The sequence below is a fragment of the Vibrio sp. FF266 genome (assembly GCF_041439695.1).
Taxonomy (GTDB): Bacteria; Pseudomonadota; Gammaproteobacteria; order Enterobacterales; family Vibrionaceae; genus Vibrio; species Vibrio tasmaniensis_A.
Genome location: NZ_JBGOOO010000026.1, coordinates 1 through 57,671, shown reverse-complemented (window position 1 = coordinate 57,671; position 57,671 = coordinate 1). Strand labels below are relative to the sequence as shown.

General features: G+C 44.5%; 54 protein-coding genes and 1 other RNA gene (1 of these 55 running past the window's edge). 18 read left to right on the top strand and 37 right to left on the bottom strand.

The window, feature by feature from the left end; genetic code table 11:
* The 4 genes from ACED59_RS17510 to ACED59_RS17495 form a co-directional block, all read right to left on the bottom strand.
* Positions 1 to 363: the 5' end (the start) of an ABC transporter ATP-binding protein gene (locus ACED59_RS17510; RefSeq protein WP_012604763.1), read on the bottom strand. It extends 759 nt beyond the left edge of the window; 363 of the gene's 1,122 nt are visible here — the first part of the coding sequence; the start codon lies at positions 361 to 363; the stop codon falls past the left edge of the window.
* A gap of 268 nt (positions 364 to 631) precedes the next feature.
* Positions 632 to 1,114, bottom strand: a complete 483-nt coding sequence (locus tag ACED59_RS17505; protein ID WP_029223907.1) for a glycosidase — start codon at positions 1,112 to 1,114, stop codon at positions 632 to 634.
* Between the two features lie 98 nt (positions 1,115 to 1,212).
* Complete coding sequence (gene lpxD, locus ACED59_RS17500; protein WP_017097678.1) at positions 1,213 to 2,253, bottom strand: UDP-3-O-(3-hydroxymyristoyl)glucosamine N-acyltransferase; 1,041 nt, start codon at positions 2,251 to 2,253, stop codon at positions 1,213 to 1,215.
* 37 nt (positions 2,254 to 2,290) lie between these two features.
* Entirely contained in the window at positions 2,291 to 3,322 is a 1,032-nt protein-coding gene (locus ACED59_RS17495; protein WP_009847626.1) for a hypothetical protein, read from the bottom strand.
* Between the two features lie 500 nt (positions 3,323 to 3,822).
* Here ACED59_RS17495 and ACED59_RS17490 point away from each other — a divergent pair, with 500 nt between their 5' ends.
* From ACED59_RS17490 to ACED59_RS17465, 6 genes are all read left to right on the top strand, one after another.
* A complete protein-coding gene (locus ACED59_RS17490; RefSeq protein WP_009847627.1) occupies positions 3,823 to 5,067 on the top strand; it encodes a maltose ABC transporter substrate-binding protein in 1,245 nt (414 codons plus the stop codon).
* 127 nt (positions 5,068 to 5,194) lie between these two features.
* A complete protein-coding gene (locus ACED59_RS17485; RefSeq protein WP_371705067.1) occupies positions 5,195 to 6,478 on the top strand; it encodes a carbohydrate ABC transporter permease in 1,284 nt (427 codons plus the stop codon).
* 37 nt (positions 6,479 to 6,515) lie between these two features.
* The gene (locus ACED59_RS17480; protein ID WP_029223077.1) at positions 6,516 to 7,349 is read left to right on the top strand and encodes a sugar ABC transporter permease; all 834 of its coding nucleotides are present in this window, start codon (positions 6,516 to 6,518) and stop codon (positions 7,347 to 7,349) included.
* Positions 7,350 to 7,358: 9 nt separating this feature from the next.
* Positions 7,359 to 9,197 (top strand): glycoside hydrolase family 13 protein, encoded by a 1,839-nt coding sequence (locus tag ACED59_RS17475; RefSeq protein ID WP_017097676.1) that lies wholly within the window; start codon positions 7,359 to 7,361, stop codon positions 9,195 to 9,197.
* The gene (locus tag ACED59_RS17470) at positions 9,181 to 10,242 is read left to right on the top strand and encodes an ROK family protein (protein ID WP_241820729.1); all 1,062 of its coding nucleotides are present in this window, start codon (positions 9,181 to 9,183) and stop codon (positions 10,240 to 10,242) included. The genes ACED59_RS17475 and ACED59_RS17470 overlap by 17 nt, the downstream gene beginning before the upstream one ends.
* A gap of 54 nt (positions 10,243 to 10,296) precedes the next feature.
* Positions 10,297 to 11,097, top strand: a complete 801-nt coding sequence (locus ACED59_RS17465) for a TrmB family transcriptional regulator (RefSeq protein WP_009847632.1) — start codon at positions 10,297 to 10,299, stop codon at positions 11,095 to 11,097.
* A gap of 295 nt (positions 11,098 to 11,392) precedes the next feature.
* Here ACED59_RS17465 and recA read toward each other — a convergent pair whose 3' ends face one another.
* Together recA and ACED59_RS17455 are read right to left on the bottom strand one after the other, a co-directional pair.
* Positions 11,393 to 12,433: a recombinase RecA gene (gene recA / locus ACED59_RS17460; RefSeq protein ID WP_029223904.1), complete on the bottom strand. Its 1,041-nt coding sequence runs from the start codon at positions 12,431 to 12,433 to the stop codon at positions 11,393 to 11,395.
* Between the two features lie 139 nt (positions 12,434 to 12,572).
* On the bottom strand, positions 12,573 to 13,067 hold the full coding sequence (locus ACED59_RS17455; protein WP_029223903.1) for a CinA family protein: 495 nt from the start codon (positions 13,065 to 13,067) through the stop codon (positions 12,573 to 12,575).
* A gap of 124 nt (positions 13,068 to 13,191) precedes the next feature.
* On the opposite strand from ACED59_RS17455, the gene mutS reads away from it, so the two are divergent.
* Entirely contained in the window at positions 13,192 to 15,753 is a 2,562-nt protein-coding gene (gene mutS, locus ACED59_RS17450; protein ID WP_017097672.1) for a DNA mismatch repair protein MutS, read from the top strand.
* Between the two features lie 139 nt (positions 15,754 to 15,892).
* Here the strand turns inward: mutS and rpoS are convergent, their stop codons facing one another.
* From rpoS to rlmD, 13 genes are all read right to left on the bottom strand, one after another.
* The gene (gene rpoS / locus ACED59_RS17445) at positions 15,893 to 16,873 is read right to left on the bottom strand and encodes an RNA polymerase sigma factor RpoS (RefSeq protein WP_009847636.1); all 981 of its coding nucleotides are present in this window, start codon (positions 16,871 to 16,873) and stop codon (positions 15,893 to 15,895) included.
* Between the two features lie 98 nt (positions 16,874 to 16,971).
* Positions 16,972 to 17,886 carry a murein hydrolase activator NlpD gene (gene nlpD, locus ACED59_RS17440; protein ID WP_029223902.1) on the bottom strand — a complete coding sequence of 305 codons (915 nt, stop codon included), beginning with the start codon at positions 17,884 to 17,886 and terminating at the stop codon, positions 16,972 to 16,974.
* Positions 17,887 to 17,921: 35 nt separating this feature from the next.
* Positions 17,922 to 18,548, bottom strand: coding sequence for a protein-L-isoaspartate(D-aspartate) O-methyltransferase (locus ACED59_RS17435; protein ID WP_009847638.1), 627 nt, complete (start codon positions 18,546 to 18,548; stop codon positions 17,922 to 17,924).
* Complete coding sequence (gene surE, locus ACED59_RS17430; protein ID WP_009847639.1) at positions 18,549 to 19,292, bottom strand: 5'/3'-nucleotidase SurE; 744 nt, start codon at positions 19,290 to 19,292, stop codon at positions 18,549 to 18,551.
* Between the two features lie 76 nt (positions 19,293 to 19,368).
* On the bottom strand, positions 19,369 to 20,415 hold the full coding sequence (gene truD, locus ACED59_RS17425) for a tRNA pseudouridine(13) synthase TruD (protein WP_029223901.1): 1,047 nt from the start codon (positions 20,413 to 20,415) through the stop codon (positions 19,369 to 19,371).
* 22 nt (positions 20,416 to 20,437) lie between these two features.
* Positions 20,438 to 20,917 carry a 2-C-methyl-D-erythritol 2,4-cyclodiphosphate synthase gene (gene ispF, locus ACED59_RS17420; protein WP_029223073.1) on the bottom strand — a complete coding sequence of 160 codons (480 nt, stop codon included), beginning with the start codon at positions 20,915 to 20,917 and terminating at the stop codon, positions 20,438 to 20,440.
* A 2-nt stretch (positions 20,918 to 20,919) separates the two neighbouring features.
* A complete protein-coding gene (gene ispD / locus ACED59_RS17415; protein ID WP_009847642.1) occupies positions 20,920 to 21,621 on the bottom strand; it encodes a 2-C-methyl-D-erythritol 4-phosphate cytidylyltransferase in 702 nt (233 codons plus the stop codon).
* Positions 21,621 to 21,902: a cell division protein FtsB gene (gene ftsB, locus ACED59_RS17410; RefSeq protein WP_012604777.1), complete on the bottom strand. Its 282-nt coding sequence runs from the start codon at positions 21,900 to 21,902 to the stop codon at positions 21,621 to 21,623. The genes ispD and ftsB overlap by 1 nt, the downstream gene beginning before the upstream one ends.
* A gap of 298 nt (positions 21,903 to 22,200) precedes the next feature.
* Positions 22,201 to 23,499, bottom strand: coding sequence for a phosphopyruvate hydratase (eno, locus tag ACED59_RS17405; RefSeq protein ID WP_009847644.1), 1,299 nt, complete (start codon positions 23,497 to 23,499; stop codon positions 22,201 to 22,203).
* 81 nt (positions 23,500 to 23,580) lie between these two features.
* Positions 23,581 to 25,221 carry a CTP synthase gene (locus tag ACED59_RS17400; protein ID WP_012604779.1) on the bottom strand — a complete coding sequence of 547 codons (1,641 nt, stop codon included), beginning with the start codon at positions 25,219 to 25,221 and terminating at the stop codon, positions 23,581 to 23,583.
* Between the two features lie 132 nt (positions 25,222 to 25,353).
* A complete protein-coding gene (gene mazG, locus ACED59_RS17395) occupies positions 25,354 to 26,169 on the bottom strand; it encodes a nucleoside triphosphate pyrophosphohydrolase (RefSeq protein WP_029223900.1) in 816 nt (271 codons plus the stop codon).
* 333 nt (positions 26,170 to 26,502) lie between these two features.
* Positions 26,503 to 28,728, bottom strand: coding sequence for a GTP diphosphokinase (relA, locus tag ACED59_RS17390; protein WP_009847647.1), 2,226 nt, complete (start codon positions 28,726 to 28,728; stop codon positions 26,503 to 26,505).
* A 136-nt stretch (positions 28,729 to 28,864) separates the two neighbouring features.
* Positions 28,865 to 30,184: a 23S rRNA (uracil(1939)-C(5))-methyltransferase RlmD gene (gene rlmD, locus ACED59_RS17385; protein ID WP_017097666.1), complete on the bottom strand. Its 1,320-nt coding sequence runs from the start codon at positions 30,182 to 30,184 to the stop codon at positions 28,865 to 28,867.
* A gap of 165 nt (positions 30,185 to 30,349) precedes the next feature.
* Here rlmD and barA point away from each other — a divergent pair, with 165 nt between their 5' ends.
* The gene (gene barA, locus ACED59_RS17380; RefSeq protein WP_017097665.1) at positions 30,350 to 33,163 is read left to right on the top strand and encodes a two-component sensor histidine kinase BarA; all 2,814 of its coding nucleotides are present in this window, start codon (positions 30,350 to 30,352) and stop codon (positions 33,161 to 33,163) included.
* A 288-nt stretch (positions 33,164 to 33,451) separates the two neighbouring features.
* Here the strand turns inward: barA and acpS are convergent, their stop codons facing one another.
* The 11 genes from acpS to rpoE all read right to left on the bottom strand — a co-directional run bounded on the left by acpS (position 33,452) and on the right by rpoE (position 42,886).
* Positions 33,452 to 33,832: a holo-ACP synthase gene (gene acpS, locus ACED59_RS17375; RefSeq protein ID WP_009847650.1), complete on the bottom strand. Its 381-nt coding sequence runs from the start codon at positions 33,830 to 33,832 to the stop codon at positions 33,452 to 33,454.
* Positions 33,833 to 33,925: 93 nt separating this feature from the next.
* Positions 33,926 to 34,663 (bottom strand): pyridoxine 5'-phosphate synthase, encoded by a 738-nt coding sequence (pdxJ, locus tag ACED59_RS17370; protein ID WP_009847651.1) that lies wholly within the window; start codon positions 34,661 to 34,663, stop codon positions 33,926 to 33,928.
* Positions 34,660 to 35,388: a DNA repair protein RecO gene (gene recO, locus ACED59_RS17365; protein ID WP_012604785.1), complete on the bottom strand. Its 729-nt coding sequence runs from the start codon at positions 35,386 to 35,388 to the stop codon at positions 34,660 to 34,662. The genes pdxJ and recO overlap by 4 nt, the downstream gene beginning before the upstream one ends.
* Before the next feature lie 102 nt (positions 35,389 to 35,490).
* Positions 35,491 to 36,462: a GTPase Era gene (gene era / locus ACED59_RS17360; RefSeq protein ID WP_004735384.1), complete on the bottom strand. Its 972-nt coding sequence runs from the start codon at positions 36,460 to 36,462 to the stop codon at positions 35,491 to 35,493.
* Positions 36,455 to 37,132, bottom strand: a complete 678-nt coding sequence (gene rnc, locus ACED59_RS17355) for a ribonuclease III (RefSeq protein WP_004735383.1) — start codon at positions 37,130 to 37,132, stop codon at positions 36,455 to 36,457. The genes era and rnc overlap by 8 nt, the downstream gene beginning before the upstream one ends.
* A gap of 26 nt (positions 37,133 to 37,158) precedes the next feature.
* On the bottom strand, positions 37,159 to 38,055 hold the full coding sequence (lepB, locus tag ACED59_RS17350) for a signal peptidase I (protein WP_017097296.1): 897 nt from the start codon (positions 38,053 to 38,055) through the stop codon (positions 37,159 to 37,161).
* A gap of 245 nt (positions 38,056 to 38,300) precedes the next feature.
* The gene (lepA, locus tag ACED59_RS17345) at positions 38,301 to 40,094 is read right to left on the bottom strand and encodes a translation elongation factor 4 (RefSeq protein ID WP_009847653.1); all 1,794 of its coding nucleotides are present in this window, start codon (positions 40,092 to 40,094) and stop codon (positions 38,301 to 38,303) included.
* Positions 40,095 to 40,231: 137 nt separating this feature from the next.
* Complete coding sequence (locus ACED59_RS17340) at positions 40,232 to 40,702, bottom strand: SoxR reducing system RseC family protein (RefSeq protein ID WP_017097295.1); 471 nt, start codon at positions 40,700 to 40,702, stop codon at positions 40,232 to 40,234.
* The gene (gene rseB, locus ACED59_RS17335; RefSeq protein ID WP_009847655.1) at positions 40,699 to 41,661 is read right to left on the bottom strand and encodes a sigma-E factor regulatory protein RseB; all 963 of its coding nucleotides are present in this window, start codon (positions 41,659 to 41,661) and stop codon (positions 40,699 to 40,701) included. Before rseB ends, ACED59_RS17340 begins: the two co-directional genes overlap by 4 nt.
* Complete coding sequence (locus tag ACED59_RS17330; RefSeq protein WP_029223850.1) at positions 41,658 to 42,281, bottom strand: sigma-E factor negative regulatory protein; 624 nt, start codon at positions 42,279 to 42,281, stop codon at positions 41,658 to 41,660. The genes rseB and ACED59_RS17330 overlap by 4 nt, the downstream gene beginning before the upstream one ends.
* Positions 42,282 to 42,307: 26 nt before the next feature.
* On the bottom strand, positions 42,308 to 42,886 hold the full coding sequence (gene rpoE, locus ACED59_RS17325; RefSeq protein ID WP_004735377.1) for an RNA polymerase sigma factor RpoE: 579 nt from the start codon (positions 42,884 to 42,886) through the stop codon (positions 42,308 to 42,310).
* 389 nt (positions 42,887 to 43,275) lie between these two features.
* Here rpoE and nadB point away from each other — a divergent pair, with 389 nt between their 5' ends.
* A complete protein-coding gene (nadB, locus tag ACED59_RS17320) occupies positions 43,276 to 44,892 on the top strand; it encodes an L-aspartate oxidase (protein WP_009847657.1) in 1,617 nt (538 codons plus the stop codon).
* A 65-nt stretch (positions 44,893 to 44,957) separates the two neighbouring features.
* Here the strand turns inward: nadB and ACED59_RS17315 are convergent, their stop codons facing one another.
* Both ACED59_RS17315 and ACED59_RS17310 read right to left on the bottom strand, forming a co-directional pair.
* On the bottom strand, positions 44,958 to 45,398 hold the full coding sequence (locus ACED59_RS17315; protein ID WP_347230482.1) for a protein YgfX: 441 nt from the start codon (positions 45,396 to 45,398) through the stop codon (positions 44,958 to 44,960).
* Positions 45,346 to 45,606: a succinate dehydrogenase assembly factor 2 gene (locus ACED59_RS17310; protein WP_004735374.1), complete on the bottom strand. Its 261-nt coding sequence runs from the start codon at positions 45,604 to 45,606 to the stop codon at positions 45,346 to 45,348. Before ACED59_RS17310 ends, ACED59_RS17315 begins: the two co-directional genes overlap by 53 nt.
* Positions 45,607 to 45,773: 167 nt before the next feature.
* Between ACED59_RS17310 and ygfZ the strand changes: the two genes are divergently transcribed.
* The 3 genes from ygfZ to ACED59_RS17295 all read left to right on the top strand — a co-directional run bounded on the left by ygfZ (position 45,774) and on the right by ACED59_RS17295 (position 47,981).
* Positions 45,774 to 46,745 (top strand): tRNA-modifying protein YgfZ, encoded by a 972-nt coding sequence (ygfZ, locus tag ACED59_RS17305; protein WP_017097294.1) that lies wholly within the window; start codon positions 45,774 to 45,776, stop codon positions 46,743 to 46,745.
* 4 nt (positions 46,746 to 46,749) lie between these two features.
* Positions 46,750 to 47,211 (top strand): aminoacyl-tRNA deacylase, encoded by a 462-nt coding sequence (locus tag ACED59_RS17300; RefSeq protein WP_017097293.1) that lies wholly within the window; start codon positions 46,750 to 46,752, stop codon positions 47,209 to 47,211.
* A 563-nt stretch (positions 47,212 to 47,774) separates the two neighbouring features.
* The gene (locus tag ACED59_RS17295) at positions 47,775 to 47,981 is read left to right on the top strand and encodes a DUF1107 domain-containing protein (RefSeq protein WP_009847660.1); all 207 of its coding nucleotides are present in this window, start codon (positions 47,775 to 47,777) and stop codon (positions 47,979 to 47,981) included.
* Between the two features lie 127 nt (positions 47,982 to 48,108).
* Here ACED59_RS17295 and ACED59_RS17290 read toward each other — a convergent pair whose 3' ends face one another.
* The 3 genes from ACED59_RS17290 to ACED59_RS17280 are packed head-to-tail and all read right to left on the bottom strand — an operon-like array spanning position 48,109 to position 51,122.
* Positions 48,109 to 49,332 carry an FAD-dependent 2-octaprenylphenol hydroxylase gene (locus ACED59_RS17290; RefSeq protein WP_017097292.1) on the bottom strand — a complete coding sequence of 408 codons (1,224 nt, stop codon included), beginning with the start codon at positions 49,330 to 49,332 and terminating at the stop codon, positions 48,109 to 48,111.
* 11 nt (positions 49,333 to 49,343) lie between these two features.
* Positions 49,344 to 50,522 carry a 2-octaprenyl-6-methoxyphenyl hydroxylase gene (gene ubiH / locus ACED59_RS17285; RefSeq protein WP_017097291.1) on the bottom strand — a complete coding sequence of 393 codons (1,179 nt, stop codon included), beginning with the start codon at positions 50,520 to 50,522 and terminating at the stop codon, positions 49,344 to 49,346.
* Between the two features lie 24 nt (positions 50,523 to 50,546).
* Positions 50,547 to 51,122, bottom strand: coding sequence for a YecA family protein (locus ACED59_RS17280; RefSeq protein ID WP_017097290.1), 576 nt, complete (start codon positions 51,120 to 51,122; stop codon positions 50,547 to 50,549).
* A 307-nt stretch (positions 51,123 to 51,429) separates the two neighbouring features.
* On the opposite strand from ACED59_RS17280, the gene zapA reads away from it, so the two are divergent.
* The 5 genes from zapA (at position 51,430) to serA (ending at position 54,810) form a co-directional block, all read left to right on the top strand.
* Positions 51,430 to 51,738, top strand: a complete 309-nt coding sequence (zapA, locus tag ACED59_RS17275; RefSeq protein ID WP_004735366.1) for a cell division protein ZapA — start codon at positions 51,430 to 51,432, stop codon at positions 51,736 to 51,738.
* 11 nt (positions 51,739 to 51,749) lie between these two features.
* Positions 51,750 to 51,932, top strand: a non-coding RNA gene (ssrS, locus tag ACED59_RS17270) — 6S RNA.
* A gap of 6 nt (positions 51,933 to 51,938) precedes the next feature.
* On the top strand, positions 51,939 to 52,538 hold the full coding sequence (locus tag ACED59_RS17265) for a 5-formyltetrahydrofolate cyclo-ligase (protein ID WP_017097289.1): 600 nt from the start codon (positions 51,939 to 51,941) through the stop codon (positions 52,536 to 52,538).
* A gap of 124 nt (positions 52,539 to 52,662) precedes the next feature.
* Positions 52,663 to 53,319 carry a ribose-5-phosphate isomerase RpiA gene (gene rpiA / locus ACED59_RS17260; protein WP_009847664.1) on the top strand — a complete coding sequence of 219 codons (657 nt, stop codon included), beginning with the start codon at positions 52,663 to 52,665 and terminating at the stop codon, positions 53,317 to 53,319.
* 261 nt (positions 53,320 to 53,580) lie between these two features.
* Positions 53,581 to 54,810, top strand: a complete 1,230-nt coding sequence (gene serA, locus ACED59_RS17255) for a phosphoglycerate dehydrogenase (protein WP_017097288.1) — start codon at positions 53,581 to 53,583, stop codon at positions 54,808 to 54,810.
* Positions 54,811 to 55,085: 275 nt separating this feature from the next.
* Here serA and ACED59_RS17250 read toward each other — a convergent pair whose 3' ends face one another.
* Both ACED59_RS17250 and ACED59_RS17245 read right to left on the bottom strand, forming a co-directional pair.
* Positions 55,086 to 55,799, bottom strand: a complete 714-nt coding sequence (locus ACED59_RS17250) for an oxidative stress defense protein (RefSeq protein ID WP_017097287.1) — start codon at positions 55,797 to 55,799, stop codon at positions 55,086 to 55,088.
* Between the two features lie 110 nt (positions 55,800 to 55,909).
* Positions 55,910 to 56,806: a LysR family transcriptional regulator ArgP gene (locus ACED59_RS17245; RefSeq protein ID WP_009847668.1), complete on the bottom strand. Its 897-nt coding sequence runs from the start codon at positions 56,804 to 56,806 to the stop codon at positions 55,910 to 55,912.
* A gap of 142 nt (positions 56,807 to 56,948) precedes the next feature.
* On the opposite strand from ACED59_RS17245, the gene ACED59_RS17240 reads away from it, so the two are divergent.
* A complete protein-coding gene (locus ACED59_RS17240) occupies positions 56,949 to 57,578 on the top strand; it encodes a LysE/ArgO family amino acid transporter (RefSeq protein WP_009847669.1) in 630 nt (209 codons plus the stop codon).
* The last annotated feature ends 93 nt before the right edge of the window (positions 57,579 to 57,671 follow it).

Sequence of the window (57,671 nt, the reverse complement as noted above, 5' to 3'; positions counted from 1 at the left end):
TTTTTCAGCGGCATCTTCTACGCGTTGTTTGATCTCTTCTTTTGGTCGCTTTTGCATTTTCAAACCAAAGGCCATGTTATCGAAGACCGTTTTGTGTGGGTACAACGCATAGTTTTGGAATACCATGGCAATACCACGCTCTTTAGGCGCTAAATCATTCACCACTCTATCGCCAATACGCACTTCACCTGCTGAGATATCTTCTAAGCCAGCAATCATTCGCAATGTGGTAGATTTGGCGCAACCAGACGGCCCCACAAATACCATGAACTCACCTTCGTGAATATCTAAGTCAATTCCGTGTACGGCTTTAAAACCATTATCGTACTGTTTTTCTACTTTACGCAGGCTAACTGTTGCCATTTGAAACTCCGAATACGGGTTAAATCTTGATAGGTAAAAATCTTTTTAGCCAGTGACTGGAGCTCTCAAGTTACTGGCTAAAAAGACGTAAACATTAATCATTGAACATTTAGGGTTTATGTTTAAAACATAGGTACTCTGATATTCAGAGCACCTTTCATCTGTATCACTGCGTCAACCACGAGTTTATAAACGGTGTTATACAGCGTGGTTATAAATGGTGATATAGAGTGGGTTATGTCGGTGCTACATCGGTTGGCTACATCGCTTATTTACACGCTTTAACCAATGCACGAACTGGCTTCTTATCTTCGTTAATTTCAACACTCCATAAATATTTGCCATCCTCTGGAATATTAACGGTTGTGTTTTTTGCAAAGCCACCGCGTTTTAGTGCTTTCTCATAACCTGCCGTCATCGACATGCCAGCTGCGGTAAATTGTGGAGACCAGCCCATCGTTGCGAACTGCAAACTTACGTTGCCCGCTTTTTCTTCGCTTACCACTTGGTAAATACCTTTGCCTTTATGCGACATTTGACGGTTTTCCATGTGGATCCACTGACCATCAGGGAAAGTGCCTATAACATAAAGTGAAGGACGAATTGGCCCGCGATCTTCCACCGTGGCGAGATTACAATCGGCGAAAGGACCTGTTGCTTTCATTTGATCAGCTGCTGGCGTGTCAGCTGTGCTCGCACAGCCCATTAACGCTGAAGATAAAAGTGCGGCTGCAAGTAGAGTACGTTTCATTGTCATTTCCTTATTATTTTTTATATATGTAGGGTTCTATTCCGTTTTAGTCATCGCGAGTTAGGGCTTTAATTTTTTAAAGCTCTCGCTTCGGCAACCTATAAACGAAATAGTCTCGCTATTAAGCTCTTTTTCGGTACCACCGATCTTTTGTCTGTATCAAGTTCTAACGATTTAGAGTTTGGACGGGGGTTACTGTTTTTTTGATGAGTTAATTTGTTCAATACGGCTAAGTTTTTATAATAAGAACGTGCATCTTTCGCCGGATAACCGAACAGATCACTATTGGCAGGGAAAGAGTGGCTCACACCTGATTTGGCTTTAATAACGGAGTTTTTCCCGATAGTAAGATGCCCTGCGGTACCGGCTTGACCATGTACAATGACATGATCTTCCAAAGTAGTGTGGCCCGCAAAACCAGCCTGAGATACCAGTAAACAGTGCTGACCTATTTTGCAGTCATGCCCTATTTGCACTAGGTTATCTATTTTGGTTCCACGACCAATAACGGTGTCGCCTAAAGTGCCTCTGTCGATGGTGTTATTACAGCCAATTTCAACTTCATCACCAATGATCACTCGACCCACACTTTCCACGCGTTCATAACGGGTGTTGTGCCCGGTCATGTATTCGAAGCTGTAATTACCAATGGAGTTGTTAGAGTCAATGGTGACATTGTTACCAATCACAGTGCCTTCTTTGATGACTGTATTGGCATGAATTGCAACGTTATTGCCGATTGTTACACCGTTCATGATTTTAACACCGGGCATGAAATGGCAACCTTCACCTATTTGACAATGCTTTCCGATATAAACATCGGGAGTATCTGATGTATTCCCTTGATCAAATAATTGATATTTTTGAACTTTATAATGACGCATTAGTTGATTGAGCTTCTCAGCTTCGAGCTTCTCAATCACGATTTTTGTTTTTGCTTTAGTCTGTAAAATGGCTTCTGGCCCAACAATGACATCAGCCAAAGTTTCAGATAGCCCTTTTAAATCGGCTTTAGCAAAGACAATGGCTAAGCCGCCCTCTTCTACGCTGGAAACTGGGCGAATCTTCGATATTTCTACCGTGTTATCACCTTCAATTTTTCCACCAACGATTTGGGCGATATCTGAAACTTTGATCATAATATTACTCTGTCATTTGAGTTGTGATTAATACCACTTAGAAGCGGTAAAGCGCTTGTAGGTACATTGTTTCTTGTTCTACAGTTTTCTCTTCGCCTTTCAGCTTAGAGAAGGTCTCTGTGTCTTTAGCCCACTCAAGTTCGCCTTTTACCAACCAATCGTCGCCAATTGCTTGCTCATAGCCTAAAGTTGCCTTACGAATATCTTTGAAGAAAGTTTCGTTCTTTGCCCAACCGTCTGTATGTTTCGTTTCGTTTTCACCAATACGAGCACGAACGTACATAGTGCCGGCTTCTTCAAAGCTGTACTGAACGATTGGTTCAATATACATCTCGGTGAAATCGCTGGCTTCATTGAGTGAACCGTTTCCGGTTTTCGCTTTATTTTCTTTAACTTGATAGTAGAGCTCAGCTGCAACTTCCCACTGACCAAAGCGCTTGTAAGGTTTAAATAAGAGGCTGTAACCTTCCTCTTCACGAGAACCCCAAGCACTCTTATCTGAATCGTTGTATAGGTACTCTAGGTTTGAATAGAAGCCCGCTGAATATTCATTATTCCAGTACGTAAGGTATGGACGAATACTGTGCTCAGCTTTCGTGGTTTTCAAGCCGTCTACTTTCGCAGAAGTAACAATATCACCCTTTGTATATTCCAACTCATAGATCAAGCCCGTTCCCCAACCATTTCCTAGCTGAAAACTTTTATTTAATGATAATAAGTGCTTATATCCATTTTCTGTTTCTGCGTATGCGCCTTTCTTTTTCTTACGATTTTCAAGTTTGAACGCGTAAAGTGCTGTCGCATTCCACGCAGCGTTGTTATAGAAGACGTTAAACACTTCATGAGTCGTTGTACGCTCTTTAGACTTGCCACCACCCCATGATGCAAAATCAGTGATGTTTTTCTCTTCGACTTCAATCGATGTTCCAACATGCCCACCAAATTTTAAAGCGTCATAAAAAAAGATATCACTTGGAGACATAGTTCGGTCATCAGCAGCCGAAGCGCCAGCACTAATAAGTAGAGTGTTGGTGATCACTACAGACAATAATGTTTTTTTCACGGTCATTCCTTATTGATTCTTCACTGAATCATTTGTTGTTATTTGTAGGGTTATTTTTGTTCACTGTTTCTCTTTATCTATCCACTGTGTCTCTTGATAGGCTTGCTGATTTCGCAACATTTAACCAGAAAAACATAGTCGTCCGTAATGAACGCCTATTTATTGTTCTAGAATTATAAATGTTTTGCTTCCTATTGAATTTAGAAATGAGAGATCAATCACCCTTGACTGCGGAGATTATTGATCACCATCACAAACGGTAGGCTTTTCATTAATCTAAGTATCAAAATGAACAAAGCACCGTTCAAAACCCCCAATAAACAAGACATAAAACCCTATAGCTACCAGATGTAAAAAGCACAAACGGAAGGTGACAAGCATCACAAATACGCTGACATTTTAACCAGGTGATGTTGACATATTGTCGGCGAGACATACCATAGTAGTACTTAACGAACGACTACTATGATTTTAAATAGCGCGGTGTCAGTATGAAAAATTCAGGAATGAAAAAGAATCTATTCGCGGCAGCCTTAATGGCGGCAACGTTAACGACCAGTACATTAACGGCTGCAGCAGATGCAAACGCAGACACAATTCAGCCAGAAAATGGGGCTGAGTTGTTAATCTGGACCGACAAAACAACACTCGACTACATGGAGTACGCCGCTCAGTCCTTTAATAAAGAGTTAGGATACGATATTGATTTTTCATTCCGTGGGTTAGCGCCGATCGATGCCGCTTCTCGTTTGATTCAGGATGGCGGCTCTGCTCGCGTGGCAGATGTAGTAGAGATTGAACATGACTTATTGGGGCGATTAGTCGTGGCAGGTGGGGCGATGGAGAATCTGGTGTCTGCCGAACGTATCTCGAATACTTTTATGCCAAATGCGATTAATGCGTCTCAAGCTGAAGGGGTGAGCTATGGCTTCCCAGTTAGCTTCGCTACTACCGCTCTGTTCTACAATAAAGATTTACTGACTAAAGCACCTGAGACTTTTGAAGAAATTATCGAATTTTCAAAAACTTTCAACAATAAGCAAGAACATAAATACGCACTGCTTTGGGACATACAGAACTATTACGAGTCTCGTATGTTTGTCACGCTTTACGGTGCATACGAATTTGGTAATAACGGTACCGATGCAAAAGACATCGGCATCAATTCTGAAAAAGCCCAACAAGGCTTAGAAGCAATGAAAACCCTGCAAGTGGCCAACAATTCAAATCCAGTTGATATGCGCAACCCGCAAGTACGTCGTGGCTTATTTAATGAAGGAAAAGTCGCCGCTATTATCGACGGCCCTTGGGCAATCGAAGGGTATCAAGAATCAGGGATAAATCTTGGTGTTGTACCTATGCCTAAATTAGCAGGCCAACAACCACGCACTTTTGCAACTGTTCGTCTTGCGGTTGTGTCTTCTTACACTGAGTATCCGAAAGCCGCACAATTATTTGCTGACTACCTTACTTCCGACGCGATGCTGAAAAAACGCTATGAGATGTCAAGAGCACTCCCTCCGATCCAGTCAGTTATGGAAGAGATCATTGTTGATGCCGATGAAGCCACTTACGCCATTATTACGCAAGGTTTCTACTCAGACGCAATGCCATCGATTCCTGAAATGGGCTTCATTTGGTCACCAATGGCCAGTGCTATTACAGACTACTGGGTAAACGATAAACCTGCGAGTTCTGTTCTTGACCGTGCGCTTTCGATCATCGAAGAACAAATAGAATTACAAGAGTAACCTCTGAACTCCCGTCGCGACTTACAAGCGACTTAGCTCATGCGCTGTATCATAAAGCCACAGCGCTAGTTCAGGGCGTGACCAGAAAACGAATACATAACGACAACCTAAACAATAGAGATAAACAATGTTGTTAACAGAGAATCAGCCGGCATCACGAATGCCCGCTTCACTCCTTATTATGGGGAGTACACAGATCGTAAAAGGTCATTGGATAAAAGGCGGTGTATTTTTAGCCATGCAGCTAATCACATTGTTGATTCTCCCGGAGCTGTTGGCCTCGCTAAAAGGCTTAGTCACTTTAGGAGATGTCGCTCAAGTTCGTGAAGGCTTTAAAATATTACAGGGCGATAACTCTGTCTTTATGTTGGTCGAAGGAGTCATAGCCTTACTCTACAGCTTCTTATTCATCTGTCTGTACATCGCTAATGTCCAAGATGCAAAAGTCAGCCTTAAGTCACGACTGAATCTTCGAGAACAATTTAAAGACATTTACGACCAAAAGTTCGCGTTCATCATGCTATCGCCAGCCTTTATTGCCAGTATCGCATTCATTATTTTACCAATCATTATTACGGTACTCGTCTCTTTCACTAACTATTCGGCACCTCATCATATCCCACCAAGAAACCTCGTAGATTGGGTGGGGTTTAAAAACTTTGTTTCACTATTTGAACTAAAAATATGGTCGAGCACTTTCTTCGGTGTCGCTTCTTGGACGGTTCTGTGGGCATTTTTTGCCACCATATGTACTTGTGGGTTTGGTTTCTTACTGGCGCTTGCGCTACAAAATAGAAACATTAAAGCAAAAAAAGCATGGCGCTTTATCTTTATTCTCCCTTATGCCATTCCGGCTTTCGTGACCTTATTGATGTTCCGCTTACTACTGAATGGTATTGGACCAGTCAACGCAACGTTAAACTCGTGGGGCTTTGATTCGATTGCCTTCTTATCAGACCCCTTCACCGCAAAAATTACCGTTATCGCGGTGAGTGTTTGGGTTGGCGCACCTTACTTTATGCTGCTTATTGCAGGGGCACTGACTAACATTTCAAGCGAACTTTATGAAGCCAGTGAAGTCGATGGTGCAAGCAAATTCCAGCAATTTAAAGAAATCACCCTGCCTATGGTGTTGCACCAATTGGCCCCATCGTTGGTCATGACCTTTGCCCATAACTTCAATAACTTTGGGGCGATTTACCTGTTAACCGAAGGGGGTCCTATCAACCCTGAATATCGATTTGCAGGACATACCGACATTCTGATCACTTGGATTTACAAGCTCACGCTCGACTTCCAGCAGTATCAAATCGCTTCGGTTATCTCAATCATTATCTTCTTGTTCTTGTCTGGTATTGCGATATGGCAATTCAGCCGCATGAAGTCATTCAAAGACGATGTAGGTATGTAACATGGCTAATTTAAATAGTACGGATAAGTTAATTAACATGGACAAATACATTGGCAAAATAGGCACCCTAGTCGTGTACTTATTTCTCATTGCCAACGCATTATTAGTACTTGGCCCAGTGATTTGGACAGTGCTAGCTTCATTCAAAACGGGGAATAACTTATTCAGTTCTTCTTTCACAAGCATTGACTTTACGCTCGACCACTACCGCGCGTTATTCACGGACACACCCTATTTAGACTGGTATAAAAACACCTTTCTTCTCGCGACAGCGAATATGGTTATCTCACTGGTTGTCGTGACTATTTCAGCGTTTGTGTTCTCTCGCTACCGCTTCAATGGTAAGCGCAACATTATGATGAGCATTCTTGTATTGCAGATGTTCCCGGCCTTTCTCTCGATGACGGCTATCTACATCTTGCTATCAAAAATGGGATTGATTGATACCTATGCTGGCTTGTTATTTGTATATGTAACGGGCTCACTACCATTCATGATTTGGTTGGTGAAAGGTTATTTCGATGCCATTCCCACTTCATTAGATGAAGCAGCAAAAATTGATGGCGCAGGCCACATGACGATTTTCCTCGAGATCATTCTCCCTCTCGCGAAACCTATCTTAGTGTTTGTTGGTTTAGTGTCTTTCACCGCACCTTGGATGGACTTCATTTTACCTACGCTTATCTTACGCAGCGAAGAAAAAATGACGCTAGCCATCGGTATTTTCAGTTGGATTTCATCTAACTCAGCGGAGAATTTCACGCTGTTTGCCGCGGGTTCATTATTGGTTGCAGTGCCCATCACTTTGCTATTTGTTGCGACTCAAAAACACATTACTACCGGCCTCGTCAGCGGTGCAGTTAAAGAATAATAATTAGGGATGATTTCCGCTATGGCTATTACAAATTCAGTTATCAACAAACCGATTACAAAAAGCTCGCTGACTCACTCAGCAAAAAGTGCAGACAGCTACGCTTACAACAATGAAACGCTTCACCTTCGCTTACGCTGTGCAAAAGGCGAACTAGACAAGGTTTCACTTTGGATAGGCGACCCGTACCACTGGGCAGAAGGTGGCCTCGATGGTGGCAACCTAGGTGGCAGTGATGCACACGGTTGGGTGGGTGGCAATGAAGTGACCATGATTCATGAAGGGGAAACCGAGTACCACGACCACTGGTTTGCAGAGTTTACTCCACCGAAACGTCGTAGCCGCTATGGCTTTATTTTGTACGGAAAAGGCGGCGAAAAGATTCTATTTGGAGAAAAACGCTGCGCCGACATTTCAACGACTGAAAACGCAGAAATCGAGCTGAGCAACTTAAGTAATTTCTTCTGTTTTCCTTACATAAACCCTCGTGACGTTTTAAAGACACCGACGTGGATAAAAGACACCATTTGGTACCAAATATTCCCAGAGCGCTTTGCTAATGGTCGCCCTGAAACATCACCTGCCAACGTGCAACCTTGGGGAACCAGACCTGTATCCGACAACTTTATGGGTGGCGATTTATGGGGCGTGATCGATAAGCTCGATTACCTGCAAGATCTTGGCGTGAATGGTTTGTATTTGTGCCCTATTTTCACAGCCAACGCCAACCATAAATACGACACTGTCGACTACTACAATGTAGACCCGCACTTTGGCGGCAATGAAGCTTTTAAAGCACTCGTCGATGAAGCCCATAAACGCGGCATGAAAATTATGCTCGACGCGGTGTTCAACCACATTGGGTCTCAATCACCACTATGGCTAGACGTTGTGAATAACGGGGCAAAGTCCAAATACGCCGACTGGTTTTGGATCAATCAATTCCCTGTATACCCAGATACACCAAAAGAAGACTGGGATTTTTGGAACTTAAACTACGAAACTTTCGCCAACGTCGTCGAAATGCCAAAGCTGAATACTGAAAATGAAGAGTGTCGCGCATACTTATTAGACGTAGCGCGCCACTGGGTAGAAGAGTTCAACATTGATGGATGGCGTTTAGACGTAGCCAACGAAGTGGACCACGCGTTTTGGCGTGACTTCCGTAAAGTCGTAAAAGATGCCAACCCAGACTGCTACATTCTTGGTGAGATTTGGCACGAAGGTATGCCTTGGTTACGTGGCGACCAGTACGATTCGTTGATGAATTACCCGCTGACACAAGCCATTACCGACTACTTTGGTCTTGGCGACGTTGATAAAGAGAGCTTTGTAAATGCAGTGAACGCGTCGTACATGGCATACCCACGCAACGTAAACGAAGCGATGTTTAACTTATTAGATAGCCATGACACCACTCGCATTATCTCTTTATGTCAGGGCGACAAACGTAAAGCTAAATTAGCCTATTTATTTATGTTCACTCAAGTCGGTGCTCCATGCATTTATTATGGTGGCGAAATTGGTATGGATGGCGGCCGCGGCATGGGCAGCGAAGACAACCGAAAATGCATGATATGGGAAGAATCAGAGCAAGACTTAGAATTCAAAAACTTCATTCAAGAAATGATCGCTTTGCGTAAAGCTAATCCCGATTTTAATCAGCCTAGCATTGACTGGTTAAACGTGGAGGATGAAAAAGGGACGGCAGACAAAGATTGTATCGCTTACCGCCGTGGCAATTTAATGTTTGTTCTAAACAACAGCGATAAAGATAAACAGATCATGCTCGATGGAAAATCACTGACCATTAGCGCTTATGGCTACGTGATTGAGCAAGCGAACTAAATCCAAGTGTTTCGTTAATCAAATCATGCTCATTAAAGCAGAACCAAATATAGTGATGGGAATCGCGATTGATTCCCACTCTATTTACTCGGTCGCCAGCACTTCTAACGGACAAGAGGTGTATAGAATGGTGCAGCGCACTCCTGGCGACCTTGCCCACTTGACTCAGCATTTGATAAGCCGAATATCAAGCGTCAGCTACCGCTATGGACGTATCGCCGCGATAGGCATAAGTGTATCTGAGTTTTTGTTATCTCATCGCCAATCCGCACATAAACTTGCAAAATCAAGTCCTACTCACTCGCCAGAAATCACCCAATTAACACTAAACCTAAATCAGCATTTCAAGGTCGACTGCTCGCTTGTGATGCATTCACACAGTGCGGCCATTGCGTGCGACGCTATTAGTAACGCAATGACGAACGCAGACTCAATTGAACAACCACTCTCGGCAGGTTCAAGTCTAAATAAGAGGGCTAGAGATTTACACAAAGAGGCCATACTCAGCGTATTTTTGGGCGATGGTTGTGGCATAAGTTTTTATCAAAATAACGAGCAAGTGCACCACCCATTAAGCTCACATTGGGCACATTCAACGTTACCAAATTTTCAATGGCTCGTTGATGGCTTAACTCCTATATGTCGCTGTGGAAACGAGGCGTGCATTGAACAGTTTTTATCCGCACCAAGTATTGAGCGGCAATATCATCAAGTCGTGCTAAAAGACCAAACTTTAACGCAAATTTTTTCAGGCGTAGACCAAAGTGAACCGCATGCATCGCGCATCTATCGTACTTATATCGACCAATTGGCGCGCAGTTTAGTTAATCCCATTCAGCAATTACAGCCCACACGACTCGTATTATCAGGCGAAGCAACGACCTATCCTACATTAACGGCAGATTTAAAAGTCGCATTGTCTCGCTACATTCACGTTAATGAAATTCCAGTGATTATTCACCCAAAACAAGATGAATTCACCTTTGCTCGCGGAGCGTTTCTCATCGCTGAAAAAAATCACAACAATCATTTACGCTCGTCGTGACAAGAATGGTAACCTTAGAAGGAGAAGATATTGAATAGTTTCAGAGGACAACCCGTGTCAGAGCTAGTCACCAAATTAATGGATTTTGGGTTTACCAAAACCGATGCGCTTGTTTATATTAATTTACTCAAAAATGGCCAATCCAGCGGATATAAAATCGCGAAAGAGATCTCTATCTCCCGCTCTTCTGTTTACTCGTCTATCGATAACCTTTACGCCAATGGCTACATTTTCATGTCTGATGGCGACACTAAAGAGTACGAAGCTAAATCACCAGACTTGATTTTCAGCCAGATAGAAAAAAAGACCGTCACCAATATTAATTTCCTTAAATCAGAATTATCTAAGATGATGCTGAAAGAGGAAAAAGAGTTTGTTTACAACGTATCGGGTTTCGACAACTTACTTCAAAAGGCCAAGGAAATCATTAATCAGGCAAATCTAGAAATTTACCTGAACACCGATTTTAACCTTGAGTTGTTTGGCAAAGAATTATGCGACGCCGTGGAACGTGGAGTTCGAGTGATTGGCTTTTCATTCAACAAAATGGCGAGCCCACATGAAAAGATAGAATTACATTCGCGTTCTGAAAATGAAGAAACCGAATACCCTTCACACCGCTTTATGTGTGTAGCCGATATGAAGCTCGCCCTCATGTTCTCACACCGTGAAGAAACTTTAGGCTTATATGCAAACAATCGCTTAATTGTAAAAATGATCGCAGAGCATATTCACAGCGATATTTACCTAACAGAATACGAGCGCCTGGCTCCTAATCAGCACCAACACGTCAGAGTAAATACGATTCACGAACAGCACAATGCTATGGTACTCGACGAGCTTAAGAAGCACTAGTTCAGAAGATCGAATTCAATAATAAGATACGAACAAAGGTCTAGTAATAGGCCTTTAGGGGCAAGAACTTTTGACGGTAATCGATTTAACCCAAAGGGTTTCTTTGATTATTTGATAAAGAATAGACCTATGAGTGCATGACTGTAAGTAATCTAGAGCAACCACCGTCACTTTCCTCTAAACAATCAAATACCTTACATTTTTACGACTGAAACAATAAAGCCTCGAAAATTCGAGGCTTTAAAATCTTTCAAAGTCATGCTTTCTTATGAAGGTGACTTAACAAAACGTTAGCTTATAGCTCTTCGTTTTCTTCTTCCTTCTCTGTACCTTTCTCTTCAAGCACAGCAGGAGTTAGCAGTAACTCACGAAGTTTAGTATCAATTTCTAGAGCAACTTCTGGGTTTTCACGCAGGTATTTACCAGCGTTAGCTTTACCTTGGCCGATCTTGTCGCCTTTGTAGCTGTACCAAGCGCCAGCTTTTTCTACTAGCTTATTCTTCACACCCAAGTCGATAAGCTCACCTTCGCGGTTGAAGCCCTTGCCGTAAAGGATTTGAGTTTCAGCTTGTTTGAATGGTGCAGCAATCTTGTTCTTAACAACCTTGATACGAGTTTCGTTACCAACAACTTCATCACCATCTTTAATCGCGCCAGTACGGCGAATATCAAGACGAACAGATGCGTAGAACTTAAGTGCGTTACCACCTGTTGTTGTTTCAGGGTTACCAAACATCACACCAATTTTCATACGAATTTGGTTAATGAAGATAGCCATACAGTTAGACTGCTTAAGGTTACCTGTTAGCTTACGCATTGCTTGAGAAAGCATACGTGCTTGAAGACCCATGTGGCTATCGCCCATTTCGCCTTCGATTTCTGCTTTAGGTGTTAGTGCTGCTACTGAGTCAATAACAAGAACATCGATAGCACCTGAACGAGCCAGTGCATCACAAATTTCTAGAGCTTGTTCGCCTGTATCTGGTTGAGACACAAGCAAAGCGTCGATATCAACACCCAACTTTTGAGCGTAGATAGGGTCTAGTGCGTGCTCGGCATCGACGAATGCACACGTTTTGCCCACTTTCTGTGCTGCAGCAATAAGCTCAAGCGTTAGCGTTGTTTTACCTGATGATTCTGGACCGTAAACTTCTACGATACGTCCCATCGGTAGGCCACCAGCACCTAGTGCGATATCTAGAGATAGAGAACCTGTAGAAATAGTTTCTACGTCCATTGTGCGGTTATCACCAAGACGCATGATTGAACCTTTACCAAATTGCTTTTCAATCTGACCAAGGGCTGCGGCTAACGCTTTTTGTTTATTCTCGTCCATTACTATCTCCACATAATCGGTTGTCTTAACAAGCGATCTAGAATCTATTTCTAACCCACATAGGGGTGACTAATTGGCTTTTATTATACTGTTGATTCATACAGTGTCTATACCTGTATGAAAATAATTTGTACAAATGTTACTTACCTTCCATTGATAGGTAATCATAAATAACTTGTAGGGCATGGTGCGTGGCTTGTTGGCGTACTTGTGATCTGTCGCCTGTAAATACATGCGTTTCTACTTTATCCCAACCGTTTAGTGCTTTCCAAGCGAAACATACCGTTCCAACAGGCTTATCTTCGGTCGCGCCACCTGGGCCAGCAATACCACTGATCGATACAGAGATAGTCCCATTTGAATGTTGCAATGCCCCGCTCGCCATTTCTATTACGACAGGCTCACTCACCGCACCGAACTCAACTAAGGTTTTAAGCTGTACGCCGATCATCTCTTGCTTCGCTTCATTGCTATAAGTAACAAATGCACGATCAAACCAACCAGAGCTCCCTGTGATATCCGTCACCGCACTAGCAACCCCACCGCCAGTGCAAGATTCAGCCGTCACTAAAACGTGTTTATGTTTAGCGAGTAAGTATCCAAGCTGTTCACTAAGATCTTGAGTCATCTGCATCATCAACTTCCCTTTATCTACTGTCATATCATTCGGATTCACATCTTTTCGCATGTGTCGCTTTTCGCACGAAACGCTTTCACGTATCCTAAGCCGCAATAGAAATAAACGAAAGAAGTTAACTGTGAAAGCCGATCAAAAACATACTCCCATGATGCAGCAGTACCTAAAGCTAAAAGCAGAAAATCCAGAAATTCTGCTGTTCTACCGCATGGGCGATTTCTACGAGCTTTTCTATGATGATGCTAAAAAAGCTTCTCAACTCCTCGATATTTCACTGACTAAACGTGGTTCATCAAATGGTGAGCCGATTCCTATGGCAGGTGTTCCTTACCATGCCGTTGAAGGGTACCTTGCAAAGTTAGTGCAACTTGGTGAATCCGTAGCAATTTGTGAACAGATTGGTAATCCAGCAACGTCAAAAGGCCCTGTTGAGCGTGCTGTCGTACGTATCGTTACACCCGGTACCGTGACCGATGAGGCTTTGCTTTCTGAGCGCATTGATAACCTGATTGCCTCTATTTACCACCACAATGGTAAATTTGGCTACGCGACGCTTGATATTACTTCTGGCCGATTCCAGCTATGTGAGCCGGAAACCGAAGAAGCAATGGCGGCAGAACTGCAGAGAACCTCACCTCGTGAGCTACTGTTCCCTGAAGATTTCGAACCTGTAAATCTAATGGCAAGCCGTAATGGCAATCGCCGCCGCCCGGTATGGGAATTTGAATTAGATACCGCGAAGCAGCAATTGAATAAGCAGTTTGGTACTCGCGATCTGGTTGGCTTTGGCGTAGAAGGCGCGAAACTAGGCTTATGTGCGGCTGGTTGTTTGATCCAATACGTGAAAGATACCCAACGTACTGCCCTTCCACATATCCGTTCACTGACGATGGATAAGCAAGATCACTCGGTGATCCTCGATGCAGCGACTCGCCGTAATTTGGAGATCACGCAAAATCTTGGTGGTGGTAGTGATAACACCCTTGCCGAAGTACTTGATCACACCGCGACGGCTATGGGTAGCCGTATGCTTAAGCGCTGGTTACATCAACCAATGCGCAATATCTCTGCACTCGATCAGCGCCTAGATGCTATTGGTGAAATGAAAGATTTGGCTCTGTTTACAGAGCTACAGCCAACCTTGAAACAGATCGGGGATATCGAACGTATTCTTGCTCGACTAGCACTTCGCTCAGCTCGTCCTCGTGATATGGCACGACTTCGCCAAGCGATGGAATATTTGCCAGAACTTGCAGAAACACTGACACAATTGAAGCACCCATACCTAACTCAACTTGCTCAATATGCCTCGCCTGTGGATGAGGTTTCTGAACTACTTGAGCGAGCGATCAAAGAGAACCCACCCGTGGTTATCCGCGATGGTGGTGTGATAGCAGAAGGCTACAACGCCGAGCTAGATGAATGGCGCGACCTTGCTGCAGGTGCAACCGAGTTTCTGGATAAGCTTGAGCAAGAAGAGCGTGAGCGTCACGGTATCGACACGCTAAAAGTTGGCTACAACAACGTCCACGGTTTCTTCATTCAGGTAAGCCGCGGACAAAGCCATCTTGTGCCACCACACTATGTTCGCCGCCAAACGCTGAAAAATGCAGAACGTTACATTATTCCTGAGCTGAAAGAGCACGAAGACAAAGTTCTCAGCTCTAAATCGAAAGCCCTAGCTATCGAGAAGAAGTTGTGGGAAGAGTTGTTTGATTTGTTACTGCCTTATCTAGAGCGACTACAAAACATTGCATCTTCAGTGTCTCAACTTGATGTTCTACAAAACTTAGCTGAACGTGCAGACACCCTTGATTACTGTCGTCCAACCATGACAGAGTCTGCTGGCGTACAAATTCAGGCCGGTCGTCACCCCGTTGTTGAACAAGTGATGGACGAACCCTTTATTGCTAACCCTATCGACCTCAATGATCAACGTAAGATGCTGATCATCACAGGTCCAAACATGGGGGGTAAGTCGACCTACATGCGTCAGACCGCACTCATTGCGCTGATGGCTCATATTGGTTGTTATGTTCCTGCAGAAAGCGCGACGATTGGTTCTATCGACCGTATCTTTACGCGTATTGGCGCATCCGATGACTTAGCTTCGGGTCGTTCAACCTTCATGGTTGAGATGACAGAGACCGCGAATATCCTGCACAATGCAACACCAAATAGCCTTGTGTTAATGGATGAAATCGGTCGTGGTACCAGTACTTACGATGGTCTGTCTCTGGCTTGGGCAAGTGCGGAATGGCTAGCTAATCAAATCAATGCGATGACACTATTTGCAACGCACTACTTTGAGCTAACTGAGCTGCCTAACCAACTTCCAACACTGGCTAACGTGCACCTAGACGCGGTAGAACACGGCGACAGCATTGCCTTTATGCACGCAGTTCAAGAAGGAGCTGCAAGTAAATCTTACGGCCTTGCGGTTGCAGGATTGGCTGGCGTGCCTAAAGCAGTGATCAAAAACGCACGTGCGAAGCTGACTCAGCTAGAAGCATTGAGTATCGACTCTCCGACATCAAAACCAAGTGGCGTTGATATCGCAAACCAACTGAGCCTGATCCCTGAACCGAGTGAAGTGGAGCAAGCACTAGCGAATGTTGATCCTGATGATCTAACTCCTCGCCAAGCACTAGAAGAGCTCTACCGTTTGAAGAAGTTGCTTTAGTCTCTTTCCAAGTAGCTTGTTATTGCCGTCCGTGATTTTGATTAGACGGCATCAAATACCAAAGCCACAAACAAAAAAACGCTGACTTAAAGCCAGCGTTTTTATTTGTCTTCTATTCAAAGAAACATCATCCGTTCATTTAGTCGTTTTCTACGTTGAACAGATTTTCCATGTTCAAGCCTTGCTTGATTAGAATTTCACGTAAACGACGAAGACCTTCAACTTGGATTTGGCGAACACGTTCACGAGTCAGGCTAATTTCACGGCCTACTTCTTCTAGTGTTGATGGTTCATAGCCAAGTAATCCAAAGCGACGCGCAAGCACCTCTTTCTGCTTAGGATTCAGCTCATCAAGCCAGAAGATCAACGAATTCTTGATATCACTATCTTGAGTTGAAACCTCAGGATCTGAATTGTTGATGTCTGGAATAATATCCAACAGCGCTTTCTCACCATCACCACCAATTGGCGTATCAACAGAGCTCACTCGTTCGTTTAGACGAAGCATCTTACTCACATCACCAACAGGTTTGTCTAGCTTAGAAGCAATTTCTTCTGCCGTTGGTTCATGGTCAAGTTTTTGTGAAAGTTCTCTTGCGGTACGTAGGTAGATGTTCAGCTCTTTCACAACATGGATTGGCAAACGGATAGTGCGAGTCTGATTCATTAACGCACGTTCAATGGTTTGACGAATCCACCATGTTGCGTAAGTTGAGAAGCGGAAGCCACGCTCTGGATCAAACTTCTCTACGGCGCGAATCAAACCTAGGTTGCCTTCTTCAATAAGATCGAGAAGTGCAAGACCACGGTTGCTATAACGACGAGAAATTTTTACCACCAAACGCAGGTTACTTTCGATCATGCGTTTGCGTGCTGCTTCATCACCGCGTAGAGCTCGACGCGCATAAAGCACTTCTTCTTCAGCGGTTAATAGTGGTGAGAAACCGATTTCGCCTAAGTAGAGTTGAGTCGCATCTAAGCTTTTAGACGTAACTTCAGTCTCTTCTTTCGCTTCGGTTTTCTTAGTGACTGTTCGTTTTGCTTTTCCAAGAGCTTCCTGTTCCGTGGTTGCTTGGTTAAGATCGAACTCTTCTTTGGTTACTGCATTGCTTATACTCATAACGCCTCCCCCTGGCGAAATTAGCATGACATTACAACTTCATATGTCGCTAAATGACTATGTCACTCCATACAATACGTAATTTTTGCATATTGTATTTAAGGTAAATACCGTTTTGGATTAACTGATTTACCTTGGTAACGAATCTCAAAGTGCAGCCTGACACTGCTGGCTCCAGAGCTTCCCATTGTTGCAATTTTCTGCCCTGGTTTCACACTTTGCCCTTCAGATACTAATAGTCGGTCGTTATGCGCGTATGCACTTAAGTAATTATCATTGTGCTTCACAATCACTAGATTGCCGTAGCCTCGTAATGCATTACCCGAATAAACAACCGTTCCCCCTGCAGTAGATACTATTGGCTGACCTCGCTGTCCTGCTATGTCTATGCCTTTATTTCCTTGTTCGCCTACAGAGAAATTCTTAATTACTCTCCCTTTCGTTGGCCATAACCATTTGGATACTTTGTTACTCGTTGGTTTTGTTGGCGGTGTAACATTCTGTTTACCTTTAGAACCAACATACTCCTTTGATTTGGATTGTACAACCTTCTTTTGTGGATCTTTTTTCGCCACTTTGGTGATTGTTTGAGCGGGCGCAGGTTTAGAGTTTTTACTCTTTTGAGGTGTTGTTTTAGGTTTGCTTGAGGCCAACAAAGTTGTGGATGCGGCAACAGGCGCAGCGACGGCTGCAACCGCTACCGTTGATTTACCATACGCTGGAGCGTTGTAGCTAGGACGCCATAACTTAAGGCTCTGTCCGGGATGGATGGTATAAGGTGCAGACAGATTGTTATAGCGAATCAGCTCTTTAACATCTTTATTTGTTACGTAAGCAATAAAATAAAGGGTATCGCCTTTTTTCACTTCATAGTAACTACCACGATAACTACCACGATCAATCGATGAGTAATTCTTGTTTAAGCTTGAAACTGGCGCAGGCGAATTCGCAGCACACCCAACAAGTGCACAGCTAAGCAGTAGAGAACTTCCTTTAAAAACCTTCGAACGCATCGACTTTCTATCCACCTACACCATTAATAATTTTATTAAGCTAACTCACCAGGTACAAGAGGTACAAATCGCACCATCTCGATAACACTCGATAAGAACTCATCACCGTGGCGAACAATCTTCAACAGTTGTTGTTCATCATCTCCGACCGGAATTAATAAGCGGCCTCCATCTTTCAACTGCTGCAAAAGCGCTTGAGGGATCGACTCTGCAGCAGCGGTGACAATAATCGCATCAAAAGGCGCCTTAGAAGACCAACCTTGCCAACCATCACCGTGCTTGGTTGAGATGTTGTAGAAATCGAGTTGCTTCAACCTACGCTTAGCATCCCATTGTAGCGACTTTATTCTTTCAACCGAATACACGTGATCAACCAGCTGAGCCAAAACAGCCGTTTGATAACCAGAACCCGTTCCGATCTCCAAAACGCGGCTGTCTTGTTGTAACTCAAGCAGCTCGGTCATTTTAGCAACAATGTAAGGCTGAGAAATTGTCTGCCCCTGCCCGATAGGCAGCGCATTATTATCATAGGCTTGGTGATGCATAGCCTGTGATAAAAAGCTCTCTCTCGGTAGTAAGTAAATAGCATCAAGAACCTTTTGATCCTGAATACCATTTTCTATCAGAAAAGTAACTAAGCGCTCAGCTTGTGGATTACTCACTTATTTATCCCCTAACCATGTAGTCATCGCACCCAACGACTCATGTGCCGTCAGATCAACTTGTAGTGGTGTTACCGACACAAAACCATGTTCAATGGCGTAAAAATCGGTACCCTCACCAGCATCTTGCTCCTTACCAGGAGGGCCAAGCCAATAGATATCATGACCACGTGGGTCTTTCTGCTTAATCATATCTTCAGCATGGTGACGAGCACCTAGACGTGTCACCTGAGTACCCGATATTTGTTCTAATGCTAAGTCAGGGACGTTCACGTTTAACAGGCGATTGGTCGGGATTGGGTTTGCTAAATGTTGTTCGACAATACGGCGAGCAACCGCTGCCGCTGTCTTAAAATGTTGTTTTCCAACCAGAGAAAATGCCACCGATTGAACACCTAAAAAGTGGCCTTCCATTGCTGCTGCGACTGTACCTGAATAAAGCACGTCATCACCAAGGTTAGCTCCGTGATTAATACCCGTTAAAACCAGATCAGGCATGTCACTCTTTAGGAGTTCGTTCAATGCGAAATGTACACAGTCGGTCGGTGTTCCTTGTACCGAATAGGTATTTCTAGCAATCTCTTGAACACGCAAAGGCTGTTCCAAAGTTAATGAATTTGAAGCACCAGAGCGATTACGGTCAGGTGCCACAATGATAACTTCAGCAAGATCACGTAATTCATTTGCCAGCTCATGAATACCTTGAGCATGCACACCATCATCGTTGCTGAGTAAAATCTTCATCTTGTATCCTTTCTTTTGTACCAATGCCAAGTCACTTAAATTCCAAGATTAAGTGACTTAGACCCAAGCAGAATCATTATTGCTCGTAGGTTCTTTCTACGTGTACTTCTTCAACTAACTCACGAACGATAGCGGTTGCGAAGCAGCCTGCGTCCAGAGAGAATTTAAGAGTGACATTATCTTCGTTTACTTCCCACACTAAACCCATCGGCTTCAACGAGGCTTCACGGCGATCATGGCGCATACGGTTGCCACAAATAAGCGCCATTAGATCCGGTTCAGCATCAAGGTGTTTCTGCTCTAGAGCTTGAGACGCATCCGTCGTCGGTAACGCATTATCTCCAGCTAAAGCAACAGTAATAAACGCAGAACCATTGGCGATATCTTGGTTTACAGCTTCGATATTAGCGGCTGTCACAGCAAGTTGAGCATCGTTTTTAACTACAATATCGCCGACCAATGCCGAAGCAAACGCATCGTGCTCAATACGGTCAGAAAGAATTAAGTTGTAGATCCAAGAACGAGCTGCAGAGAGGTACAAGCTGCGCTTATTTTGATTACGTGTACGAACGTTTTCACGCCCCCAACGACGAGCTTCAGATAAGTTGTTACCTTCATTGCCAAACCTCTGAGCACCAAAGTAATTTGGCACGCCCACTTGAGCGATTTTTTCCAAACGTTTGACTACATCATCGCAGTCCGTTACTTCAGACAAAGTTAGCTCGAATTGGTTGCCAACTAAATCGCCTGGACGTAACTTTTTGTTGTGGCGTGCTGTCGCCAAGATCTCAATGCTTGGGTATTGTGCAAGAAAAGCAGAAAAGTCAGGTTCACCTTTTGGTAGATGCACGCTCAACCACTGTTCTGTCACAGCATGACGGTCTTTCAAACCAGCCCAACTCACGTCTTTCGACTTAACACCACACGCTTTAGCCAGCTCGTTTGCTACAAAGCTCGTGTTCTCACCCGTTTTACGAATACGCACCATTAGGTGTTCGCCTTCACCAGTGAACTCAAAACCTAAGTCTTCATTAACGACAAAGTGTTCGGCTTTTGCTTTTAGTTTTGCTTTCGCAGTTGGTTTACCGTTTAGATAAGCCAATGAAGATAAAATATCTGACATGCTGTTCTTTTCGTGTTGGTGCTTACGCACTTTTAGTAATTAGGACCACCGCTTCACATGCGATGCCCTCTTTGCGACCTGTAAAACCTAAACGCTCAGTGGTCGTCGCTTTTACATTCACATTGCTAATGCTGGTTTCTAAATCTTGTGCGATAGCGTGGCACATAGAGTCTATATGAGGCGCCATCTTTGGAGCTTGCGCCATGATAGTAATATCGGCATTACCAATCACGTAGCCTTGTTCTTTTACTCGACGATAAACATCTTTTAGAAGTTCACGGCTATCCGCGCCTTTCCACTCATCATCAGTATCGGGGAAATGACGACCAATATCACCGGCAGCAATCGCACCTAATAAAGCGTCACACAACGCATGAAGGGCAACATCACCATCTGAGTGTGCGATAAGACCCTGCTCATAAGGGACTCTAACGCCACCTATAATTACCGGACCTTCACCACCAAACTTATGTACATCAAAGCCATGGCCAATACGAATCATCATTATTCCTTATTCTGACTTAAATAAAACTCAGCAAGTGCTAAATCTTCAGGCTGAGTAATCTTAAAATTATCTGAACGCCCTGCCACTAAAGCGGGCGATAAACCTTTCCATTCAAAGGCTGAGGCTTCATCGGTAATCGAAACGCCTTGTTGCAACGCCTCGCTTAATGCATTCCACAGAGGCTTTGCTCTGAACATTTGCGGCGTAAGTGCATGCCATAGATCGGCTCGCTCAACGGTATGTTCGATCTGCCCTTGGGCACCTCGCTTCATCGTGTCACGAACTGGCGCCGCTAAAATAGCCCCTACATCATGGCTCATCGCGCCGGAAATTAGCTTGTCGATATCACTGAGTTGAACACAAGGCCTTGCCGCATCGTGAACCATTACCCAATCGCTAAGCTGCTGCTCAGCGATACAGTTTAGCGCAGAGAGTACCGAGTCCGCTCGTTCGCTTCCGCCAGACACTCTGACCACTTTTGGATTCTGGTTGAGTGCTAACTCCGGGTAATAGGGGTCATCATCGCTGATCGCAACGACAATTTGAGATACTTGTGGATGAGACAGTAATTTCTCAATGGTGTGCTCTAAAATCGTTTTGCCGTTAATCTTAAGATATTGCTTAGGCCGGTCTGCTTTCATTCGGCTACCGACGCCTGCTGCAGGTACAACGGCAATCACACTTTGAAGTTGAGTCGACATTAATGGGATTCCTCACCAATGATGCGGAAAAACGTTTCGCCTTCTTTTACCATTCCAAGCTCATGACGTGCGCGCTCTTCTATCGCGTCTAAGCCTTGGCGTAGATCGTCGATTTCCGCAAACATCTCTGCGTTACGAAGATGAAGCTTTTCGTTTACTTGCTGTTGAACTTGGATTTCGTTGTTCACACCGTAGTAATCAGAAATACCATTTTTACCGAGCCACAGTGTGTGTTGTAGCCAGCCAAACACTATGAGCAGTACTAAAGCAAAAATTCGCATAACACCTTTCGCCGGTTGAAAAAGAAGGAACTAGAATAAGGCACATATATACCATAATGAGCTTATTGGTGCGAGATATGTGGTGTTAGGGAATCAATAAGTCGGAGAATTATTGTTGTTCGAAACTTGTGATGAGATTCCCGACGCCCTCCTCTGTCTGTCTAGGGAATAACGAACTTTAGATGTAACGAGGAGGAGCTTTAGAATCTAGAGCTTCTTCCCGTCATTTTCTACAGACAAAAAAATGCCCCGCATAAGCGAGGCATTTAAAAAGCTTAGATTAATAATTCGCTAGGAATTATTGACCTTTAACTTCTTTAAGACCGTTGTAAGGAGCTTTAGAACCTAGAGCTTCTTCGATACGGATAAGTTGGTTGTACTTAGCAACACGGTCAGAACGGCTCATAGAACCAGTTTTGATTTGACCTGCAGCTGTACCTACCGCTAGATCAGCGATAGTTGCATCTTCAGTTTCGCCAGAACGGTGAGAGATTACTGCAGTGTAGCCAGCGTCTTTAGCCATCTTGATAGCAGCTAGAGTCTCTGTTAGAGAACCGATTTGGTTGAACTTGATAAGGATAGAGTTAGCTACGCCTTTCTCGATACCTTCAGCAAGAATCTTAGTGTTTGTAACGAACAGATCGTCACCAACTATTTGAAGCTTGTCGCCTAGAAGTTCAGTTTGGTGCTTGAAGCCATCCCAATCAGACTCGTCAAGACCATCTTCGATAGAAACGATTGGGAAGTTGTTCGCTAGCTCAGCTAGGTAGTGGTTGAACTCTACAGAAGTGAAAGTTTTACCTTCGCCCTTCATGTTGTAGATACCAGCTTCTTTGTCGAAGAACTCAGATGCTGCACAGTCCATAGCAAGAGTAACGTCTTTACCTAGTTCGTAACCAGCAGCTGCAACAGCTTCTGCGATAACTTCTAGAGCTTCAGCGTTAGACTTAAGGTTAGGAGCGAAACCACCTTCATCACCAACTGCAGTGCTGTAGCCTTTAGACTTAAGAACTTTAGCTAGGTTGTGGAATACTTCAGCGCCGATACGTAGACCTTCTTTAAGAGTCTTAGCGCCAACTGGTTGGATCATGAACTCTTGGATGTCAACGTTGTTATCTGCGTGCTCACCACCGTTGATGATGTTCATCATTGGTAGAGGCATAGAGAATTGACCAGCAGTACCGTTTAGCTCAGCAATGTGCTCGTAAAGAGGCATGCCTTTCGCAGCAGCAGCAGCTTTTGCGTTAGCTAGAGATACAGCTAGGATAGCGTTCGCACCGAACTTAGACTTGTTTTCAGTACCGTCTAGGTCAAGCATGATTTGGTCAACGTCAGCTTGTGCTTTAGCGTCAGAACCTACTAGAGCTTCAGCGATTGGGCCGTTTACAGCTTCAATAGCTTTAAGAACACCTTTACCTAGGAAACGTGATTTGTCGCCGTCACGTAGCTCAAGAGCTTCGCGTGAACCAGTAGATGCGCCAGATGGAGCAGCAGCCATACCTACGAAACCGCCTTCTAGGTGTACTTCAGCTTCTACAGTTGGGTTACCACGTGAATCGATGATTTCACGACCTAGAACTTTAACGATCTTAGACATTGAATGTTTCCTTCTCGTTGAATATATAAATGTCAAATTTAAAGGTAGCAGCACAACTTACGCAGCTACCTGTATTCCTTTTTACTTCTCTAATTCGCCGCGCTGGAACTCGCCAGCTGCTTTAACGAAACCTGCAAACAATGGGTGACCATCGCGAGGTGTTGAAGTGAACTCTGGGTGGAATTGAGCAGCAACGAACCATGGATGGTTCGGGTTCTCAATAACTTCAACCAGTTTCTTGTCCGCAGATAGACCCGATACTTTTAGGCCCGCTTTTTCAATTTGTGGACGAAGATTGTTGTTCACTTCGTAACGGTGACGATGACGTTCATGGATCGTCGCGCTACCGTATAATTCGTAAGCTTTTGTCCCTTTCGCTAGGTGACAAAGCTGTGAACCAAGACGCATTGTGCCGCCAAGGTCAGATGTTTCTGTACGCTCTTCAACTTTACCTTCGCCATCAGTCCACTCAGTGATAAGACCAACAACTGGGTACTTAGTTTCAGTACAGAATTCAGAAGAGTGTGCCCCTTCCATTTTCGCAACGTTACGAGCGTACTCGATAAGTGCTACTTGCATACCTAGACAGATACCTAAGTAAGGTACTTTGTTTTCACGAGCGTATTGAGCAGCAAGAATCTTACCTTCAACACCACGATCACCAAAGCCACCAGGAACTAGGATTGCATCTAGGCCTTCTAAAACTTCTACGCCACGAGACTCAACGTCTTGTGAATCTACGTATTTAATATTAACGCTTAGGCGATTTTTCAAGCCCGCGTGTTTTAGCGCTTCATTTACTGATTTGTATGCGTCTGGTAGTTCAATGTACTTACCAACCATACCAATCGTCACTTCACCCGTTGGGTTAGCTTCTTCGTAAATTACTTGTTCCCATTCAGACAGGTCTGCTTCTGGAGCTGTGATGCCGAAACGCTTACATACAAGTTCATCAGTGCCTTGAGCTTTAATAAGCTGAGGGATCTTGTAGATAGAGTCAACATCGCGCATAGAAATAACTGCATTTTCTTGCACATTACAGAACAGAGCAATTTTCTTACGCTCGTTCGAAGGAATGTTGCGGTCTGAACGACAAACTAGAATGTCTGGCTGAATACCAATAGACAGCAGCTCTTTTACAGAGTGTTGCGTTGGCTTAGTTTTCACTTCGCCCGCAGCTGCTAGGTATGGCACTAGAGTAAGGTGCATGAACATTGCGCGTTCACGGCCTAGCTCTACTGCTAGCTGACGAATCGCTTCCATGAATGGTAGAGATTCGATATCACCAACCGTACCACCAACTTCAACAAGCGCGATATCGTGGCCAGCTGCGCCAGAAATTACACGTTCTTTGATAGAGTTAGTGATGTGCGGGATAACCTGAATAGTTGCACCTAGGTAATCACCGCGACGCTCTTTAGCGAGTACGTCTGAGTAAACACGACCTGCAGTGAAGTTGTTACGCTTAGTCATCTTGGTGCGAATGAATCGCTCGTAGTGACCAAGGTCAAGGTCAGTTTCAGCGCCATCTTCCGTAACGAACACTTCACCGTGTTGAGTCGGGCTCATTGTGCCTGGATCAACGTTGATGTAAGGGTCAAGCTTCATCATAGTCACTTTAAGACCACGAGCTTCTAAAATAGCCGCAAGAGATGCTGCTGCAATACCTTTACCTAGAGAGGATACAACCCCGCCAGTAACAAAAATGTAATTTGTCGTCATGTTTAACCTGAAATTGGTTGAATGAGGGAAATGGATTACTTCTGGACGGGATGAAAATATACCAGAAGCCCCTTATCGCCACAACGTGAAATCTATCACACTGCTATTTTTTATTTTTTGCTTCAAATCAATTCATGATAAAAGCTTTGATGATCTTTTCTCCGCCACTTTGACTTCATCCCATATGGAATCAAGCTGTTGTAGAGAAAAGTCGGTCAAAATTTTATCTTGCTGACGAACTTTTTGTTCCACACCTTTAAAGCGGCGTGAAAATTTCAGATTGGCTTTATTGAGAGCCGTTTCTGGATTTTTACCCAAATGTCGCACTAAATTGACGGTCGCAAACAACAAATCACCCAGTTCTTCTTCAACTAAATCTTCGTTTGGCGTTACTTGAAGCGCTTCTTCTAGCACCTCATCAACTTCCTCTAAAACCTTATCAGCGACTGGACCAATAGAGTCCCAATCAAAGCCAAATTTCGCGACTTGCTTTTGAATCTTTGTAGCACGCGAAAGTGCAGGTAGAGAGTTTGGTATTGAGTCTAGAATACTTTCTTGAGTTTTGCCTGCCTGTGCTTTCTCTTTGGCTTTTTCAGCTTCCCAGTTGGCATTAATTTCGTCATCACTGGCAAACTCGGTATCAGAAAACACATGCGGATGGCGGCGCGTTAGCTTCTCATTGATGCCATCGACCACATCAGAGAACTCAAACAGTCCCTGCTCTTTCGCGAGCTGGCTGTAGAAAATCACCTGAAACAACAAATCACCCAGCTCTTCTTGTAGGTTCGGCCAATCTTTGTTGTGAATCGCGTCCACTACTTCATAGGTTTCTTCGATAGTATGCGGGACAATTGTTTCAAAATTTTGTTTCAAATCCCAAGGACAGCCACCTTCAGGATCGCGCAGCTTAGTCATGATCTGTTCAAGTTGTTCAATCGGGTGATTCATTGTTTTCTTCCTATTCACTGTCTTTGATTTTTTAAATTTATAACGTCTTCTAAAACTAAAAAAGGCGAGCAGCCAAAACCACTCACCTTTCTATTTTTTCGGTCATCCTCAAGAGCGAAGAATGAGCGAGTTGGGGATCTCAAATCGCTTGGCGAGATTCCCTATCCACGTTCGTCCCTCACTGTAGGGAATGACGACTATCTTTGTTTTACTAAGTAATTGGCTCTTCTAACAAGGCAACAAACTTACGAGACTTCTGAGCATAGCTTGCCTATGTGATGAAGCGAGTATAGTGCAGTTAACACAGTTAGAAGGCCAAGTACGACGTAAAAACTAGCCTAGGCGTTTTACGCTCATAACATCTTTGATCTGTTCTACTCGGCTTGTCACGCGACTCAGAATCTCAATGTTGGTCACTTCCAAATCGAAATCCATCACCGACAGCTGACGTTTATAGTCAATACGGCTCTTCATTGTCGTCACACTGACTTTTTCGTTCAAGAACAGGGATGTAATGTCTTTCAACAAGCCGGTACGTTCTAGCGCCTCTACACGCAGTGTTAAGATATACGAGCCAACAAAACCATCTCCCCACACCGTATCGATGATACGTTCAGGGGCATGTAGGTTAAGTTCACTTAACTGCTCACAATCGCTGCGGTGTACTGAGATACCACGCCCTTGAGTAATGTAACCTTTGATCACATCCCCCGGGATAGGCTGACAACAACGAGCCAAGTGGGTCATTAGGTTATCAACACCTTCAACAACGACAGCATCCTTTTTCGGACGGCTCTGATGTGCTGGCTTATTGTCAGACTCAAGCAACTTCTCGAGTGCTTTCTTATCTTCTTCTTCAGCCGTCGGCTTATTGACCAGAGCATTGATGTGATTAACCACTTGGTTAATACGCAAATCGCCGCTACCAATACCAGCATACAATTCATCAGGTGTATTGACGTTGAATCGTTTCAGCGCATATTGCTCAGCATCTTTCAGTGTTGCGCCGACTCTGCCTAGCTCGACTTCTAGGATGTCTCGTCCAGCTTCGAGGTTTTTCTCACGACTCTGTGCGCGGAACCAAGCGTTAATTTTTGCTCTAGCTCGACTTGAATGAACAAAACCTGTGGTCGGATTTAACCAATCACGTGATGGATTCGGTTCTTTTTGAGTAATGATCTCAACTTGATCGCCCATCGCCAACTTATGAGTAAACGGAACGATTCGACCTGCGACTTTGGCACCGATACAACGGTGTCCAACCATCGAGTGAATGTGGTAAGCAAAATCCAACGGCGTTGCACCCATTGGTAAATCGACCACATCACCGCGTGGTGTAAAGGCATAGACTCGGTCATCAAAGACTTGGCTACGTACTTCATCCAGCATTTCGCCAGAATCTGACATCTCTTCTTGCCAGTCGATAAGCTTACGCAACCACGTGATTTTCTCATCGTAGCCACTGCGTACACCGCTAGAAGCACCTTCTTTATACTTCCAGTGCGCAGCCACACCTAACTCAGAGTCTTCGTGCATTTGCTTGGTACGGATCTGAATTTCGATGGTCTTGCCTTCAGGGCCAAGAACTACGGTATGAATTGATTGGTAACCATTGGGCTTAGGATTCGCCACATAGTCATCAAATTCACTTGGAAGATGTTTATATTTGGTGTGAACCACACCTAGACCGGCATAACAGTCTTGCAGTTGGTCGGCAATAATACGTACCGCACGCACGTCAAAAAGCTCATCAAACTCTAAGCCCTTTTTCTGCATTTTACGCCAGATGCTGTAGATGTGTTTGGGACGACCGCTGACTTCAGCATTGATGCTTGAACGGTTCATTTCTGATGTTAGGTCATCAACAAAGTCAGTGATGTATTGTTCGCGCACGATACGACGCTCTGACAGCTGTTTGGCAATCTGCTTGTAGGTATCTGGTTGTTGATAGCGGAAAGCGTAATCTTCAATTTCCCACTTTAGCTGACCAATGCCCAAACGGTTTGCAAGAGGCGCATAGATGTTAGCACACTCTTTTGCTGCCGCACGGCGAACAGCATCAGGGGCCTTTTTTACCTCGATGAGGTTGCAAATTCGTTCTGCTAGCTTGATGACGACGCAGCGGAAATCATCGACCATGGCCAGTAACATTCGACGAACGTTATCTACTTGTCCCGAGGCTGCACTGCCTTCAAGGGTAACGTTGAGCTGGCCCAAAGCTGCCATTTCTTCAACGCCATCAATTAACTTTACGGTTTCTTTACCGTAGCTTTCTTCAAACGCTTCACGTCCAAAAACGCCGCTTGAAACAACGGGGAAAAGTTGCGCTGCAATTAAAGTGGCACGGTCCATCGACAACGTAACCAAGATTTCGATCATCTCACGCCCACGCCAAAGCAGGAGCGACGCTTGCTCGTGATCTTTTAATAGCTCTTCACAGTGACGATAAACTTTGGTCAGTTTATTCGAGGTTTTTACGTCTTGATTCAGTGACGCAATCCAACTTTCTAGCTCAAACTGTTCGCTTGGGTTTAAATGTGCGCTTCGTACCGCAACCATCATGCCTTCCTAGTTATTATGTTTTATACCCAATTCAATATGACTAACTGATTCCAAGTTAGTTCGACTCATATTGATATCAGCGCAGGCTTCCCTGCGCCTTTGTGATTCATTTTTAAGCCATATTTAAGGGCTTCTAAGCCTTGATAAAGAGAGCCATCGATTCTAGATGACTGGTATGGGGAAACATATCCAACATACCAAGTTTGGCTAATTGATAGCCTTGTTTTTCTAAACTCTCAGAATCTCTCGCTAGAGTAGCAGGATTACACGAAACATAAACCACACGCTTCGCTCCTAACGCTGAAATTTGATCAACGATCCCACTCGCTCCAGCACGTGCAGGGTCAAGTAATACTTTATCGAATTTCTCTTTTGCCCAAAGCTGTGAAGATAAATCTTCTTCGAGGTTCGCTTGATAAAACTCCGTATTGCTTAACTGGTTTAACGCCGCATTAGCCGTTGCCTGTTGAACCATTTCATCAACGCCTTCCACACCAACGACAAACGCCGATTGTTGTGCGATAGGCAGACTGAAGTTGCCTAAACCACAAAACAGGTCAAGCACACGCTCATCCGCTTGAGGCTCTAACCACTCAATCGCTTGAGCAACCATCTGTTGGTTCACTTTCTGGTTAACTTGTATAAAGTGGTTTGGCTCAAAAGGTAAGGTTACACCGGTTTCACTATAGCTTGGCGAATCACCCACCAAACGAACCAACTTATCGGTTTCTGGCATCGAGTACAGCGTTACACCTTCTTCTTTCGCGAGCGTCATCAACGCTTGCTCATCTTTTTCAACCAAAGGTTTAAGGTGACGCAGCACCATAACAGGGCCAGTATCACCCAACACCAATTCAACATGTCCTAAAGACGTAAGGCTACTGAAAGTGTTCAGTAAACTTTTCAGTTTTGGCAGCAATACATTAAGGCGAGGGTCAAGCACCGCGCAGTCGGTGATGTTTTCAATCTGTTTACTTTGTTTCTTACGGAAACCAAACTGAAGCAGCTGTGTCTTCTTATCAACAAATAGACTGATACGCGCGCGACGACGATAACCGGTTTCATCACCGACAATCGGCTGGGCGACTTCGGTGTTAGCCGTTTGGTATTTGCTCATCAGGTGCGTCAAAGATTGTGCTTTATGCTCAACCTGAGATGAGTAACCGAGATGTTGAAGATGACAGCCACCACACTGATTAAAGTGCTTACAAAATGGCTTTAAACGCAGCTCACTCGGTTGAAGTAATTTGATGAGTTTTGCTCGCGAAAACTTACTTTTGCTCTCAGTAAGCTGAATAACCACCTTCTCACCGGGCAATGCGCCATCAATGAAAACGGGTTTGTTCTTCTGATAAGCGATGCCAGCGCCATTGTGATCCATTCGTTCAACCAAAACCGATTGATGCTTGGTCTCGAGTTGAGTTTTCTTTTTTGGTTGGAAAAAACGTGCCATTGCTTGTGCCTAATGTATCTTTTAATAAGTAATTGGTATCCAGGACTCACTATTCTGTCTTGGAATCATTGTCGAACGTCACGGCTTTGATTAAGCTTACCGTTCACTTAACCGCCATTGTGTGCGTTATTTTCCCATATCCAGACCTCGATGTAATTAAAGAACATGACCAGATATGGCTTAAGAGCCCGTGTAATTACCTTAACTCTAGCTCCAACCCTAATTATTGGGCTGCTATTGAGTGCATTTTTCTCATTTAACCGCTATCAAGACCTTGAGGGGCAAGTGGTTAACACTGGTACTAGCATCATTGAACCACTAGCGATTGCGAGTGAGTCTGGCATGAAGCTCGAAAGTCGAGAGTCTGTTCGTCAGCTGATTAGCTATGCTCATCGAAAAAATTCTAAGCTGGTGCGCAGTATTGCGGTGTTTGATGAACGTCATGAGTTGTTTGTAACGTCAAACTTCCATCCTGATTTTGAAAGCCTGACCTATCCGAAAGATAAACCGATTCCGCATTTAAGCTCATCGAATCTGCTCGATAATACGCTGATTCTTAGGACACCTATCATCGCTGAGGGACAATACATCAACTCAGCTAATGGCCAGTCTCAAGCGAACCAAGCGATCGGTTATATTGCGATAGAGTTAGACTTGTCGTCACTTCGATTGCAGCAATATCAAGAAGTGTTCTCTGCCTTCTTGGTGTTGATCCTCGGTCTTGGACTTTCTGGGGTATTTGCCTTCCGCTTGATGCACGATGTAACCCAACCGATCACACACATGAAAAACATGGTCGATCGAATTCGTCGTGGCCACTTAGATGTGCGTATCGAAGGCAAAATGCATGGTGAGCTTGATTCACTGAAAAACGGTATCAACGCGATGGCGGTCTCGCTATCTGAATATCACGTCGAGATGCAGCACAGCATCGACCAAGCAACATCTGATCTGCGTGAAACCCTAGAGCAATTAGAGATTCAAAACGTTGAGTTAGACATTGCGAAAAAACGAGCTCAAGAAGCCGCTCGTGTTAAATCCGAGTTCTTGGCGAATATGTCTCATGAGCTTAGAACACCACTCAATGGTGTGATTGGCTTTACTCGTCAGATGCTCAAGACACACCTATCGAACAGCCAAACCGATTACCTGCAGACCATTGAGCGTTCGGCCAACAACCTACTCAGCATCATCAACGATATCTTGGACTTCTCGAAACTTGAAGCCGGCAAACTCGCTCTAGAAAACATTCCATTTGAGTTCCAAGCGAGCCTAGAAGAGGTGGTTAGCCTTCAAGCCACTAATGCTCATGAAAAAGGTCTTGAGCTTACGCTTAAGATCGACCCGAAAGTACCACCAGGCGTTGTTGGTGATCCACTGCGTATCCAACAGATCCTGACTAACCTCGTGGGTAACTCGATCAAGTTTACCGAGCGTGGCAACATTGACATCAGCGTTGAACTTCGTTCACAAAGCGAAGACAGCATTGAGCTGCAGTTTATGGTTCGAGATACGGGTATTGGTATCTCAGAGCGCCAACAAGCACAACTTTTCCAAGCCTTCAGCCAAGCCGATGCGAGCATCTCTCGTCGTTATGGTGGTACAGGCTTAGGTCTGGTAATCACCCAAAAACTGGTCAGCCAAATGGGCGGAGAGATCAGCCTAACCAGTCGTCTTCACCAAGGCTCCACATTCTGGTTCACCCTGAGACTATCGACTACCGATATGCCGATGACAGAACTAATAGAGACTCAGTGCCTGCAAGACAAGCAACTGCTGCTTATCGAGCCAAACATGCAAGCGGCATCAATTACTCAGCAGATCCTAACCCAAGAAGGCTTGGTGGTAACGTACCGTTCGGTTATGCCTGACGAATCTACCTCGTATGACTACGTTCTACTTAACTTAGCCGCGAACCAAGAGTATCAATTTGATACCGTAAGTGGTTGGGCGATTGGCGCGAAGAAGATCGCTCAGAACGTGATTATTGGTACACCAAGTACCGAGCTAGCGTTGGGTGAGCAATTGATGAAAGAGGTCGATGTTCAGTGCATTACTAAGCCTCTCTCTCGCAAGAAGTTGCTGCAAACTTTAGTATCGAATCAAGCTCCAACCTTAATTGCACCCGCTATTGAAACACATTCAGAAGAGAAACTACCGCTTACGGTATTGGCGGTCGACGACAACCCTGCCAACCTTAAACTGATTACTGCGCTGCTAAAAGAGCGCGTAGAGACAGTGATCAGTTGTACTAGTGGTCAGAAAGCTCTCGACAAAGCGACAGAGACTCCATTTGATGTCATTTTCATGGATATTCAAATGCCGCAGATGGACGGCGTGACCGCTTGCCAAAAAATTAAGGCGTTGGCGAACAATGCAAACACGCCTGTGATTGCTGTTACTGCGCATGCCATGATGGGAGAGCGTGACCGACTACTTGAAGCAGGTATGGATGACTACCTAACCAAGCCTATCGAAGAGCATGTGTTACAACAGGTTCTTATTCATTGGAGCCCTACCTCTGAGATTGAGCACATTGATAAAATAGACCCAGATCACCCGGCGGTCTCTGCTGAAATCGACCACAACTCTGTTTCAGAAGTTGAAGCCAGCGAGCACAAGAACATCATCATTGATTGGCAAGCTGCTTTGAAACAAGCCGCCAATAAAGAAGACCTCGCACGCGATATGCTGCAAATGCTCGTAGATTTTATTCCTGAAGTTTATGAAGCCGCGGAAAAAGCGATCGAAGACAGTGACTACCCCGTTGAAGCGCTGACACACATCATCCACAAGATGCATGGCAGCAGCTCATACAGTGGGGTACCAAGGCTTAAGTCGGTATGTGCAACGATAGAGAAAGAACTTCGTTCAGGCACTTCTGTTGAAGACATTGAACCGGAGCTTTTTGAACTTCAGGATGAATTAGATAAGGTTCAAGCAACCGCGATTCATTATTTGAAACCAGCCAAGACCTAGCGAATATTTCTTACTCACAAATATTCATTAAACGATTTACCAGCCAATAAAAAAGCAGAGCTCATGAGCTCTGCTTTTTTCTGTCTAGAACCTAGAGCACCAGATATAATACCAATCACAGTAAGTAAGTGATCAAAAATAGCGTAGGAAAAAAGCTTGAGAACAAGGCAGGATTTTTCGATAAGTAGTTATTCTACAATCAAAAATTCTAACGAAGTTATCGAGTTTTTTAACAAGCTAGGGTGAACAGTTATTTACTACGATTGGTATAAAGTAGCGGTAATCTATTTACGACTCGAGTAGTACCGTCGCCACCGCATAATGGCGCTCATCAGAGATAGTCAGGTGAATCGACTTTGTACCACTCGCATCTGCGATTTCACGCGCTTTTTTATGCAGGCTTAGAACTGGCTTGCCATGCTCATCGTTTGAAATCTCGAAGTCGTGGAAGGTCACACCAAGAGCGATGCCTGTGCCTAATGCCTTAGACGCCGCCTCTTTTGCAGCAAAACGCTTTGCAAGGTAACGCCCTTTTTGCTTAAGTTGCTGGAATACTTCAAATTCAGAATCGGTCAAAATACGCTGAGCGAAAGCCTCACCACTTCGTGATAATGCCTTTTCAACACGTTCAATTTCTGCGATATCTGTACCTAACCCAACAACAGCCATGTTTACCCTACTACCAACTTCTATCTATTAACTTTTCGATTCTACTGATTAACCGCTTAACGCTTACAACTAAACGAATGCCGAGTTAAAGAACTAAGCGTTGTTGCGCGCTGTTTCCATCACGGCTTTCATGTCTGCAACGGCTTTATTCAAACCATCAAAGACTGCGCGGCCCATGATCGAGTGACCGATGTTCAACTCGTAAATCTCAGGAAGTGCCGCAATTGGCGCTACGTTATGGTAAGTCAGACCGTGACCCGCATTCACTGTAATACCAAGGTCGTCTGCGTAGCTTGCACCTGCAGCAATCTTTTTAAGCTCGTCTTGTTGGTCTTCTTCAGTTTTAGCATCAGCATAGTGGCCAGTGTGCAGTTCAATGAACGGTGCGCCACACGCTTTCGCAGCATCGATTTGCTCACGATCGGCATCGATAAACAGAGATACTTTGATACCAGCAGCCGACAATTTTTCGGTCGCCGCTTTGATCTTTTCAAGTTGACCAACCACGTCCAAGCCGCCTTCCGTTGTCAACTCTTCACGCTTTTCTGGAACCAGACAAACGAACTCAGGATTAGTATCGAGTGCAATTTGAACCATCTCGTCCGTTACAGCCATCTCTAAGTTCATACGAGTCTGGATTGTCTCAGCAAGAATACGTACATCACGATCAACAATATGACGGCGATCTTCACGCAAGTGAATCGTAATGCCGTCAGCACCCGCACGTTCAGCAATTTCAGCTGCGTGTACTGGGTCTGGATATTTAGTACCACGTGCATTACGTAGAGTTGCAATATGGTCGATATTAACGCCTAAAAGGATTGAGCTCATTTTCCAATACTCCGTGCTCTAGAGAGGGCTATTGTTGGCATAAATAGCTCTCTACTTTTTAATGGTTTGCCGCCAAGATACGGCTTTAAGGCTATGCGTGTAAAGCGTTTTGCCGCTTTTAACTGCTCTTTAGTGATAAACCTACGCTCACTGATTGCGATAAGTTCATCGCCCATAAAAGTCAGGTTATCTCGACGCACCGAAGCGATGAAGCCTTTCTGCTCTCGATAGCGATAAGTCATGCTCGGATCAATCGCTTCGCCAGTGCCCGCGCAGTGTAAAAAGTCGACGCCATATCCCATAGCGGAAAGTAGAGCCAATTCAAAACGACGCAGCGCTGGCTCAGGGTTCTCATTATGAGCGAGTTCTGTTAAGGCATGAAGATAGTCATGAAAAAATGCGGGCATGGCCACTTCGGCCATCAACACTCGCCCAACTAATTCATTAACGTACATTGCTGAATACAGATTAATGCCGGCAAGAGGAAGCCCCAAGCTGATCGGTTCAGCTTGGCGCAACGTTTTCATTGAACCATTGCCAGACCACTTAAGCAGTAGCGGCGTAAAAGGTTGCAATGCACCTTTCAAATTAGAACGCTTACTCCGCGCACCTTTAGACATCAACGTCACCCGACCGTACTCTTCGCTGAAGACGTCCAGAATCAGGCTCGACTCACTGTATGGTCGACGGTGCAACACAAAGCATCGCTGTAACCCTTCGCTCAATCACTTACCCTTCTTACAGATACAAAAAGAGAGAGTTCGCACTCTCTCTTGTATTTATATTCAATTCAACTTTCTTAATATCAGAAAGTGACGTTCAATATATTATAGATCGTCGATGTAGCCTAACGAGCGAAGTGCACGCTCATCGTCAGCCCAACCAGACTTAACTTTAACCCAAGTCTCTAGGTAAACCTTACGACCGAACAGTTCTTCCATGTCGATACGAGCTTCACGACCAATCGTTTTGATCTTCTCGCCCGCTTTACCAATTACCATCTTCTTCTGACCAGTACGTTCAACAAGAATCAAAGCATTGATGTGGAAACCATCGTTATCTGGGTTGTAATCAAAACGCTCGATCTCAACCGTTACTGAGTAAGGTAGCTCTTCGCCTGTGAATCGCATCAGTTTTTCACGGATGATTTCAGAGGCCATAAAGCGCTGTGAGCGATCCGTTACGTACTCTTCAGGGAAGTGGTGCGTCGCTTTTGGTAAAGAATTACGAACGTGCTTACGCAGTACATCGATATTCTTACCTTGCTTCGCTGAGATTGGCACAACATCAAGGAAGTCCATCTTCTTAGACACTTCCATCATATGTTGCATCACGTCTGTACGGTCTTGAACGTTATCTACTTTGTTAATACAAAGGACAACTGGGAAATCTGTTTTTCTCAGCTTATTCAGTACCATCTCATCGTCGTCAGTCCAGTGAGTACCGTCAACAAGGAAGAATACTAGATTCACATCGCTCAGTGAGCTGTTCGCCGCACGGTTCATCAAACGGTTAATTGCACGCTTTTCTTCAATATGAAGTCCAGGAGTATCAACGTAGATCGCTTGGTAATCGCCTTCAGTTTCTACGCCCATAATACGGTGGCGTGTCGTCTGAGGTTTACGTGATGTGATCGAGATTTTCTGACCCAAAATATGGTTCAGAAGCGTCGATTTACCTACGTTTGGTCGACCCACGATAGCGATGAAGCCACAGTGTTGGTTTTCCGGTAGGCCCGTTTTTTTGCTATCAGATGAAAAGAATGCATCGATATCGAAATCTTGATTGTTATCAGACATTGCTTAGTTGCTCTAATGCTGTTTCAGCAGCCGCTTGTTCTGCCTTGCGGCGGCTAGTGCCTTTACCGATAACAGGTTTATCCACACCTGCCACTTCACACTCAACCGTAAACTCTTGGTTGTGTGCTTCACCTTTAATATTAGTCACTGTGTAGACAGGTAGGGGATTTCTTCGACCTTGTAAAAACTCTTGTAAGCGAGTTTTTGGATCTTTTTGAGATACACCAGGCTGAATAGACTCTAGGCGAGATTGGTACCAGCTTAAAATAATACGGCGAACAACCTCGGTATCACTATCTAAATAGACAGCGCCGATGATCGCTTCAACCGCATCCGCTAGAATAGAATCACGACGGAAACCGCCACTCTTCAACTCACCTGGACCTAATTTTAAGTAATCTCCTAGTTCGAATTCACGACCTAGTTCTGCCAATGTATGACCACGTACTAATGTTGCGCGCATGCGGCTCATATCACCTTCGTTTACCTTAGGGAAACGGTGGTAAAGATCATCAGCGATAACAAAACTTAAAATTGAATCGCCCAGAAACTCAAGACGTTCGTTATGTTTACCTGCGGCACTGCGGTGAGTCAGCGCCAAATGGATAAGATCGGCATCATTAAACTGATAGCCAATCTTTCTCTCTAGTTTATCAATTGGAGAATTCATGCTCTCTCGATGTGTTATGTGATCGATTAGTGAATCCCACCGATGCGATTAAAACGCACACCAGTAGGAATCCATGTTGGAAGTACACTGTCTGAACCGCGTTCGAATTCGAAGCTGATCCAAATAGCAACGGCCTTACCAACAAGGTTTGCTTCAGGGACAAAGCCCCAGTAACGGCTGTCAGCACTGTTGTCACGGTTATCACCCATAACAAAGTATTGGCCTTCTGGAACGATCCACTCGTTAACACCATTGCGAGGTTGATATGCTTGCACACGATCACGGCGTAATGGGTTAACTAAGATTTGGTGCTCTACGTCACCCAGTTGTTCATTCAACTGAATTAGAGGCACACCATTTTGAATAAATTGGCTTTCTTCAACGTTACTCAATTTCACTGGTTTACAGTTACTGCCACCCTTCGCTTGAATGCAGATTTCTTTATTGCTGCTGTAGCGAATGGTATCACCCGGCATACCAATAACACGCTTGATGTAGTCGATATTCGGCTGAGGTGGGTATTTGAATACGATTGAATCACCACGTTCTGGTTTGCCTGTTTCTACCAATTGAGTGCGCCATACAGGATCTTTTAGACCATAAGCGTACTTTTCTACCAAGATGAAATCACCAACCAATAGTGTTGGCATCATCGAGCCAGATGGAATTTGAAACGGTTCATAAATAAATGAACGCAAAACCAAAACAAATGCAATTACAGGGAAAATGGACACACTGTTCTCAACCCACCAAGGCTGAGCCGTAACTTTTGCGCTGGTTGCAGCGTCTAGGCCATTCGACTGTGCTTCAACGTCAGCCAGTTTTTGTTGGCGCTTCTTCGCCCACACAAACTTTTCCAACGCCCATACAATGCCAGTCACTAGAGTTACGATCACTAAGATAAGCGAAAATGTATTAGCCATTGATATCCCTTAAATTTCATTTCTTTAAAAATAACGAAAGTGAAAGAGTATAACCCTTTCACTCTGCTTAATATTTCTAATCCGTATCAATCATGCTGACTAAATGCTGGGGAGATTACGCAGGAAAAATCGTTTAGTTCGAGGCGCAAAGTGCAGTGACTAGTGGGCCTAATTGCAATCTTTGCAACAAAGAAATAAACGATTTTAACCAGTAATGTTCAGCAGATAGTTAGTGCGATTGATACCTAGTCTTTGCCAACATGAAGAATTGCTAAGAATGCTTCTTGAGGCAGTTCAACGTTACCGATCTGCTTCATACGCTTCTTACCTTCTTTTTGTTTCTTAAGAAGTTTCTTCTTACGACTGATATCACCACCGTAACATTTTGCGATTACGTTCTTACGCAGTTGTTTCACTGTAGAACGAGCAATAATGTGGTTACCAATCGCGGCTTGAATCGCGATATCAAACATCTGACGAGGGATGAATTCTTTCATCTTCTCAACCAGTAGACGACCACGAGACTGGGCAATATCTTTGTGTGTAATGATCGCCAGTGCATCAACCGTTTCACCATTCAACAATACATCTACGCGTACCATGTTTGATGCTTCGTAACGTTGGAAGTTGTAATCCAATGATGCGTACCCGCGAGACGTTGACTTCAGACGGTCGAAGAAGTCTAGAACCACCTCTGCCATAGGAAGATCGTACGTCACAGCAACTTGATTACCGTGATAAACCATGTCGACTTGCACGCCACGCTTCTCAACACACAGTGTGATCACGTTGCCTAGGTAATCCGAAGGTACCAGAATATTACAGCGAGCAATCGGTTCACGAATTTCTTCTAAGTCATTAATAGCAGGCAGTTTAGCCGGGCTATCAACATAGAGAATTGTGCCATCCGTTTTTACAACTTCGTACACTACGGTTGGTGCCGTTGTGATTAGGTCTAGGTCGTATTCACGCTCTAAACGCTCTTGAATGATCTCCATGTGAAGCATTCCTAAGAAGCCACAACGGAAACCAAAGCCAAGTGCTGCTGAACTTTCTGGTTCGTAAAACAGTGATGCATCGTTCAGGCTTAGTTTGCCTAGTGCGTCACGGAAGTTTTCGTAGTCATCAGACGATACTGGGAATAGACCTGCGTATACCTGAGGCTTAACTTTTTGGAAACCAGGTAGACGTTCTGTGCTGCCGCCTTTTGCAAGCGTCAACGTATCACCAACAGGTGCGCCAAGGATGTCTTTAATACCACAAACAACCCAGCCAACTTCGCCAGTATTTAGCTCAGTTGTGTCGATTTGCTTAGGTGTGAAGATACCTAGACGGTCAACACCCCAAACTTGGTCTGTCGACATTACTTTAATCTTGTCGTTCTTCTTCAGCTTACCGTTCTTGATACGAACCAAAGAAACAACGCCTAAGTAGTTATCGAACCAAGAGTCAATGATCAGAGCTTGTAGTGGCGCTTCTGGATCACCTTCCGGTGGCGGGATAGCCGTTACGATGTTTTCAAGAACGTCATCAACACCGATACCGGTTTTTGCAGAACAACGCGTCGCTTCCATCGCATCGATACCAACGATCTCTTCGATTTCTTCAGCAACTCGTTCAGGTTCAGCAGCAGGTAAGTCAATCTTGTTCAAGATTGGCACTACTTCCAGTTCCATTTCGATCGCGGTGTAACAGTTTGCTAGAGTTTGAGCTTCAACACCTTGGCCGGCATCCACTACAAGAAGCGCGCCTTCACAAGCGGCTAGAGAGCGAGATACTTCATAAGAGAAGTCTACGTGTCCAGGGGTATCGATAAAGTTAAGTTGGTAAGTTTCACCATCTTTAGCTTTGTAATCTAAAGTCACACTCTGCGCTTTAATTGTAATACCACGCTCGCGTTCTATATCCATAGAATCGAGGACTTGAGCTGCCATCTCACGTTCACTTAACCCTCCACAAACTTGGATTAAGCGGTCAGAAAGGGTCGACTTACCGTGGTCGATGTGGGCGATAATCGAAAAATTACGAATGTGCTTCATAGGCTTGGTGTGACTAAACTCTTTGAATAGGGATAATAAGAAAGCCGCAACGCGTCCAATCTACAGTCAGCATTGGTGGCGGCATTTCAATCAAGTTGGCAGATTCTACCCAATTTAAGGGCAATAAGCATCATAAATTAGATGAGAGACTTGCCTAGGATTCTAATCAAGACAACTTCTTGCTTGGATTTGTCTTCCATGGGTTTAGCTAAGCGCTTCGCCAAACCAATACCACCAGCAGTAAACAGCGCTGCAGTTAAGATAACAATGCCCTCGCCCCCTTGGAATAAGGGTTGTAACAAGAGTTGTCCAAAACCAGCACCAACCATCAACATGAAAAGCGGGATAAGATAAACAATAGCTGCAGACTGAAGTAGGCTTTTTTCTGGAAAGCCAATTTCTACGATCTGGCCTGCTTTAACTAAGCTTTGGGTTTTAAGCTGCCAAAACAAGGATTTATTGCCAACAGCCTTGGTCACAATACCCGTTCCGCAGCTTTTTTGAGATGAGCAGCTGCTGCAACTGGTTTGTTGTTCGCAACTCAGTTGAACAAAATATTGCTTACCTTTTTGTTCGACTGAGCTAACGGTCGCCAACGCAGTCATCATTGCGCTGGTGCCGGTTTATTGAACGTGACGGATTGAGCGATACGCTTGGCCGTTGCTGGCGGAATATCACCAACCACAGAGATTTCTTTGTCGCCAATCACTAAGCTGTGCAAGGTTCTTCGCCCTTGGCGTACCAGCTGTCCTTTCAATGAATGTTCGTCTTTATCGGCGATATAAACCGAAAAGCTAAATAATCCATCACTGAAAAGCTGGCTTTCAACCATTTTTTCGGTCGCAGCCATTTGGTAACGGCTGAGTTCTTTCGACTTAAATCCTTCTGGCACCCACGAGGCCTGCCAGTCGGTCTCGCTCACCAAGCCTTCTGGCAATGACAAAACCTTCGGCAATTTAGCTTGATTCAAGCCGCCCATTGCTTCTGCAATTTTATCGTTCACGACATAAGAGATAGTGCGGTACTGCTCAAGCACTTCGCCATCACGATCCAAAAGATCGGCACGCAAAGGAAGGTTGGTTTTCTCGTCGACCCAAACCACGTAAGAGTATCGAAGACCGTCTTTCGGCACAACGCGTAATACTTGCGTGGTACTGCCCGCCTCACGAGAACGCCCAACTTTTACAAAATCGTAGTATTGGTTGAGAGAATCGATATCTCGATTAATCATCGGTATGACAGGTGCAACCATGCTGCCAGACTGAATAGTAAATGGCTCTGTACCCGGTTCGATGTAGCTAACTTCATTGCCACGTCGAATAACCTCACGAACAGGGCCGCTTAGATAAACAAGGTGTGCAAGTTGTTGGTCGTCGTTAACTGCATGACGATAAAGCAGAGGTTCAATACTGCTCTTCTTTATCAATATGTAGGAGAGTTCGTAATTTAGATGCTGACTGGCCTCGTTCATTTGATGTAACAAGGCCTTTGCAGTGGTTTCCTCTGCAAAGGCTGTTGGAGACATCAAGCTGAACAGTGTCAGTGCACTGACCAGGATTTTCTTCATTCAATATCCGATTCTAGGTGTGCATCTTCCATTGGCGATGCATCACTGTTTAATCTTAGTTGTAGCTCATAATCTTCTAACAATGCATGAACGCGTTTGCGTTGCTCTTGCATGTTAGCTTCAGATGCAGGTCTCTCAACAGAGTCACGCGTTAAGCTTACTGGTTCCGCAGAACCTGCAAATGGAATCGTCTGGAGTACAGGCAACTGCTCTGGAGCTGCGGGATCGCTGCCGCCGTATTGCTGAACACCTAATACAACTGCTAATGAAACACACGCTGCCACGGCAACTTGTCCAAACTGTTGTAACCACGCAGGAAGCTGACGCTTCGCTTGCTGAGGTTTAGGCTGCTCTTCTATCGGAGCAACAATAGGTTCAACATTCACTTGGTGCAGGTTCGACATTGAACCATGTGCAGGCTCATCATCAAGCGCTGCCGCTACACTGTTAGCAATGTTCCACTCTGGAGTTTCTGGCGCATCCCCACGCATAACATCACCAATTAAATGGTAACTCTGCCAGGTATCCATGCTTTCTTGATCAGATTCGAGATCTACTATGAGAGCTTTATCGATCGTTTCACCATCCATGAGTGCCGAAAGCTTTTCTTTATCAGCCATTATTTTCACCATAATTATTACAAGTTCTAGCGTTGTAAAAGAGGTTTAATTTTCTTTTCTACCGCTTCACGAGCTCGGAAAATACGCGAACGTACGGTTCCTACAGGGCAATCCATTACTTCTGCAATCTCTTCGTAGCTCAAACCTTCGAGCTCACGCAACGTCATTGCAGTTTTTAAGTCTTCGGGTAGCGCTTCAATCGCTCCAAAAACAACTTGTTTCAATTCGTTTGACAGCGTTAAGTTCTCAGGGTTCGATATTTCTTTTAACGCGCTGCCTGTTTCGTAATATTCTGCATCTTCTGCATCGACATCTGTTGCTGGCGGCCTGCGGCTCTGGGCAACAATATGATTTTTAGCGGTGTTCACGGCAATTCGGTACAACCATGTATAGAAAGCACTCTCACCACGAAAGTTAGGTATCGCGCGGTAAGCTTTAATAAAAGCTTCTTGTGCTACATCAGGTACATCACCGGAATTATTCACGTATCGAGAGATAAGATTACAAACTTTGTTTTGATACTTAACCACTAATAAGTTAAATGCCTGCTTATCTCCACTCTGAACTCGCTCAATCAACACTTGATCGGTTAGCTGCTCGTTCATTCGAGCGGGTACTCCTATTGTTATAACCCTTACCTTCACAGATATGGGTACTAATTATGCGAAATGTAGTATTGACACCACCGTCTACAAGAGCACTATTGTGACTAAGCCAAATACCGAAAGTTCCAACTTTCCTAAAATTATTTGCCATTATTGTTTCACAATGTGATGTAATAAAAATAGTTATCCCTATCAATTTGGGGAAACTTGAGCAAAAGCAATGGTATTGAGCAATTAAATATTTCTAGATAGCTGTCTATATATTGATTTTGTGTCGTGTTTTAGGATGACTAGGGAAAGATTATAACAGTCTTACCCAAACTCCTAAAACAAGACGAAGTCAATTGAGCATGGACAACTCGACAATAGCCCGGGATTTAATAAGTTTTATGAACGCAAACCGTGAACATCAGTGTGATGTATTAGTGGTAGGAAGTGGTGCGGCAGGCTTGTCATTAGCCTTACGCGTAGCAGAACATGCAAAAGTAATTGTATTAAGCAAAGGACCACGCAGCGAAGGATCGACGTATTACGCACAAGGTGGTATTGCGGCGGTGTTCGATGAATCGGACAGTATTGAGTCTCATGTAGAAGATACTCAAATTGCTGGGGCTGGGTTATGCGAAGAAGATACAGTTCAATTCATTGCTGAAAATGCTAAAGAGTGTGTGCAATGGCTGATTGATGGTGGTGTTCCATTTGATAAAGATGAGAACAGCACAGAAGGCCAACCAAAATATCACCTCACTCGTGAGGGCGGCCACAGTCACCGCAGAATTCTGCACGCTGCCGATGCAACTGGCATGGCGATGCAAACCTCACTGCAAGATAACGTCAAGAATCACCCAAATATCGAGATCTTCGAGCGTCACAATGCGCTGGATTTAATCACTGAAGATAAGATAGGTGGTTCGAAAGACAAGGTTATCGGTGCCTATATTTGGAACCGTAACCAAGAACACGTTGAAACCGTGCGCGCTAAATTTGTTGTATTAGCAACAGGCGGCGCTTCAAAAGTTTACCAATACACCTCTAACCCAGATGTCTCTTCAGGTGATGGTATTGCTATCGCTTGGCGTGCGGGTTGTCGTGTGGCAAACCTTGAGTTCAACCAGTTCCACCCGACTTGCTTATTCCACCCAGAAGCGCGTAACTTCCTACTAACGGAAGCATTGCGTGGTGAAGGTGCCTATTTGCGTCGCCCAGATGGCTCTCGCTTTATGAAGGACTTCGATGAGCGCGGTGAATTGGCTCCACGTGATGTGGTTGCTCGTGCGATTGACTTTGAAATGAAGCGCTTAGGTGCTGACTGCATGTATGTTGATATCAGCCACAAACCTGAAGAATTCATCACGACGCATTTCCCAATGATCCATACTCGCTTGATGGATTTGGGGATTGATATGACCAAAGAACCGATTCCAATCGTACCGGCAGCTCACTACACTTGTGGTGGTGTCATGGTCAATAAGCAAGGTCAAACTGACCTCACTAACCTATATGCGATTGGCGAAGTGAGTTATACCGGCTTGCACGGTGCAAACCGTATGGCTTCAAATTCACTGCTTGAGTGTGTGGTATACGCGTGGGCAGCCGCAAAAGATATCGTTGAAAACATCGACCAATCTCAACTGTGCGCTGAACTTCCGGCATGGGATGAAAGCCAAGTCACCAACAGTGATGAAGAAGTGATCATTCAACACAACTGGCACGAGCTAAGACTGTTCATGTGGGATTACATGGGTATTGTTCGAACGGACAAACGCCTTGAACGTGCAATGCGCCGCATTCAGATGTTGCAGCAGGAAACTCATGAGTACTACAGCTACTTTAAGGTTTCAAATAACCTATTAGAACTGCGTAACTTACTACAAGTGGCTGAGTTGATGGTTCGCTGTGCAATGCAACGTAAAGAGAGCCGCGGCCTACACTACACGCTGGATTACCCAGAACTTGCAGAAGACAGCGGCCCAACCATTCTGACACCAGAGAAAAGCCAGTCTTGATTTTTGGTCATGGAAAAAGACGACAGGGAGCCTAGAGCTCCCTTTCTTTTATCTTTGGTTCTTGTTTATCCAATGCTTTCGTTTATCAAACGGACTCGTTGTAAATGCGCCAAGAAGTGTCGATATTCACGTTCATTGCAACTATCTCGCCACAACAAGACTGAATATCCGCACTCAAACTGCAATTTAACGAAGAACTGCGCCCAGATCTTATCAACGGATTTAAGTGTGTAGGCTTGCTCATTGAGTCGGATCTCGCCATCTTCTTTATAGTCAAAGCACCCATGTGCTGTATTAAAAATTACATGATTGGCTTTAAACAAACTGAACACTAAAGCTAAACAATAGAGGGCAACAGCGAGTGGAATAGAAGAGAAAACGATGAAAAACAAAAGGCACCCAAAAACAGTGCCTTTTGCAAATAATGCGAAATACGAAGGGTTAAGCTGAAGCTTAACGAACCTTGCTGAGGTTATGCGCGACAATTTTATCAACCATTGAAGCATGGCCTAGGTTTTCACTGCGTCCGTGTCCCATTACCCAAGTAAACAGGTCTGGGTCATCACACTCTAATAGAGAAACAAACTCACGCTGCTCCTGCTCTTGCAATGAATCAAAACACTCTTCAAAAAATGGCATGATAACTACGTCAAGTTCCAACATGCCACGACGGCAACCCCATTTAATTCGTGCTTTCTGCTCTGCAGTGTACATTGGCTATCCTCACCTATAATTTTTCTTTCTCGGAGTGTAACAAGTCATACGCTCTGCAACTACTATGTGAGTCACAGTCCCTATCTAAGCTCACAAAAAAACCTAAGCTGACAAAGAAACAGAACCGGATTAACATAGAGCCAAATAAAATTCTTAGGAAAGGTAAAATGGATTGGAAAAACACATTTCAGCCGCTCGCTCATACGCAAAAAGAATCGCTTCCAGATCTGATGATGACACACGTGTCAGACTGGAGCGCAATTACCATGATAGGCGATGACAAAAAGTCGTACCTACAAGGTCAAGTTACGTGCGATGTCGTCACTCTTCCTAATGATGAATCCACGTTAGGCGCGCATTGTGATGCGAAAGGAAAGGTTTGGAGTATCTTTCGTTTGTTCCACCACAATGGTGGCTACGCTCTTATGCAGCCTAAGTCTGCGATTGAAATCGAATTAGTTGAAATCAAGAAATACGCCGTATTCTCTAAGGTTGATATCGAGCAAACGTCTGACGTTGTTATCGGTGTGATGGGCGCGTCAGCTGATCAATACATTGACTCAATTTCAGAAAGCCAAGGTAAAGTGCGTGTAATCTCTGGTGGCACCGCTGTTCAAGTCTCTGACAACCGTTGGGCTCTACTTGTTACGCAAGAAGCAGCAGAAGCCTTGGTATCAAGCAGCACTGCAGAAAAAGTATCAGAAGCGCTTTGGCAGTATCATGAAATTCTTGATGCTCAGCCGAACCTATCGAAAGCAGAGCAAAACGAACACATCCCTCAAGCACTCAACCTGCAAGCGATTGGCGGTATCAGCTTTTCAAAAGGCTGTTACACAGGTCAAGAAACAGTTGCTCGTGCTAAATACCGTGGCATGAACAAGCGTGAAATGCGCATTGTTTCAGGAACGAGTTCAGATGTATTGTCTCTAGAGAATACGATTGATCTAGAGCGCAGCGTAGGTGAGAACTGGCGCGGTGCAGGCCGACTATTAAACGTCTATCAATTTGCTGATAATCAGGCGATTGGTTTGATGGTGTTGCCAAACAACCTTGATGACGATGTTCAGCTTCGATTGACTGCACAACCTGAGAAAATATGGAACATTCTGCCACTGCCTTACAGCCTTGACGAAGAGTAGCCACGTGGAAACACTGATTACACAATGGTTGGATCAACAGCAGGTGGACTATCGCCTGCTGGTGCAAAGCAAGCCAACCACCAGCATCGAAGAGACAGCGCAAGAACGAGGTATTAATGCCTCTCAAATGGTCAAGTGCATCCTGCTTAAGGATATGGGAAACCAGTATGCGTTGGCCTGTACTCTTGGCGATCGCTCTATCGATCCAAAGAAAGTACGCTCGGTACTGAATTGCCGTCGAATGACCTGCGTATCACTCGCTGATGTTGAAGCCATCACCGGCTTTAAAGCTGGATGTGTTGGGCCTATTGCTCTAAAGAGATACATGCCGATCATTTTTGATCCTTCCATTCAGAGCAACTCGACCGTTACCATTAGCTCGGGAGATCGAATGGCTGGCGTTGCGTTGGATCCCAATGATCTCATAGCACTATGTGCACCGATCGTCGCTGACATCAGTCGATGAACGTTTCGAACAGATCATGCTTCGCAAACTTCATTTCAATATTTCATTGAGTACATTTTTAGTGTGAACTTCGTCATAAGAAAAACACACCCACCCTAAATAGTTACTCAAAATAAAAGCATAAGTAGTCACAAGGTTGAATTTGCGTTATTGTAATTTTACTGACTAGCCTTTAAGCAAATCAGTACAAGTGAATCCACTGAGTAACATCAGTATCCACTTTTGTGTAATGCATCTGTGACTATTCGCCCGTTTTAGACGGGCTTTTTTTTTGTTCAAAATTTACAATTTGATTACACAAACAAAAAAATCCCGCCTATTCTTATACTTGTAACATTAGCACTGCTTAATACCGGACAGGAAAGTTCGTAGCAGTTCACTACTCAGTACTATTTTGGGGAGGAGCTCACGTAAAAATAGATATTTACTGAAGAAAGTGCTTAGAACAGCACAAATATCTAATTAACGTCAACTCTACTGCATATTACTCCATGCTTATCACAATAATTATCTCGGAGTTTTTCTATAATATGCAGGCTAGGTAAATATAAGGATAATTAAAAATGAGACTGTTTAAGCGCTATACACCGAGTATGATTGCTAAACATGTAAGTCGACTTTTCAAAGGACGAATCTACATTTACGGCGTAGGTAAATTTGAGTTTGATAACGGTAAACTCGTACTACCAGACCGAGCAGAGAAGCGTCACTTCCAAACAGTGAAAGAAATAAATAGTGAAATCATGAAACTGCGCTGCGCGTACGCATGATCTGATAGTCTAAAGAATTAAAAACAAAAAGGGTTGGCATAATGCCAACCCTTTTTTCGTGTTCTTGATGTCGTCAATTGCTATCAACTTTAGCTACTGACCATCAACAGCAATCCATCTCACGCGACTATCGGTGTGCTACGGGGCGCTTAGCTAAATCCGGAAGATTGCCCGACAACCCCAGCGCTCGCTTCATTATCTCATCTTTCGCACCCGGTAATTGACCAGCAAGCTTCATACCGATACCACGAATCAGCTTCTTAGCCGGATTATCGCCTTCAAACAGATCTTTAAAGCCCTGCATTGAAGCAATCATTTTCGCCGCCTCAGCTTTTCTCCAGCGCTCATAGCCACGAAGGTTGCGCTTGGTGCCAATATCCTCACCAGAAGCCCATAGCGTTAACAGCTCTTGCGCTAAGCTTGCTGCGTCTAATAGACCAAGATTCACGCCTTGCCCTGCTAATGGGTGAATAGTATGAGCAGCATCACCCACCAAAGCGACACGCTCTACAACAAAGTCACGAGCATAACGCATGCGCAGTGGGAAGGCAAAACGGTCACCAACCACTTCGCATAAACCAAGTTTTGAGTCGAACTCTGCCGTTAGCTGCTTATTAAAATCAGCATCCGACATTGATACAAGCTTCTCGGCACGATTAGGCTCCGTAGACCAAACTATCGAGCTCATATTCGTTGGTTGCATTGGCAGGAACGCCAACGGCCCTTGCGGTGTAAATATTTGACGAGCAACGCTATGGTGCTGCTCTGAGGTTTTGATGTTCGCGACAATCGCACTGTGGCCGTAATCCCAATGAGTTAATGGGATATCTTGTTGCTTGCGAACCCAAGAGTTTGCACCGTCAGCTCCAACAACTAACTTTGCTGTCAGCGCTTGGCCGTTGTCTAACGTTAGCCATGCTTCGCTCTCACCAATCGCCATCGTTTTACACGTTGCAGGCATGTATAGGCTGACGTTATCTTGCTTCTTAACCTGATCAAGCAGCGCTAATTGGATTACGCGGTTTTCTACAATATGGCCTAGGTTAGGCTGTGCTAAGCGTGTTGAGTCAAACTCAATGCGAGCAAAGCTGTCTTGTTCCCACACTTCCATCGCTTGGTAGGGCGCAGCACGTCTTTGTTCGATACCTTGCCATGCGCCTAGATTGCGAAGAATCACTTCACTCGAGCGGCTCAATGCCGACACACGCACATCAGGCAATTCGCTAAGCCCTTCGTTAGGCGCTCTGCCTTCAATGACCGCAATTCTTAGATCGCTGTCTTTCAGTGCAGCCGCAAGCGCTAGGCCAACCATGCCACCGCCAACAATCGCGATATCAACACTTTGCATCATTATTTATTACCTTATCTTTCTACTAGGCCAAGCGTATGACGCAAAAGTGGACCTTTAAGTGGTGGGAGGTTATCAATTACGGCTAACCCAAGATTTCGCCCAATACGAGCGGTCAAAAAATCGTTTGAGAACAGATGAACTAGGCTTGAAGTCAACGTAATCGTCGTGTCTCTGTCTTGTTCTCTGCGCTTTCTAAAGTTAACAAGACCTGTGTAACGACCTACATCATCCAATTGAGTACATAATTCTTCCGCCAAGGAAGCCACATCACGAATGCCAAGATTAAAACCTTGCCCCGCAATAGGGTGAAGTGTTTGAGCAGCATTGCCAACAATGGCAAATCGATGAGAGATATTTTGCTGTCGGTGGCGAAGAATCAGTGGGTAGCTCGCACGCTTACCGACTTTCTCTAGTCGGCCAAGTCGCCAACCGAAGTCATTCTGTAACTGCTCAAGAAATTCGTTGTCGTTTAAGGCCACCACTTTTTGTGCTTGTTCCGGTGACAAACACCAAACTAGCGATAAACGGTTGTCGCTCATCGGTAACAGAGCAACAGGCCCATGATGAGTAAAACGCTCAAAGGCTCGACCTTGATGGGGCTCACTAGCAACGATATTGGCAATCACAGCGACTTGTTCAAAGTCATGCTCACTCAATGAGATATTGAGTTGCTGACAACAGGTTGAGATTGCACCGTCAGCAGCAACCAATAACTTAGTCGTGACGGTTTGCCCACTTGTCAGCTCAATCGTCGTTAACGATTCATCACGTTCAACGGTTCTAACAGACTCAGGGCAAAGCATCGTAATTGCAGCTTCTGATTCTAATTTCTGCTGATAGATCCGCCCAACATCCGCTAACTCCACCACGTAGCCGAGCGCATCAACAGCAAGATCTTCACTGTAGATGTCTGTCATCCCAGCATGACCTCTATCTGATACATGGATATCTTTAATTGGGGTCGCTACCGGAGCGATAGATTGCCAAAGGCGCAAAGAATCGAGGATCTGCACCGTGCCATAAGACAGAGCGATCGAACGAGAATCAAAGCCTGGGTGAGCTTGATGATCAACCTGATAAGGCTCTACTACCGCAATCGATAGAGAACCTTGACTGAGGTGATTCAGAGCAAGGGCTAAGGTCGCCCCCGCCATTGCGCCACCAGCAATTACAACATCATACTGAGCCATTATAACCTCAAACCGACAAGCGGATTAATGAATGGTTGGAGCCGCATCTTCAGATGGGCGAGCACCGAATTCAGCATGAATCATTAGTGCACACGCTTTTACGTGTTCAATAACGTGCTCTAGAAGCTGCGCTTGCTCTTCCATATCATCGTCTTCGTCAATGTCTAGCTTTGCCATCTCTTCAAGATCAGCTAATGCTTCTTTGGTACCGTCAGACGCTTTATTCAATTGAGCGCCAACCAAGCCTAAACCAGAAATAAAGTGGTTGATCCAATCTGACACACCATCAGCCAAATCAAACAAGCTTGCGCTTGCGTCTTCATCAGGCAGCAACATAGACAGTTCCATGCCTGAACCTGTGATTTCGCTGGTCGTCACCTTTAATGTCGCTTCCGCTAACGTTAATGCGCGATCTGGCCACCCCATGCCTTCATTGGTGTAATCAAAGATAAGTGGTTGCCAGCTTTTATCTGCTAGGTTTAAGCCTCCGCTCAACATACCCGTTAATAAACCATGCATCTCAGCAGGGTTTACGGCTAGGCTTGCCGATTGAAGTTCAGTCGCAACCGTTAGGTAGTCAGGTAAAGTAGTTTCGCTCATCAGATAGCTCGCTCAGTTATTCTTTATATCGATAGTATAATCGTACCACTTCACCCCAATTCTGGTAAGCGTCGATCCTGAGCAATTGAAGGATGACTGACTACCAATTGTTCAATTTGCTGAATTACTGTGTGCTCAAGCTCTCATTTACAAACAGTCACTCTGAAAAGCTTGAATCTTAATAGCGGTTTACCTATAGTTTCTCCCTCAGAGGAGATTGCTTCCTCATCGGTACTTGCACTTTTTCTTTCTCAAAAAATGATAAAGAGCAACAGCCTTAAATAGTGCGTTAAAGAGTTCATCCATCATGAGTAATCAAGCGGTAGACGTTGAAATATTAGGAAAACTGACTCGAGTGAATTGTCCCCCAGGGCAAGAAGAGTCATTGATTGCAGCGGCGGCCGATCTTGATAATCGATTGAAAGAGATGGCTGAACGTACTAAGGTAACCAATGAAGTGAAGCTGCTAACGATCGCAGCTCTGAACATTTGCTATGAATTACAAACCAAGAAGTTTGAAGCAAATGATGAACAAAACGCACTGACCGAGCGAATGGAACAGCTCACGACATCACTTTCAGATGTCCTCAGTAAAGTTAAGCACGGACAGCAATAGCGTACACAAAATTTACCCTGGAGTGTTTGTCAGAGGATTCACGTCCCCGAGCCGATAAGCAATCCCTAAGGGTTAGTACTTGAGTGCTATTGAGCATGCTCGGTCCGCCGAGAAGCCTACGGTAATCATTGCTGATCCGCCTTGAACTCGCTGGTTCAAGGGCCATCTATTCTCAACGGCACTTTGGGGTATCCCTTCATATGAAAACGCTCACACGCAGCGAATTTCGCAAACAGATCCGTATCAAACGCAATGCCTTATCTGGCAATCAACAAACTCAATCCGGTATAGACTTAGTTAAGCAATGTGCTCAGCTTGATGAAATTCAGTCAGCTCAACATATCGCCCTCTATATTTCCATTGATGGCGAACTCGATACCCAGCCGTTAATTGAATGGTTATGGGCGCAGGGTAAGCAAACTTATTTACCAGTATTGCACCCCTTCTCTGCCGGACACCTGCTGTTTCTGCACTACTCGCCAAGCACACCGACGGTTTTGAATAAGTACGGAATCGTTGAACCTCAGCTCAATCAATCGCTCGTCAAACCATGCCAACAACTCGATCTTATTCTCACACCGTTAGTGGGCTTTGACTCTCAGGGGCATCGCTTAGGCATGGGCGGTGGATATTACGATCGCACTTTGGCTCGATGGTTCGAGACGGGCAATGGCGCAACACCTATTGGCCTTGCTCACGATTGCCAACATGTCGATCGCTTACCAATTGAAGGTTGGGACATTCCGCTACCTAAAATCGTGACTCCGAGTAAAACTTGGCAATGGGAAAACAACCATTAAAGCGCTATAATCGCGCCGCAAACGTTAACCTCGATATCCAAACGTTACCCCAATATCTAAACGTTAACTTCATCATTACGCAAACGATTAATTCAAAGCGCAAGACCTTATTCAGGAGAATGGCATGACTCAAGATGAAATGAAAAAAGCAGCGGGCTGGGCAGCACTTCAATATGTTGAAGAAGGCAGCATTGTAGGTGTAGGTACTGGCTCAACAGTAAATCACTTCATCGACGCACTTGGCACAATGAAAGACAAAATCAAGGGTGCGGTTTCAAGCTCTGTAGCCTCTACTGAAAAACTAGAAGCGCTAGAAATCAAAGTATTCGAATGCAACGACGTATTCAAGCTAGACATCTATGTTGATGGCGCTGACGAGATTAACGGTTCTCGCGATATGATCAAAGGCGGCGGCGCTGCTTTGACTCGTGAAAAAATCGTAGCAGCTATCTCTGATAAGTTTATTTGTATCGTTGATGGTACCAAAGCAGTTGATGTGTTGGGTAAATTCCCACTGCCTGTTGAAGTTATCCCAATGGCACGCTCATACGTTGCTCGTGAATTAGTAAAACTTGGTGGTGACCCAGTTTACCGCGAAGGCTGCACAACCGATAACGGCAACGTGATCCTAGATGTGTACGGCATGGCGATCGAAAACCCAAAACAGCTAGAAGATATCATCAATGGTATCGCTGGTGTGGTAACGGTTGGTCTGTTCGCTCACCGTGGTGCTGATGTAGTTATCACTGGCACGCCTGAAGGTGCAAAAATCGAAGAATAAATAATAGAAGATTGAGTTTTTCTGTTACTTCATTACAGACGGTGCCCTAGGGCGCCGTTTTTTTTGCTTTATTGCTGTAAAATTATGTCTTATTCCGTAATTTTCTTACCCAAAACATTTTTTTTTTGTTACTTTATTGTTCAGAAGACGCACAGGGAAAACGTTTGTCTCCTAACAAAGTGGTGAATTTGTTCCCCTTTCAGCCATTTTGTAGCACGTGCGCCGCATTTGCCCAACCTTTCCATTTTAAGGACGAGAACAATGGCCAAAGTTTCACTGGAAAAAGAAAAAATAAAAATTCTACTTCTAGAAGGTCTTCACCCTTCTTCTGTAGAAGTACTGCAAGCCGCTGGTTACACAAACATTGAGTACCACAAAGGCTCACTACCTGAAGATGAACTTCTTGAAGCAGTTAAAGATGCTCACTTCATTGGTATCCGTTCTCGCACCAACATATCCCAAGAAGTTATTGATGCGGCTGAAAAGCTGGTTGCAGTCGGTTGTTTCTGTATTGGTACCAACCAAGTCAACCTTCAAGCAGCAGCAAAGCGCGGTATCCCTGTTTTCAATGCACCGTTCTCAAACACTCGAAGTGTTGCTGAACTCGTTCTAGGTCAGGTTCTATTACTGCTTCGCGGTATTCCAGAGAAGAATGCTCTTGCTCACCGTGGTATCTGGAAAAAGAGTGCAGACAACTCTTACGAAGCTCGTGGTAAGCGTTTAGGTATTATTGGCTACGGTCACATCGGTACTCAGCTGGGTATTATTGCTGAAAACCTTGGTATGCGTGTTTACTTTTACGATATCGAAAACAAGCTGTCTCTAGGTAATGCCACTCAAGTTCATACTATGACCGAGTTGCTGAATAAGTGTGACGTGATCTCTTTACACGTACCTGAAACCAATGAAACTAAAGACATGATGGGTAAAGAAGAGTTCGAGCGCATGAAGCCTGGCTCTATCTTTATCAATGCAGCTCGTGGCACGGTAGTTGACATCCCTGCTCTGTGTGGCGCTCTGGATTCTGGTCACCTGTCTGGTGCGGCTATTGATGTTTTCCCAACAGAACCAAAAACCAATGCAGACCCGTTTGAGTCTCCATTAATGCAGTTCGATAACGTGATTCTAACGCCTCACGTGGGTGGTTCAACTCAAGAAGCACAAGAGAACATCGGCGTAGAAGTTGCTGGTAAACTAGCGAAATACTCTGATAACGGCTCTACGCTATCAAGTGTTAACTTCCCAGAGGTATCACTGCCATTGCATACAGGTACTTCTCGTTTGCTACACATCCATGAGAACCGCCCAGGTATCCTAACTCAGATCAACACCATCTTCGCAGAAGAAGGGATCAACATCGCGGGTCAGTACCTACAGACTGCAGCAGATATGGGTTATGTTGTTATCGATGTAGAAGCCGATCGCTCTGAAGAAGCACTGCTTAAACTGAAAGAGATCGAAGGCACAATCCGTGCTCGTCTTCTTCACTAATCATCGCACTCAAAATGCATAAAAAAGGCTCTCATCATGAGAGCCTTTCTAGTATTTGGCCTATCGTAGGTAATTATACCAATCACAGTAAGTAAGTGTTCAAAAATAGCGTAGGAAAAAGGCTTGAGAACAAGGCGGCATTTTTCGATAAGTAGTTATTCTACAATAAAAAATTCCAACGCAGTTATTGAGCATTTTAACAAGCTAGGGAGAACAGTTATTTACTACGATTGGTATTAGATCATCATGATCCAAAACCTTCTATAAAGCTGCTGTTACTCTTCGATCTGATAGATCACATTGACACGATCACGAATGGTGATCGTTGAGTCTTCATAAGAGTTCGATTCTGTTCTTGCATCCATCGCCATTGAACGCATTAGCACAGGCTGAGAAGATTGTGCGTTGTAATCAACACGCCAAACATCACCGAGCTCACGCTCAAAACCACTCGCTAATGATTTAGCTTTTGATGTCGCATCTTTGATCGCTTCTAAGCGTGCTTGCTCTTGATACTTGGCTTGGTCACGAACTTGCAGTTGGATATTATCGATCTGGTTAATACCCTCTCCTATTGCAATATCCATGTACTCATTGAGATTAGCGAGTTCATTCACTTGAACGCTCACATTACGTGAAGCGCGGTAGCCAACCAATTCTGGTTTGCCATCTTTTGGATAATGGTACTGAGGAGATAGGTACAGATTAGAGCTGTGTACGCTCGCCTCATCTACGCCGGCTTGGTGCAGCTTATTTAGAAAGCCCGTTACCACTTTATCAACAGTACTTTTAGCCTGTTCAGCCGTCATCGTTGACTCTACCACTCTCACTGAGAATGTCGCCATATCTGGTGTCGCGATGACTTCACCATAACCTGTTGTTGAAATATGCGGAAAGGATGGAGAGTCAGCCAGTGATGGAAAGCTCACAGCACTCAACGCAGCAGTAAGAGTAAGAGACGTTGCTAACATCTTTGGTACAAACTTCATTAGGTAGACCTATGCTAAACAAATGTCCTTCCATCATAGAGTAATTTATCGTTTAGCCAATCCTGATTGTGCACATCTAACAGAACTTTGACGCTGAAAAAACCAACAACTTACTGAGGTAAATGATTGTGAGCAAAACTTAATATCGCCTGGGATACCTCTTTTAGCACCCCACTCTCAAGCTGCCAATGGTGCCAATAGATGCGATAAGACAGCAGAAAGCCAGGGGTAATATCAATCAGAGCACCAGACTCTAGTTCCTCGATAATCTGCAATCGAGGAATCAAGCAATAGGCAACACCCGATAGTGCCAAGCGCACAAATGCTTCTGAACTGCCGACCGTATGATTGATCACACTGTCTCTCGGTACGTTAAAATGGTCATGCAGAAACTTCTTATGCAGATCATCGTATTGATCATAAGAAACCGCAGGCGCTTTGCTTAATGTGGCGTAGTTTACGCCCTCTGAAAAGTAACGCTGATGAAAATCAGGACTCGCCACACACACATAGTCCATACGACCGAGGTAGTCAGCACTGCATCCAGGAATCGCTTGGGGCTCTAAACTGATCGCACCGGCAACCTCACCGCTTTTTATTTTTTCAATGGTTCTAGACTCACCATGAATCGCGAGGTTCAACTCGACTTGACGAGACTTCATCACATCCGACAGTGCAGGTAACAACCATGTCGCCAAACTATCAGCGTTGGTGGCTATGGATATAGATAGTGGTTGAGTACCCTCTTCATTCATTAACTCCGGCACAAGCTCGTGCTCTAACAAGCGAACACGACGATACAAACCCAACAGCTTTTTTCCTGCTGGTGTAGGCCTTGGTGGGTTTTCTCTCACAAGCGCTGGCTGGGCTAACCACTTTTCTAGCTGTTTGATACGTTGGGACACCGCTGATTGGGAGATGTATAACTGCTCAGCGGCCCTCTCAAAGCTACGTTGTTTCACAACGGCATCCAGTGCTTCAATCCATTTATAATCCAATCCACGCATCAATTTGCTTCCTTTTTAAGCTAACCCAATACCACATTAGCAACTCTAATAATGGATTAAAATCATTAATTATACTTATTTAAAGGGTCGGAGTATCTTCGCCACATAGCACGTAAATATCGTTAATTAAGTGGAGGTTAAAATGAGTTTTTGGGTTTTATTACAAGGTTTTGGTCTAGGGGCAAGTATGATAATCCCGATAGGCGCACAAAATGCGTACGTCCTAAATCAAGGCATAAAACGCAATCATCATTTAACGACTGCAACGATTTGTAGCCTGCTCGATACCCTGTTTATCTCATTGGGTATTTTTGGTGGCGGAGCAATTCTGTCTCAAAATGAATTGCTGCTTACCTCTGTGACATTGGGCGGTATCGCTTTTCTAACGGTATATGGTTTGCTATCACTGCGCAGTGCATTCAAAACGCGCACCAGTGATGAATCAAAAAGTGAGGTATTGGCTCGTGGCAAGCGCACCGTTATTTTGGGTGCATTAGCTGTAACAGTATTAAACCCACACCTCTATTTGGATACCGTGGTGATTCTAGGATCCATTGGCGGGCAGTTTGAAGGCAACGACAGAATTGCGTTTGCGATGGGGACTATCTTAGCTTCATTCGTGTGGTTTTATTCCTTATCATTAGGCGCAGCAAAGCTAGGTCCAACGCTATCGAAACCTAAAGTTAAGAAAGGCATCGATATCGCAGTAGCAACCATGATGTTCGCTATTGCACTTGTGCTCGCCAATGGACTCATTGAGCAATACGGGTAAACCTATTCTTCTTTAGTCATCAAACAAACTTTACTCATTGTCTCGTCCTAAAATACGTTGACAGTTTTTCTACTAAGCCAACAGCGTCAGCTG

What these genes read in the sequence shown, in the direction of transcription:
- ACED59_RS17505 (WP_029223907.1), bottom strand. Translation starts at nt 1,114, where the DNA reads ATGAAACGTACTCTACTTGCAGCCGCACTTTTATCTTCAGCGTTAATG.
- lpxD (WP_017097678.1), bottom strand. Translation starts at nt 2,253, where the DNA reads ATGATCAAAGTTTCAGATATCGCCCAAATCGTTGGTGGAAAAATTGAA.
- ACED59_RS17495 (WP_009847626.1), bottom strand. Translation starts at nt 3,322, where the DNA reads ATGACCGTGAAAAAAACATTATTGTCTGTAGTGATCACCAACACTCTA.
- ACED59_RS17490 (WP_009847627.1), top strand. Translation starts at nt 3,823, where the DNA reads ATGAAAAAGAATCTATTCGCGGCAGCCTTAATGGCGGCAACGTTAACG.
- ACED59_RS17485 (WP_371705067.1), top strand. Translation starts at nt 5,195, where the DNA reads ATGTTGTTAACAGAGAATCAGCCGGCATCACGAATGCCCGCTTCACTC.
- ACED59_RS17480 (WP_029223077.1), top strand. Translation starts at nt 6,516, where the DNA reads ATGGACAAATACATTGGCAAAATAGGCACCCTAGTCGTGTACTTATTT.
- ACED59_RS17475 (WP_017097676.1), top strand. Translation starts at nt 7,359, where the DNA reads ATGATTTCCGCTATGGCTATTACAAATTCAGTTATCAACAAACCGATT.
- recA (WP_029223904.1), bottom strand. Translation starts at nt 12,433, where the DNA reads ATGGACGAGAATAAACAAAAAGCGTTAGCCGCAGCCCTTGGTCAGATT.
- ACED59_RS17455 (WP_029223903.1), bottom strand. Translation starts at nt 13,067, where the DNA reads ATGCAGATGACTCAAGATCTTAGTGAACAGCTTGGATACTTACTCGCT.
- rpoS (WP_009847636.1), bottom strand. Translation starts at nt 16,873, where the DNA reads ATGAGTATAAGCAATGCAGTAACCAAAGAAGAGTTCGATCTTAACCAA.
- nlpD (WP_029223902.1), bottom strand. Translation starts at nt 17,886, where the DNA reads ATGCGTTCGAAGGTTTTTAAAGGAAGTTCTCTACTGCTTAGCTGTGCA.
- surE (WP_009847639.1), bottom strand. Translation starts at nt 19,292, where the DNA reads ATGAAGATTTTACTCAGCAACGATGATGGTGTGCATGCTCAAGGTATT.
- truD (WP_029223901.1), bottom strand. Translation starts at nt 20,415, where the DNA reads ATGTCAGATATTTTATCTTCATTGGCTTATCTAAACGGTAAACCAACT.
- ispF (WP_029223073.1), bottom strand. Translation starts at nt 20,917, where the DNA reads ATGATTCGTATTGGCCATGGCTTTGATGTACATAAGTTTGGTGGTGAA.
- ispD (WP_009847642.1), bottom strand. Translation starts at nt 21,621, where the DNA reads ATGTCGACTCAACTTCAAAGTGTGATTGCCGTTGTACCTGCAGCAGGC.
- ftsB (WP_012604777.1), bottom strand. Translation starts at nt 21,902, where the DNA reads ATGCGAATTTTTGCTTTAGTACTGCTCATAGTGTTTGGCTGGCTACAA.
- eno (WP_009847644.1), bottom strand. Translation starts at nt 23,499, where the DNA reads ATGTCTAAGATCGTTAAAGTTCTAGGTCGTGAAATCATCGATTCACGT.
- ACED59_RS17400 (WP_012604779.1), bottom strand. Translation starts at nt 25,221, where the DNA reads ATGACGACAAATTACATTTTTGTTACTGGCGGGGTTGTATCCTCTCTA.
- mazG (WP_029223900.1), bottom strand. Translation starts at nt 26,169, where the DNA reads ATGAATCACCCGATTGAACAACTTGAACAGATCATGACTAAGCTGCGC.
- relA (WP_009847647.1), bottom strand. Translation starts at nt 28,728, where the DNA reads ATGGTTGCGGTACGAAGCGCACATTTAAACCCAAGCGAACAGTTTGAG.
- rlmD (WP_017097666.1), bottom strand. Translation starts at nt 30,184, where the DNA reads ATGGCACGTTTTTTCCAACCAAAAAAGAAAACTCAACTCGAGACCAAG.
- barA (WP_017097665.1), top strand. Translation starts at nt 30,350, where the DNA reads ATGACCAGATATGGCTTAAGAGCCCGTGTAATTACCTTAACTCTAGCT.
- acpS (WP_009847650.1), bottom strand. Translation starts at nt 33,832, where the DNA reads ATGGCTGTTGTTGGGTTAGGTACAGATATCGCAGAAATTGAACGTGTT.
- pdxJ (WP_009847651.1), bottom strand. Translation starts at nt 34,663, where the DNA reads ATGAGCTCAATCCTTTTAGGCGTTAATATCGACCATATTGCAACTCTA.
- era (WP_004735384.1), bottom strand. Translation starts at nt 36,462, where the DNA reads ATGTCTGATAACAATCAAGATTTCGATATCGATGCATTCTTTTCATCT.
- rnc (WP_004735383.1), bottom strand. Translation starts at nt 37,132, where the DNA reads ATGAATTCTCCAATTGATAAACTAGAGAGAAAGATTGGCTATCAGTTT.
- lepB (WP_017097296.1), bottom strand. Translation starts at nt 38,055, where the DNA reads ATGGCTAATACATTTTCGCTTATCTTAGTGATCGTAACTCTAGTGACT.
- lepA (WP_009847653.1), bottom strand. Translation starts at nt 40,094, where the DNA reads ATGAAGCACATTCGTAATTTTTCGATTATCGCCCACATCGACCACGGT.
- ACED59_RS17340 (WP_017097295.1), bottom strand. Translation starts at nt 40,702, where the DNA reads ATGATGACTGCGTTGGCGACCGTTAGCTCAGTCGAACAAAAAGGTAAG.
- rseB (WP_009847655.1), bottom strand. Translation starts at nt 41,661, where the DNA reads ATGAAGAAAATCCTGGTCAGTGCACTGACACTGTTCAGCTTGATGTCT.
- ACED59_RS17330 (WP_029223850.1), bottom strand. Translation starts at nt 42,281, where the DNA reads ATGGCTGATAAAGAAAAGCTTTCGGCACTCATGGATGGTGAAACGATC.
- rpoE (WP_004735377.1), bottom strand. Translation starts at nt 42,886, where the DNA reads ATGAACGAGCAGCTAACCGATCAAGTGTTGATTGAGCGAGTTCAGAGT.
- nadB (WP_009847657.1), top strand. Translation starts at nt 43,276, where the DNA reads ATGAACGCAAACCGTGAACATCAGTGTGATGTATTAGTGGTAGGAAGT.
- ACED59_RS17315 (WP_347230482.1), bottom strand. Translation starts at nt 45,398, where the DNA reads ATGCTTCAATGGTTGATAAAATTGTCGCGCATAACCTCAGCAAGGTTC.
- ACED59_RS17310 (WP_004735374.1), bottom strand. Translation starts at nt 45,606, where the DNA reads ATGTACACTGCAGAGCAGAAAGCACGAATTAAATGGGGTTGCCGTCGT.
- ygfZ (WP_017097294.1), top strand. Translation starts at nt 45,774, where the DNA reads ATGGATTGGAAAAACACATTTCAGCCGCTCGCTCATACGCAAAAAGAA.
- ACED59_RS17295 (WP_009847660.1), top strand. Translation starts at nt 47,775, where the DNA reads ATGAGACTGTTTAAGCGCTATACACCGAGTATGATTGCTAAACATGTA.
- ACED59_RS17290 (WP_017097292.1), bottom strand. Translation starts at nt 49,332, where the DNA reads ATGATGCAAAGTGTTGATATCGCGATTGTTGGCGGTGGCATGGTTGGC.
- ubiH (WP_017097291.1), bottom strand. Translation starts at nt 50,522, where the DNA reads ATGGCTCAGTATGATGTTGTAATTGCTGGTGGCGCAATGGCGGGGGCG.
- ACED59_RS17280 (WP_017097290.1), bottom strand. Translation starts at nt 51,122, where the DNA reads ATGAGCGAAACTACTTTACCTGACTACCTAACGGTTGCGACTGAACTT.
- zapA (WP_004735366.1), top strand. Translation starts at nt 51,430, where the DNA reads ATGAGTAATCAAGCGGTAGACGTTGAAATATTAGGAAAACTGACTCGA.
- ACED59_RS17265 (WP_017097289.1), top strand. Translation starts at nt 51,939, where the DNA reads ATGAAAACGCTCACACGCAGCGAATTTCGCAAACAGATCCGTATCAAA.
- rpiA (WP_009847664.1), top strand. Translation starts at nt 52,663, where the DNA reads ATGACTCAAGATGAAATGAAAAAAGCAGCGGGCTGGGCAGCACTTCAA.
- serA (WP_017097288.1), top strand. Translation starts at nt 53,581, where the DNA reads ATGGCCAAAGTTTCACTGGAAAAAGAAAAAATAAAAATTCTACTTCTA.
- ACED59_RS17250 (WP_017097287.1), bottom strand. Translation starts at nt 55,799, where the DNA reads ATGAAGTTTGTACCAAAGATGTTAGCAACGTCTCTTACTCTTACTGCT.
- ACED59_RS17245 (WP_009847668.1), bottom strand. Translation starts at nt 56,806, where the DNA reads ATGCGTGGATTGGATTATAAATGGATTGAAGCACTGGATGCCGTTGTG.
- ACED59_RS17240 (WP_009847669.1), top strand. Translation starts at nt 56,949, where the DNA reads ATGAGTTTTTGGGTTTTATTACAAGGTTTTGGTCTAGGGGCAAGTATG.